The sequence below is a fragment of the Mesorhizobium sp. M0185 genome, assembly GCF_040322175.1.
Classification (GTDB): domain Bacteria; phylum Pseudomonadota; class Alphaproteobacteria; order Rhizobiales; family Rhizobiaceae; genus Mesorhizobium.
Window position 1 is genome coordinate 1 of the sequence record NZ_JAMYSY010000044.1, and the last position, 51015, is coordinate 51015.

The 51015-nt window shown below is 62.6% G+C and carries 49 protein-coding genes and 2 pseudogenes; 21 read left to right on the plus strand and 30 right to left on the minus strand.

Annotated features, from left to right (window positions below):
• The 14 genes from NKJ20_RS26345 to NKJ20_RS26410 form a co-directional block, all read right to left on the minus strand.
• A partial coding sequence (locus tag NKJ20_RS26345) for a [protein-PII] uridylyltransferase family protein (RefSeq protein WP_502902834.1) occupies positions 1-1227 on the minus strand: 1227 nt, incomplete at its 3' end.
• Complete coding sequence (locus tag NKJ20_RS26350; RefSeq protein WP_352449038.1) at positions 1227-2696, minus strand: sensor histidine kinase; 1470 nt, start codon at positions 2694-2696, stop codon at positions 1227-1229. The genes NKJ20_RS26345 and NKJ20_RS26350, both read right to left, overlap by 1 nt.
• Positions 2697-2702: 6 nt before the next feature.
• Entirely contained in the window at positions 2703-3377 is a 675-nt protein-coding gene (locus tag NKJ20_RS26355; RefSeq protein WP_254819962.1) for a response regulator transcription factor, read from the minus strand.
• 399 nt (positions 3378-3776) lie between these two features.
• Complete coding sequence (locus NKJ20_RS26360; protein ID WP_352449039.1) at positions 3777-5333, minus strand: Do family serine endopeptidase; 1557 nt, start codon at positions 5331-5333, stop codon at positions 3777-3779.
• Between the two features lie 116 nt (positions 5334-5449).
• Positions 5450-5914 (minus strand): cytochrome c-type biogenesis protein, encoded by a 465-nt coding sequence (locus NKJ20_RS26365; protein ID WP_084641257.1) that lies wholly within the window; start codon positions 5912-5914, stop codon positions 5450-5452.
• Entirely contained in the window at positions 5911-7899 is a 1989-nt protein-coding gene (locus tag NKJ20_RS26370; protein WP_352748107.1) for a heme lyase CcmF/NrfE family subunit, read from the minus strand. The genes NKJ20_RS26365 and NKJ20_RS26370 overlap by 4 nt, the downstream gene beginning before the upstream one ends.
• 14 nt (positions 7900-7913) lie before the next feature.
• Positions 7914-8357 carry a cytochrome c maturation protein CcmE gene (ccmE, locus tag NKJ20_RS26375; RefSeq protein WP_023677821.1) on the minus strand — a complete coding sequence of 148 codons (444 nt, stop codon included), beginning with the start codon at positions 8355-8357 and terminating at the stop codon, positions 7914-7916.
• A gap of 3 nt (positions 8358-8360) precedes the next feature.
• Positions 8361-9497: a c-type cytochrome biogenesis protein CcmI gene (ccmI, locus tag NKJ20_RS26380; protein ID WP_352449041.1), complete on the minus strand. Its 1137-nt coding sequence runs from the start codon at positions 9495-9497 to the stop codon at positions 8361-8363.
• A 276-nt stretch (positions 9498-9773) separates the two neighbouring features.
• Positions 9774-10208, minus strand: coding sequence for an RT0821/Lpp0805 family surface protein (locus NKJ20_RS26385; protein WP_023677823.1), 435 nt, complete (start codon positions 10206-10208; stop codon positions 9774-9776).
• A 121-nt stretch (positions 10209-10329) separates the two neighbouring features.
• Positions 10330-11757, minus strand: a complete 1428-nt coding sequence (locus NKJ20_RS26390) for an ATP-binding protein (protein WP_352748160.1) — start codon at positions 11755-11757, stop codon at positions 10330-10332.
• A gap of 10 nt (positions 11758-11767) precedes the next feature.
• Positions 11768-12433, minus strand: coding sequence for a response regulator transcription factor (locus tag NKJ20_RS26395; RefSeq protein ID WP_023718390.1), 666 nt, complete (start codon positions 12431-12433; stop codon positions 11768-11770).
• Positions 12434-12498: 65 nt separating this feature from the next.
• On the minus strand, positions 12499-12798 hold the full coding sequence (locus tag NKJ20_RS26400) for a hypothetical protein (protein WP_352748110.1): 300 nt from the start codon (positions 12796-12798) through the stop codon (positions 12499-12501).
• A 373-nt stretch (positions 12799-13171) separates the two neighbouring features.
• Entirely contained in the window at positions 13172-13582 is a 411-nt protein-coding gene (locus tag NKJ20_RS26405; protein ID WP_352748113.1) for a DUF3168 domain-containing protein, read from the minus strand.
• 211 nt (positions 13583-13793) lie between these two features.
• Complete coding sequence (locus NKJ20_RS26410) at positions 13794-14066, minus strand: hypothetical protein (protein WP_352748162.1); 273 nt, start codon at positions 14064-14066, stop codon at positions 13794-13796.
• 244 nt (positions 14067-14310) lie between these two features.
• On the opposite strand from NKJ20_RS26410, the gene NKJ20_RS26415 reads away from it, so the two are divergent.
• From NKJ20_RS26415 to NKJ20_RS26440, 6 genes are all read left to right on the plus strand, one after another.
• Positions 14311-14649, plus strand: coding sequence for a co-chaperone GroES (locus tag NKJ20_RS26415; protein ID WP_352748114.1), 339 nt, complete (start codon positions 14311-14313; stop codon positions 14647-14649).
• 99 nt (positions 14650-14748) lie between these two features.
• Positions 14749-16368 (plus strand): chaperonin GroEL, encoded by a 1620-nt coding sequence (groL, locus tag NKJ20_RS26420; RefSeq protein WP_352748116.1) that lies wholly within the window; start codon positions 14749-14751, stop codon positions 16366-16368.
• An 82-nt stretch (positions 16369-16450) separates the two neighbouring features.
• Complete coding sequence (locus NKJ20_RS26425; RefSeq protein WP_352479526.1) at positions 16451-16612, plus strand: hypothetical protein; 162 nt, start codon at positions 16451-16453, stop codon at positions 16610-16612.
• 154 nt (positions 16613-16766) lie between these two features.
• Entirely contained in the window at positions 16767-18926 is a 2160-nt protein-coding gene (locus NKJ20_RS26430) for a transglycosylase domain-containing protein (protein ID WP_352748118.1), read from the plus strand.
• A gap of 96 nt (positions 18927-19022) precedes the next feature.
• Complete coding sequence (locus tag NKJ20_RS26435; protein ID WP_352449049.1) at positions 19023-19607, plus strand: DUF1214 domain-containing protein; 585 nt, start codon at positions 19023-19025, stop codon at positions 19605-19607.
• Entirely contained in the window at positions 19600-20148 is a 549-nt protein-coding gene (locus tag NKJ20_RS26440; RefSeq protein ID WP_292658433.1) for a DUF1254 domain-containing protein, read from the plus strand. Before NKJ20_RS26435 ends, NKJ20_RS26440 begins: the two co-directional genes overlap by 8 nt.
• Positions 20149-20162: 14 nt before the next feature.
• On the opposite strand, the gene NKJ20_RS26445 is transcribed toward NKJ20_RS26440, so the two are convergent.
• The gene (locus NKJ20_RS26445) at positions 20163-20348 is read right to left on the minus strand and encodes a hypothetical protein (protein WP_023677835.1); all 186 of its coding nucleotides are present in this window, start codon (positions 20346-20348) and stop codon (positions 20163-20165) included.
• 187 nt (positions 20349-20535) lie between these two features.
• Here NKJ20_RS26445 and NKJ20_RS26450 point away from each other — a divergent pair, with 187 nt between their 5' ends.
• Positions 20536-21546: a DUF2336 domain-containing protein gene (locus NKJ20_RS26450; protein ID WP_352748121.1), complete on the plus strand. Its 1011-nt coding sequence runs from the start codon at positions 20536-20538 to the stop codon at positions 21544-21546.
• A 9-nt stretch (positions 21547-21555) separates the two neighbouring features.
• Here the strand turns inward: NKJ20_RS26450 and NKJ20_RS26455 are convergent, their stop codons facing one another.
• Entirely contained in the window at positions 21556-21903 is a 348-nt protein-coding gene (locus NKJ20_RS26455) for a DUF1491 family protein (protein WP_352454316.1), read from the minus strand.
• Between the two features lie 169 nt (positions 21904-22072).
• On the opposite strand from NKJ20_RS26455, the gene NKJ20_RS26460 reads away from it, so the two are divergent.
• Together NKJ20_RS26460 and NKJ20_RS26465 are read left to right on the plus strand one after the other, a co-directional pair.
• Positions 22073-22333 (plus strand): type II toxin-antitoxin system ParD family antitoxin, encoded by a 261-nt coding sequence (locus tag NKJ20_RS26460; RefSeq protein ID WP_352743202.1) that lies wholly within the window; start codon positions 22073-22075, stop codon positions 22331-22333.
• Complete coding sequence (locus tag NKJ20_RS26465; RefSeq protein ID WP_352748165.1) at positions 22334-22615, plus strand: type II toxin-antitoxin system RelE/ParE family toxin; 282 nt, start codon at positions 22334-22336, stop codon at positions 22613-22615.
• A gap of 23 nt (positions 22616-22638) precedes the next feature.
• On the opposite strand, the gene NKJ20_RS26470 is transcribed toward NKJ20_RS26465, so the two are convergent.
• On the minus strand, positions 22639-23406 hold the full coding sequence (locus NKJ20_RS26470) for a peptidoglycan-binding domain-containing protein (protein ID WP_352748123.1): 768 nt from the start codon (positions 23404-23406) through the stop codon (positions 22639-22641).
• Entirely contained in the window at positions 23381-25126 is a 1746-nt protein-coding gene (locus tag NKJ20_RS26475; RefSeq protein ID WP_352748125.1) for an ATP-binding protein, read from the minus strand. Before NKJ20_RS26475 ends, NKJ20_RS26470 begins: the two co-directional genes overlap by 26 nt.
• On the opposite strand from NKJ20_RS26475, the gene NKJ20_RS26480 reads away from it, so the two are divergent.
• The 3 genes from NKJ20_RS26480 (at position 25118) to NKJ20_RS26490 (ending at position 26556) form a co-directional block, all read left to right on the plus strand.
• Positions 25118-25483 (plus strand): hypothetical protein, encoded by a 366-nt coding sequence (locus NKJ20_RS26480; protein ID WP_352748128.1) that lies wholly within the window; start codon positions 25118-25120, stop codon positions 25481-25483. The genes NKJ20_RS26475 and NKJ20_RS26480 overlap by 9 nt on opposite strands.
• 163 nt (positions 25484-25646) lie before the next feature.
• On the plus strand, positions 25647-26015 hold the full coding sequence (locus NKJ20_RS26485) for a DUF5330 domain-containing protein (RefSeq protein WP_352748130.1): 369 nt from the start codon (positions 25647-25649) through the stop codon (positions 26013-26015).
• A gap of 112 nt (positions 26016-26127) precedes the next feature.
• The gene (locus NKJ20_RS26490) at positions 26128-26556 is read left to right on the plus strand and encodes a SufE family protein (protein WP_023677843.1); all 429 of its coding nucleotides are present in this window, start codon (positions 26128-26130) and stop codon (positions 26554-26556) included.
• A gap of 114 nt (positions 26557-26670) precedes the next feature.
• On the opposite strand, the gene NKJ20_RS26495 is transcribed toward NKJ20_RS26490, so the two are convergent.
• Positions 26671-27096 carry a Ros/MucR family transcriptional regulator gene (locus NKJ20_RS26495; protein WP_023677844.1) on the minus strand — a complete coding sequence of 142 codons (426 nt, stop codon included), beginning with the start codon at positions 27094-27096 and terminating at the stop codon, positions 26671-26673.
• A gap of 677 nt (positions 27097-27773) precedes the next feature.
• On the opposite strand from NKJ20_RS26495, the gene NKJ20_RS26500 reads away from it, so the two are divergent.
• The 3 genes from NKJ20_RS26500 to NKJ20_RS26510 all read left to right on the plus strand — a co-directional run bounded on the left by NKJ20_RS26500 (position 27774) and on the right by NKJ20_RS26510 (position 31118).
• Positions 27774-29885 carry a S9 family peptidase gene (locus NKJ20_RS26500; RefSeq protein WP_352748133.1) on the plus strand — a complete coding sequence of 704 codons (2112 nt, stop codon included), beginning with the start codon at positions 27774-27776 and terminating at the stop codon, positions 29883-29885.
• 77 nt (positions 29886-29962) lie between these two features.
• Positions 29963-30589: a LysE family translocator gene (locus tag NKJ20_RS26505; RefSeq protein ID WP_352501776.1), complete on the plus strand. Its 627-nt coding sequence runs from the start codon at positions 29963-29965 to the stop codon at positions 30587-30589.
• A 145-nt stretch (positions 30590-30734) separates the two neighbouring features.
• Entirely contained in the window at positions 30735-31118 is a 384-nt protein-coding gene (locus NKJ20_RS26510) for an SET domain-containing protein (protein ID WP_352748135.1), read from the plus strand.
• Positions 31119-31129: 11 nt separating this feature from the next.
• On the opposite strand, the gene NKJ20_RS26515 is transcribed toward NKJ20_RS26510, so the two are convergent.
• From NKJ20_RS26515 to NKJ20_RS26530, 4 genes are all read right to left on the minus strand, one after another.
• Positions 31130-32080, minus strand: a complete 951-nt coding sequence (locus NKJ20_RS26515) for a cytochrome c (protein ID WP_352748137.1) — start codon at positions 32078-32080, stop codon at positions 31130-31132.
• Between the two features lie 9 nt (positions 32081-32089).
• Positions 32090-32533, minus strand: coding sequence for a c-type cytochrome (locus tag NKJ20_RS26520; RefSeq protein WP_352490827.1), 444 nt, complete (start codon positions 32531-32533; stop codon positions 32090-32092).
• A gap of 175 nt (positions 32534-32708) precedes the next feature.
• Positions 32709-33305 carry a superoxide dismutase gene (locus NKJ20_RS26525; protein ID WP_023677850.1) on the minus strand — a complete coding sequence of 199 codons (597 nt, stop codon included), beginning with the start codon at positions 33303-33305 and terminating at the stop codon, positions 32709-32711.
• A 107-nt stretch (positions 33306-33412) separates the two neighbouring features.
• Positions 33413-34291: a branched-chain amino acid aminotransferase gene (locus NKJ20_RS26530; protein ID WP_352748140.1), complete on the minus strand. Its 879-nt coding sequence runs from the start codon at positions 34289-34291 to the stop codon at positions 33413-33415.
• A 151-nt stretch (positions 34292-34442) separates the two neighbouring features.
• On the opposite strand from NKJ20_RS26530, the gene NKJ20_RS26535 reads away from it, so the two are divergent.
• Both NKJ20_RS26535 and NKJ20_RS26540 read left to right on the plus strand, forming a co-directional pair.
• Positions 34443-35105, plus strand: a complete 663-nt coding sequence (locus NKJ20_RS26535; RefSeq protein ID WP_352748142.1) for a haloacid dehalogenase type II — start codon at positions 34443-34445, stop codon at positions 35103-35105.
• Between the two features lie 174 nt (positions 35106-35279).
• Positions 35280-36104: a L,D-transpeptidase gene (locus tag NKJ20_RS26540; RefSeq protein WP_352748144.1), complete on the plus strand. Its 825-nt coding sequence runs from the start codon at positions 35280-35282 to the stop codon at positions 36102-36104.
• Between the two features lie 108 nt (positions 36105-36212).
• Here the strand turns inward: NKJ20_RS26540 and NKJ20_RS26545 are convergent, their stop codons facing one another.
• The 6 genes and pseudogenes from NKJ20_RS26545 to NKJ20_RS26570 form a co-directional block, all read right to left on the minus strand.
• Entirely contained in the window at positions 36213-36833 is a 621-nt protein-coding gene (locus tag NKJ20_RS26545; RefSeq protein ID WP_352748146.1) for a hypothetical protein, read from the minus strand.
• On the minus strand, positions 36830-39598 hold the full coding sequence (locus tag NKJ20_RS26550; RefSeq protein WP_502902835.1) for a type I restriction endonuclease subunit R: 2769 nt from the start codon (positions 39596-39598) through the stop codon (positions 36830-36832). Before NKJ20_RS26550 ends, NKJ20_RS26545 begins: the two co-directional genes overlap by 4 nt.
• Before the next feature lie 12 nt (positions 39599-39610).
• A pseudogene (locus tag NKJ20_RS34210) lies at positions 39611-40246 on the minus strand (type I restriction endonuclease); the annotation flags it as partial.
• On the minus strand, positions 40224-41513 hold the full coding sequence (locus NKJ20_RS26560) for a restriction endonuclease subunit S domain-containing protein (protein WP_352748149.1): 1290 nt from the start codon (positions 41511-41513) through the stop codon (positions 40224-40226). The pseudogene NKJ20_RS34210 and the gene NKJ20_RS26560, both read right to left, overlap by 23 nt.
• A 98-nt stretch (positions 41514-41611) precedes the next feature.
• A complete protein-coding gene (locus NKJ20_RS26565; RefSeq protein WP_352748150.1) occupies positions 41612-43978 on the minus strand; it encodes a type I restriction-modification system subunit M in 2367 nt (788 codons plus the stop codon).
• A gap of 364 nt (positions 43979-44342) precedes the next feature.
• Positions 44343-45875 (minus strand): helicase HerA-like C-terminal domain-containing protein, encoded by a 1533-nt coding sequence (locus tag NKJ20_RS26570; protein ID WP_352748152.1) that lies wholly within the window; start codon positions 45873-45875, stop codon positions 44343-44345.
• A gap of 275 nt (positions 45876-46150) precedes the next feature.
• Between NKJ20_RS26570 and NKJ20_RS26575 the strand changes: the two genes are divergently transcribed.
• The 4 genes and pseudogenes from NKJ20_RS26575 (at position 46151) to NKJ20_RS26590 (ending at position 50386) form a co-directional block, all read left to right on the plus strand.
• Positions 46151-47593, plus strand: coding sequence for a methylmalonyl-CoA mutase subunit beta (locus tag NKJ20_RS26575; RefSeq protein ID WP_352748155.1), 1443 nt, complete (start codon positions 46151-46153; stop codon positions 47591-47593).
• Positions 47590-49713, plus strand: coding sequence for a methylmalonyl-CoA mutase (scpA, locus tag NKJ20_RS26580; RefSeq protein ID WP_352748158.1), 2124 nt, complete (start codon positions 47590-47592; stop codon positions 49711-49713). The genes NKJ20_RS26575 and scpA overlap by 4 nt, the downstream gene beginning before the upstream one ends.
• A 73-nt stretch (positions 49714-49786) precedes the next feature.
• Positions 49787-50008, plus strand: coding sequence for an AbrB/MazE/SpoVT family DNA-binding domain-containing protein (locus tag NKJ20_RS26585; RefSeq protein WP_095496758.1), 222 nt, complete (start codon positions 49787-49789; stop codon positions 50006-50008).
• Positions 50005-50386 (plus strand): annotated as a pseudogene (locus NKJ20_RS26590) (type II toxin-antitoxin system death-on-curing family toxin). Before NKJ20_RS26585 ends, NKJ20_RS26590 begins: the two are co-directional and overlap by 4 nt.
• Here the strand turns inward: NKJ20_RS26590 and NKJ20_RS26595 are convergent.
• On the minus strand, positions 50383-50856 hold the full coding sequence (locus NKJ20_RS26595; protein WP_352507466.1) for a GreA/GreB family elongation factor: 474 nt from the start codon (positions 50854-50856) through the stop codon (positions 50383-50385). The pseudogene NKJ20_RS26590 and the gene NKJ20_RS26595 sit on opposite strands and share 4 nt — an antisense overlap.
• Between the last annotated feature and the right edge of the window lie 159 nt (positions 50857-51015).

The window sequence follows — 51015 nt, forward strand, 5'->3', positions numbered from 1 at the left end:
TTTTTTGTGTGTTGTTTTTGTTTTTTTTTTTATTCTACCTCTCCGGCCGGGGGGGGGTTGGTGGCTTATCTGGGGCTGGGTGGGGGGCCGGCTGTGTGGGTGATCGCGGCCGCCGGCGATGAGTTGCTGGGTCTGGACGAAGAACTCGATCTCGCGGATGCCGCCGCGGCCGAGCTTGACGTTGTGGCCTTTGACCGCGACCTCGCCATGGCCCTTGTGGGCGTGGATCTGGCGCTTGATCGAATGGACGTCGGCAATCGCCGCGTAGTCCATGTATTTGCGCCAGATATAGGGCTGCAGTTCCTTCAGGAACACGGCGCCGGCAGCAACATCGCCGGCCACCGGGCGCGCCTTGATCATGGCGGCGCGCTCCCAGTTCTGGCCGCGCGCCTCATAGTAGCGCAGCGCCGCCTCGACCGGGATCGCCAGCGGCGTCGAGCCGGGGTCGGGACGAAGCCTGAGATCGGTGCGGAAGACATAACCATGCTCGCTGCGGTCCTGGAGAATGCGGACCAGCCGGCGGGTCAGGCGCGAAAACAGCTCGGTTGCATCGAGCGGATCGACGACAGCTGGCGCATCGGGGTCGAAGAAGACGACGAGGTCGATGTCGGAGGAAAAGTTCAACTCATGCGCGCCGAGCTTGCCCATGCCGAGCAGGATCCAGCCCGAGCGTCGCGCCGGATTTTTGGCATCCGGCAATCGGAGCTTGCCTTGCTCATGCGCGTCGCGGAGCAGGAAATCGACGGCCGCACGCGTGCAGGCGTCGGCAAGGTCGCTCAGTCGCTGCACCGTCAGCGAGGTCTCGGCTTCGCCGGCGAGATCGGCCAAGGCGATCAGGAAATGCGCCTCCGCCTTACATTGGCGCAGCTCCATCATCAGGCTGCTTTCGGAGACGGCCTCTGCGCGTGATGCCTTGTCGACCACGGCGCCGATCGATGACAGCCGCGCCTCGATGGTCTCGTTGAAAAGCGCATCGAGTATCCGCGGCCGGCGGCGCGCGGTATCGCGCAGGAACGGCGACAGGTCGAACACGGCGGCGAGGAAATCCTGGACGACCCCCTTGCCGGCGAGAAATTTCGCCAGTCGCGGCAGTTCCTTTTGCCGCGCGGCGTCGGCGATCTCCGACAATTCCTGCCTGGCGCGGCTTGCATCCAGCGGAACGAGCTCTACCGCCGGCTTCAACAGCCAGTCCGTTTCGAGGCGTCGCACTGCCATCCTCGCTACCATCAGCGATCCTCCCGCCCGGGAAAACTCATGACGACCGACAATCCGGGATTGCCGGGCAGAAGCTCAAGCCGTCCATTGTGGAATGTCATGATGGCCTTGGCGAGACTCAAGCCAAGGCCGGATCCCGGCTGCGAGCGGCTCTTTTCCAGCCGCACGAAACGTTCGGTCACCCTGGCACGGTCGACATCGTCGGGAATGCCCTGGCCGTTGTCGGAGACGGCGAGTCTGATCTCGCTACCGACACGCTCCAGCGTCACGCGAACCATAGGCCTGGAGGTCGAGTCGGTCGAATATTTGATCGCGTTGTCGACGATGTTGGACAGCGCCTGGCCAATCAGCTCGCGATTGCCGTTGACGGCGAAGGAACCTTGCACCGAAGTTTCGAGCGTCACGCCCGCCTCCTCCGCTACCGGCTCGTAGAGTTCGACGACGTCGTGCACGGCAGCGGCCAAATCAACCCTGGTGGTGCTTTCCGAGGAATAGCCGGCTTCCAGTCGCGAGATCATCAGGATGGCGTTGAAGGTCTTTATCAGCTGATCGGATTCGGCGATCGTTCCTTCCAGCGCCTGCCGGTAGTCGCTGGTGTTGTGCTTGCCGGAAAGCGTCGCCTCGGCGCGATTGCGCAGCCTGGTCAGCGGCGTCTTCAGGTCGTGGGCGATGTTGTCGGAGACCTGCTTCAGGCCCTCGTTCAGCGTGGCGATCCTGGCCAGCATGGAATTGAGGTTTTCCGACAGCCGGTCGAACTCGTCGCCGGCGCCGGTGACCGGCAGCCGGCCGGAAAGATCGCCGCCCATGATACGGCGGCTCGCCTCGGACACGCTGTCGATGCGCTTCAGCGCCGCGCGCCCGACGAAGAACCAGATCAGCAGCCCACCGACGCCCATCATGCCGAGCGCCAGCATCAAGGCGCGGCGAATGACGGCGCGGAAGCGCTCCGGCTCGCCGAGGTCGCGGCCGACCAGCATGATCATCTGGTTGGGCAGGCGCAGCACCAGGGCAATGGCGTTGTGGCCTTTCTCGCCTTCGGCCTGGACTTCGCTCTGGGCGGGCTCGTTCGGGTCGGAGATCGGGTTGCGCTGCCGCTCGAGCTCGCCCTCGCCGAAGCGGCGGTAGGAGAACGGTTCGGTGATCCAGCCCTCGGCCTCGATCACGCCCGGCTCCAGGCTCTGCACGTTGCCGGTCAGGATCTGGCCGTTGGCATCGGCGATCAGATAGAGATTGGCGCCGGGCTGGCGGGAGCGCTGCTCGACGACACGGACCAGCAGCGGCAAGCCGCCGCGCTGATAGGCGCGGGCGAGGCCGAGCACCTCGTCGTTGATCGTGTCCTGGGTCTGGCCGGTCAGCATGCGCGCCGACAGCGAGGTCATGTAGAACACGAGCAGCACCGCGCAGATGGCGAACAGCAGGAGGTAGAGCGCCGAAAGCCGCGCTGCCGTCGTCTTCATGATGGCCGGCACGGAAAGAGTCATGGGGTTCTAGCCGCTTTTCAGCATGTAGCCGGCGCCGCGAACCGTGTGCAGGATCGGCTTGTCGAAGCCCTTCTCGATCTTGCCCCGCAGCCGCGAGATATGAACGTCGATGACGTTGGTCTGCGGATCGAAATGGTAGTCCCAGACATTCTCGAGCAGCATGGTGCGCGTCACCACCTGGCCGGCATGGCGCATCAGATATTCGAGCAGGCGGAACTCGCGCGGCTGCAGCGTTATCTCGCGCCCGGCGCGGCGCACCGAGTGCGACAGCCGGTCGAGTTCGAGATCACCGACCCGGTAGACGGTTTCGGCTTCCCTGGCGCTGGCGCGGCGGTTCAGCACCTCGACGCGGGCGAGCAGTTCGGAAAAGGCGTAGGGTTTGGTCAGATAGTCGTCGCCGCCGGCGCGCAGACCGGTGACCCGGTCGTCGACTTCGCCGAGCGCCGACAGGATCAGCACGGGCGTCGTATTGCCCCGGGACCTGAGCCCGGCAATGACGGACAGGCCATCGCGGCGCGGCATCATGCGATCAACGACCATGACGTCATAGTCGCCGGAATCAGCGAGTGCGAAGCCGGTTTCGCCGTCGCCGGCGACATGGGCGGTATGGCCGGCCTCGGCGAACGCCTTCTGCAGGTAGTCGGCCGCCTCGCGATCGTCTTCTATGACGAGAATCTTCATAGAACCGTTATACGCGATTTCGCTGGAAGATTGAGTGGCCGGCATATGCATCGTGGCCTTCTCCATGGCATGTCGCGAACAAAGTGATTCAGGGATACGCGGTAAGTCTTTGTTTTAGCATGTCGTTGGCCTAAAACCGCTTCACGCCTTGAGCGGCATGTTCGAGCGGCAGCGGCGATGGGAAGCCCGCTGCCGCTGGGGCGGAACACGATGACTGACTAACGTATTCAGGCCCCGTGCTTTCCCGTGCGGCAGCTCGGGGGTGTTGAAAACCGCCGCACCGGAAAAGTCGACCACTAGAGCGCCGCGCGTCCTCTTGGACGCGCAAAGGACGCTCTAGCACCTTGAATCGGCGCATGAGCCTTTCCGAAAACGGAATACGTGTTCGGGGTCATGCGCTCAGCCCTTGGCGACAGGCAGTGCGACGAAGCGGTTGCTGTCGTCGCGGGTGATCTGCATCAGCACCGCCTTGCGGCCGGACTTCACCGCGTCGGCCATCGCCTTGTCGACGTCGCCGGTGCCGGTCACTTCCGCCGAATTGACGGAGGTGATGACGTCGCCGGGCTGGATGCCGCGATCGGCGGCATCGCTGTCGGGGTCGACATCGGTCACCACAAGGCCCTTGCCATTGTCAGACTTGGTGACGGTCAGGCCGAGATCGGCGAGCGTGTCGGTCTTCGGCGCGGGGGCAGGCTGCTGGTCGGCCGAGGCCTGCTTGTCGCTCGACGGCAGCTTGCCGAGATCGACCTTAACCGCCTCGCTCTTGCCGTTGCGCCACACCGTGACGTCGACAGATTTGCCGGGCGGGTAAGCGCCAATCAGGCGGGCGAGTTCCTTGGGCGAAGCAACGTCCTTGCCGTCCACCTGGGTGATCACGTCACCGGCGGTGATGCCGGCCTTCTTGCCGGGACCGTTGTCCTGCGCGCTGGCAACGAGCGCGCCCTTGCCGGACCCAAGGCCAAGCGACTCGGCGATTTCGGGGGTGACCGGCTGGATCTCGACACCGAGCCAGCCGCGCTGCACGGTGCCGTTCTTCATCAGATCCTGCACGACCTGCTTGGCGGTCGAAGCGGGAATGTCGAAGGCAATGCCGACGCTGCCGCCCGAGGGCGAGAAGATCGCGGTGTTGATGCCGACAACCTGGCCGTTGAGGTTAAAGGTCGGGCCGCCCGAATTGCCGCGGTTCACCGAGGCGTCGATCTGGATGAAGTCGTCATAGGGACCGGCGCCGATATCGCGGCCGCGGGCCGAAACGATGCCTGCGGTAACCGTGCCGCCGAGGCCGAACGGATTGCCGACAGCCACCACCCAGTCGCCGACGCGAACCTTGGAATCGTCGGCGAAGTCGACATAGGTGAACTTGCTGCCGTCATCGACCTTGAGCACGGCAAGATCGGTGCGCGGGTCCGTGCCGATCAGCTTGGCGTCGAGTTCCTTGCCGTCATTGGTCACCACGGTGAAGGCGGTGCCCTCCTCGACGACATGGTTGTTGGTGACGAGATAGCCGTCATCGGAGATGAAGAAACCGGATCCCTGCGCCACCGGCCGCGGCTGGTCGTTGTTGCGGTCACGGTGTCCAAAACGGCGCATTCCGTTCGGGCCTTGATCGCCGCCTTGATCGCCAAAGCCGCGGAATTCGCGGAAGAACCGGCGCAGCTGCGGGTTGTCGGGAAGATTGCCTAAGCCGTCCTCGTCGTCCATCTGGCCGGAACCGTCATCGGCCGTCGACTGGATCTTGGCCTTGACGCGCACGCTGACGACCGCCGGCGAAACGCGATCGACCACATCGGCGAAGCTCGGGACCTGCGGTGCCTCGACACGCACGGCGTCGGCCAGCACCGGGGCTGTCCCGGTGGCAACAGCACCAAAGCCGATCGCGCCGGCAATGGCCAGGGATGCGGCTGCGGCCAGAAGGCGTTTGCGGGTGCGTAGATATGAATTGGGGGCAACATTCATGGTTCTCGTATCCTCTTTTCAAGGGACGCCCCTTGATTGGCATCCTCGACAAAGGAAATAGAGGGCCGCACATTACGGCGCCATTTCCGGTACATGAAACTTTCGTAATGTATCGATCAATCGCGGCGGAGCATCTTGTCCAGCGCCGCCTGTTCCTCGGCAGTTAATGCAGCGGTCACCGTCGAACGGCGCGAACGGGCGGCCAGCAGGATGAATGTCCCGCCAACGAGCAGCAGAAGAACTGGCGTCCCCCAGAGCAAAACATTGCGCAGATTGAAGCGTGGCTTCAGCAGCACGAATTCGCCGTAGCGCGAAACGACATAGTCCATCACCTGCCGGTCGGTATCGCCGGCGACCAGGCGCTGGCGCACAAGGATGCGCAGGTCGCGGGCGAGGTCGGCATCGGACTCGTCGATCGACTGGTTCTGGCAGACCATGCAGCGCAGGCCTTCCGACAAAGCGCGCGCCCTCGCCTCGAGTGCCGGGTCGGCGAGCACCTCGTCGGGCTTGACCGCCTGCGCGGCGCCGGCGAACAACAGCGCCAGCAGCAGGACCAGCGAGGCCAGCGTGACCCTTTTCATTGCGGGCTCGCCGATGGCACGCCGGCCGCAGCCTTGCGGCGCGACGGTGCGCCGACGCGCAGGCGGCGGTCGAGCAGCGACATCGCCGCGCCCGCCATCATCACCAGTCCGCCGCCCCAGATCAGCGTCACCAGCGGCTTCCACCACAGACGAACGACCACAGAGCCATCGCTGCCCTCGTCGCCAAGCGAAAGATAGAGCTGGCTGAAGCCGATCGTCCTGATGCCGGATTCGGTTGTGGTCATCTGGCGCACCGGATATGAGCGCTTGGCCGAGGTGATCTCGCCTGCGACGCTGCCGTCGGCGCCTAGCAGGGCGAAGCGGCCGCGATCCTCACTGTAGTTAGGCCCCTGGGCCGGATAGAGCCCCTCGAAGCGCAGCTTGTGGCCGGACAGTTCGACGGTCTCGCCGGCATGCATCGCCAAGATTTTTTCGGTGCCGAAGCAAAGCGTGCCGACAATGCCGAGCGTTGTCAGCCCGAGGCCGAGATGCGCAAGCGCTGTGCCGAAGACCGAGCGCGGCAGGCCGGCGAAGCGCCTGAGCATGGTGGCGGGCACGACGGTGCCGAAGCCGGATTTGACGGCGAGATCGGTGAGCGCGCCGCAGATCAGCCAGAAGGCAAGGCCGACACCGAGTGCCGCCAACACCGAAGCGCCATCGATGAACAGGGCCGTCACCAGCACGGCGAGCAGCGCCGCCGCGAAAGCCGCCATCAGGCGCTGGGCGACGGCGAAAATGTCGCCGCGCTTCCAGGCGAGGAGCGGCCCGAACGGCACGACGACCAGCAACGGCACCATCAGCGGGCCGAATGTCAGGTTGAAGAACGGCGCGCCGACCGAAATCTTGTCGGCAGACAGGGCTTCGACGACGAGCGGGTAGAGCGTGCCGACCAGCACGGTGGCGGTGGCGGTGGTCAGGAACAGATTGTTCAGGACCAGCGCGCCTTCGCGCGAGATCGGGTGAAACAGGCCGCCGGCCGTCAGCCGGGAGGCGCGCAAGGCAAATAGCGCCAGCGAGCCGCCGATGAACAGCGTCAGGATGCAGAGGATGAACACGCCACGCGTCGGATCGGTGGCGAATGCGTGCACCGAGGTCAGCACGCCGGAACGCACCAGGAAGGTGCCGAGCAGCGACAGTGAGAAGGTCAGGATCGCCAGAAGCAGCGTCCAGATCTTCAGCGCCGAGCGCTTTTCCATGACGATCGCCGAATGCAGCAGCGCCGTGCCCGCCAGCCACGGCATGAAGGATGCGTTCTCGACCGGATCCCAGAACCAGAAGCCGCCCCAGCCGAGCTCGTAATAAGCCCAGTAGGAGCCCATGGCGATGCCGCCGGTGAGGAACATCCAGGCAACCAATGTCCACGGCCTTACCCAGCGCGCCCACGAAGCGTCAATGCGGCCCTCGATGAGGGCAGCGACAGAGAAGGAAAAGCAGATCGAGAAACCGACATAGCCGAGATAAAGCAGCGGCGGATGGATGGCGAGGCCGAGGTCCTGCAGGATCGGGTTGAGATCGCGGCCCTCGATAGGCGCCGGATTGAGCCTGACGAACGGGTTCGACGTCGTCAGGATGAACAGGAAGAAAGTGGCGCCGATCGCTCCCTGCACGGCAAGCACATTGGCCCGGAGCGTCGCCGGAAGATTGCCGCCGAAGACGGCGACGAGCGCGCCGAAGAAGGTCAGGATCAGCACCCAGAGCAGCATCGAACCTTCGTGATTGCCCCAGGTTCCGGTGATCTTGTAGATCAGCGGCTGCAGCGAATGCGAGTTCTCCCAGACGCTCTCAACCGAGAAGTCGGAGCCGGCGTAGGCGGTTGCCAGCGCCACGAAAGACAGCGCCGTCAAGGCAAAGCCGGTCAGCGCGGCCGGTGCGCCGACGGCCATCATCTTGTGGTTGCCGGTGCGCGCACCGAACAGCGGCACCATCGTCTGCACCAGGGCCAGCGCAAACGCCAGGACCAGGGCGAAATGTCCGGTTTCAACCATTGTCACCGCACCCGCTAGTCACTCTTGCTCTCCTGCCATACGCCCTTGGCCTTGAGGCCGTCGGCCACTTCCTTGGGCATATAGGTCTCGTCATGCTTGGCCAGCACGCTGTCGGCGACAAAGATTCCGTCAGGGCCAAACGAGCCTTCGGTGATCACGCCCTGTCCTTCCCGGAAGAGGTCGGGAAGAATGCCGGTATAGGTGACCTTGACGTCCTTCTGGTTGTCGGTCACCGAAAAGGCGACGGTGGCGCCTTGGCTACGCTCGACCGTGCCTTTTTCGACGAGACCGCCGAGCCTGATGCGCTGGCCCGGCTGAAGGCTGGCGGTGGCCAGATCGGCCGGCATGTAGAAATAGGAGGCCTTCTGGCCAAGCGCATAGAAGGTCAGCCCCGTGGCAACACCGAGAAACCCCAGCCCCGCTGCGATCACCGACAGTCGTTTCTGCTTGCGCGTCATCGTCTACTCCGTCGCCGTCACGCCAAGCGAGGCGGCAAAGGCGGTGAATTTCCTGGCCTGGTCGCTGTCCGCGCCAAAGACGGCGATACCGCGATTGAGCGCATCACGCGCCTGATCTGTCTTGCCCAGCACGGCATAGGAACGAACGAGCTGCATCCACCCTTCCTCGTCGCGCGGATTTTGCCGAAGCCTTTCGTCGAGGCCGGCAACCATGGTGCTGATCATGGCTTGCCGGTCCTGCGGCGACATCGAGGAGGCAGCATCGATATCCTCGGCGGTCGGCCCTTTCGCGGGCGCCTCCGAAGCGACGCTGCGGGCGGCGGATTCGGCCAGCGCCTGCTCGACGGCGCCGCGCCACGGCGAGCCCTGCGGCAAGGCGGCAAGCATCTTTTGCCAGGCCGCCGTGGCTTCAGCTATGCGGCCTTCCTGTGCCATGCCCATGGCGAGATAGAACGAGGCCTTCGGATTGGCCGGATCGAGCTTCAACGCCGCCTCGAAAGCCGCCTGCGCTTCGGCGGAGACAATGCCGCCGGCCGCATTGGCGATCGCCTCGCCAAGACCCGCCTGGCGGGCGGCGCTGTCGCCGTCGAGGCGGATGGCGTTGCGATAGGCGGTCACCGCATCGGCGTATCGCTGCATGCGCAGATAGACCGGCGCCAGCACGTCCCAGCCGCGGCCATCGGATGGGTTGGCCGCCAGGTGCGCCTCGGCGCGGGCTATCAGCTCGTCGACCGAGCTGTCGGCGGGGTTCTTGGCCAGGCGTTCGCTGAGCGGCTGCGACGGCAGGTCGGGTGAGCCGAGCTGGCCATAGAGGCCCCAGCTGACCAGCGGAACCAGCAGCACGGCCGCTGTCGCCACCAGCCTTGTCGACCGCGACGGCGGCGTCGCCGTGTCGTCGGCGTGGCCGGCATTGCTCAGGCGAAGGATGCGGCGGGCGATTTCGGCGCGTGCCTCTTCGGCCTCCATTGGCTGGATCAGGCCACGCGCCATATCGCGGTCAAGCTCGGCCAGCTGGTCGCGATAGACTTCAAGGTCGTGATCGCCAGCAGCGGACGCGTTCTTCGATCCGCCGGCCAACGGCAGCAGCACCGCCAGGCTTGCGCCCAGCGTCAGGATTGCGGCTATGACCCAGAACAGCATGGCTCTTCCAATAGAACGAGACCCTTGCCCTGCCAACACAAGCGTGCTGCGACGCTTTGGCGGGGCCGCTCCGATCGATAATGCATGTCGCGCAAAAGTGTGCAGCGGTTTTGCGACAACGACCATGCATCAAAACAAGAACCTAAAGCGCGTCGCATGAGGCCGGTCGAACGCGACGCGCTTTGGTGCCGGATCGGTATCGGCGGATCGACGGCCGGGCGTCTTTGTTGCGCAATTCCGGACGGAAAACCGTTTCACACTTTTCCTGGAATTGCTCTACGTCAGCGGCGTCCAGCTGCCGTCGGCATTGCGGCAGGCGGTTCCGCGCGCGGTGGCGCCGGCGGTGCCGGTAAACACCGTATGGGTGTATTGCCGGCAGTCCTGCGAGCCGACGCGATAGGGCTGGGCGGCGACCACTTCGCCGCGATGGGCCGAACTGTCGCTCTTCCAAGCCACTTTCTGGCCGCTCGCCGTGTATTCAAGCGCCTTGTATTCCGCCTCGAGCGCGCTGCGCTTCTCGGTCTCGCTCAGGCCGGCGCCGATAGAGCCGCCGACGAGGCCGCCGCCCATGGCGGAGATGATCGTCGTCGCCACCTTGGCGCCGCTGGGGGGCGTCGCGGCCGGCGTCACCGTAACGGCCGGGCCCTTGCCGAGCGTTGTGCAGCCGGAGACGGCGAGCAGGGCGGAAACGAGCGCGACGCGAATCTTCATGCCAATACCGGCTTTCTTGAGCTGGACCGCCGCGCTGTCAGCAGCTGGCGCGGCCATAATGTCGATGTTTGTCGGAAATTTGGCCGCAGCCGGCCACCTGGAAAAGCAATCTGGAAAAGCATTACTGAAGGCTCCGCAATCGAACCATCGCCTTCAATCCACCCATGACGGATCGTTCCAGCGCCAGAGAGCCTCCATACTCGTTGACAAGGTCGGCGACAATGGCAAGTCCGAGCCCGCTGCCCGGTTTTGTCTCGTCGAGACGCCGGCCGCGCTGCAACACCTCGCGCGCCTTGTCGTCGGGAATGCCGGGGCCGTCATCCTCGATGCTGATCTCGAACAGGCTGGCTGCGCCTTCCGTGCCAGCGCCACCCTTGCTGGGGATTGGCTTGACCGAAACGGCGACCGCGCTCCTTGCCCATTTCATCGCATTGTCGAGCAGATTGCCGAGCAGCTCCTCCAGGTCCTCGCGTTCGCCGGCAAAGACGATGTCGGTGGCCGGCAGTGAGAGCGACAGCGCCGTCTGCGGGTTGAGCTTCTGCAGCACCCGAACCATGCGCTGGACCAGCGGCGCCACCGGCGTACGGTAGACGAGGCTGTCGCGCTGCGCGGCGACGCGGGCACGTTGCAGATAATGGTCCACTTGCTTTTGCATGGAAGCGGCCTGCTCGGCGATCAGCTGGCCCTTGGCGCCACCCAGCGCCCGTCCCTCGTTGAGCAGCACGGCAAGCGGCGTCTTCAGCGAGTGAGCCAAGTTGCCGACCTGCGTGCGCGACCGCTCGACGATACGCCTGTTGTTCTCGATCAGCGCATTGGTCTCGTTGGCGAGCGGCTCGATCTCGGCCGGGAAACGGCCGTCTAGGCGCTGCGCGGTTCCTTCGCGCACCATGGCAAGCGCATTCCTGACCCGGCGCAGCGGCTGCAGGCCGAGCAGGATGGCAATCGCATTGATGGCGATCATGCCGACGCCGAACAGCGACAGATAGGTCAAAAGGCGCCGCTGGAAGGTGGCGATTTCCTGCTCGAGCTCGGTCTGGTTGCCCATGACGCGGAAGCGCGCGGCGCGGTTTTTCGCATCGAGCACGAACTCGCTCTCGAACACCTCCAACTGCTCGCCTTCGATGCCGTCCGCTGAATAGCTGCGCTGGAAGCTGGCATTGAAGGGCACCTCGGCAACGCTTGGCGACGGGATCGCCTTGGTCATCGACGACGAATGGAGATCGCCGTGCACGCCTTCCGAGGCAGGCTCGACCGACCAGTACCAGCCGGAATTCGGTTCCGAGAACCTCAAATCACCAAGGTCGGGGGCGCCGGTCAATTGGCCGCTTTCAGAAACGCCGACCGAGCCGATCAGGTTGAACAGATGCGCCGAAAGCAGGCTGTCGAAACCGCGCTCGCTGGCCTGGCGATAGAGCGTGGTGATCAAGGTGAAGATGACGACCAGAGTGAGGATCGCCCAGACCGTGGAAAAGGCGATGACGCGAAACGCCACCGAACGCGGCCATGACGGCAGCGACGGCGTGTTCGAGACGGCGGGTTTTGTAGGCAGCGGTTCCGCGTTACGCCTCCGGCTTACGCATGCGGTAGCCCATGCCGCGAACAGTTTCGATCATGTCGATGCCCATCTTCTTGCGAAGCCGTCCGACAAAGACCTCGATCGTGTTGGAATCGCGGTCGAAATCCTGGTCGTAGAGATGCTCGACAAGCTCGGTCCGGGACACCACCTCGCCCATGTGGTGCATCAAATAGGCAAGCAAGCGGAATTCGTGCGAGGTCAGCTTCAGCGGCACGCCGTCGACGTCGGCCTTGGAGGCCTTGGTGTCGAGGCGGAGCGGCCCGCAGGTCAGTTCGGACGAAGCGTGCCCGGCAGCACGCCGGATCAAGGCCCGCACCCTGGCCAGGATTTCCTCGATGTGGAAGGGTTTGGTGACGTAGTCGTCGGCGCCGGCGTCGATGCCGGCAACCTTGTCGCTCCAGCGGTCGCGTGCCGTCAGGATCAGCACCGGCATCTTGCGGCCGCCGCGCCGCCAGCGTTCGACCACGCTGATGCCGTCCATCTGCGGCAGGCCGATATCGAGCACTACGGCATCGTAGGGCTCGGTGTCGCCGAGAAAGTGCCCTTCCTCGCCGTCGAAAGCGCGGTCGACGACATAGCCGGCATCGACCAGCGCGTCGCCGATCTGCCGGTTGAGATCCTTGTCATCTTCGACGACGAGTACGCGCATGCGGAGAGGCCTGTTGAAGCTGGTCAGATATAGGCCGATTCCGGCAGACTGGGAAACGGCACGGTTCAGTTCAGCGGAACGACGATCTCCGAGCGACGGGGACGCTGCCCGTCCTTGCCCGGAACGAGCACGACGATGACGCAGACCGGCTGGCCGCCGCGTGTCGACTGCGAGGCCTTGGCCAGGGTGCCGCCATTCTGCTCGGCCACCTGCTGGCCGATCGCGTAGCAGTCGGACGCGGCGAGGACGACCGGCTGAGTCCACTGGGGCACGACAGCGGGGATCGCCATCGCTTGCGACGCAAGCAGACCGGCGGCTGACAGCGCCAGTGCCGCGGTCCGGAAGTGGGAGCGAAGGGTTTTCATGGTCAGCGTTCTAACGCGCCGGTGCTGAACGTGATATGAACGGTGAACGCTCGAATGCATGCCCGCCACACCCCTGAAGCGCGAGATTACCGGATTGCCATTTCGCCGCCCGGCTCCGCGAAATCGCCAATGTTTAACCTAGCCCTCCAATCCTTCGCCGACAACCGGCATCATCTGGCGGGCAGGACCATTTGGGAGGACGAAGCATCCGGCCCAAGGCAACCGATGGCTGTTCAGGTGAACCGAACCTGAAACAAAAAACCCGCCTCTGCGGCGGGTCGCTGGCGCCATCAGCACCATAAGGAAATTAATAGCATAGCTGCCGGCACAAAGCAAGAACAAAATTGCCCGATTTGCAAAAAGTGCCCGGTGGTCAGCCCTCGTCCTTGATCACGGCGCGGAAGCGCAGCAGCCCGTGATGGGCCGAAAGGTCCTCGTCGTAGCGGGCTTCGGCGAATTCGAGCTTGAGGTAGGCGCGGCGATGTTCGCCGAGCGAGAGAACCGTATCGCGCAGGCGGGTGGTAACAAGGTCCATGATGTCATTGGTTTCCTTGCTGGCCTCTGATTTCGACCAGACATGCAACGTCAGCAACTGTTCTGCGTCGTTCTCCATCCCCGTTGCCCAATCGTAGACGCTGGTGCGGCCGAAGGTCATGTGGGGGAACGCAACATTTTCCGGCGCATGGTCGAACAATCTTGCATCGCCCAGTGCCGTCGACAGGTGGGGATCGCCGTTCACTGCCTCGAATATGGCCCTCTGCAATTCGACGGCCGGCGCGGTCATCGTCTTTCCCTTCGCCCGTCGCGTCGACCTCCCGGCTGCGTAGCTGCGTTGCATGAAGGCATCCCGGCAAGCGCGAATCAGCGCGTCTCATGCGGATTATGAACCTTCATGATCTCGGCAATAAGCCCTGCTCCTGCAACCCGCGACGGCACGGCCGACGAAGCGGATGCGTTTGCTTCCTAGCTGCGGCTGGAATTGGGAAATGTCAGGCTCATGATTTCGCCTGCGTCGATGCGGATACGGCCTGCTTGAGTGCCCGCGACGCCCGCTTCTTCTTCGGGGCGACCGGATTCAGAGCTGCCGCCGCGCGGTCCGCCTCTTCCTTGGCCAGTCGCAATTCCCTCAGCCTTGCCGTCTTGATGGTCCTGGCCTTCGCCTCCGAGAGATATTCGGCAGTTGCTTTGTTCCGCTCCACCGTCTTCTTTTGATTTTCCATGAAGCGAGCCTCAGATTTTCCCATGATGTTCTGATTGCCTTGGGCCATCCGTAAAATCTCCCTTGCAGCGAAAGTCATGAATGTGAACTTCATCGTAAAATAGGTGTTCAAAGACAAAAATTCAATTTCATTAATATTCGGCAAGACCCGAACACCAGGGGATAACCAGGCAAGATAATACGTTCAATATTTTATGTGCCCTATGAATATTTTTTGGCACTCCTATCAATCGAGTGCCAAGGCGCCTATAGAGAGGGGGCGGCCGCCTAAGCCGGCCCCAGAAAGAGTCCCCATGAAATTCCGGCCACTCCACGATCGCGTCGTCATTCGGCGCGCCGAAAGCGACACCAAATCCAAGGGCGGCATCATCATCCCCGACAATGCCAAAGAAAAACCGCAGGAAGGCGAAGTGATCGCTGTCGGGCCGGGCACGCGGGACGAAAGCGGCGCGCTGATCCCGCTCGAAGTCAAGGCCGGCGACCTCATTCTGTTCGGCAAATGGTCCGGCACCGAGGTCAAGATAGACGGCGAGGACCTTCTGATCATGAAGGAGGCCGACATAATGGGCATCATCGAAAAAAGCGAGACGGGCATCATCGACAAGACCGTGGCTGCCAAGAAGGCCGCCTGATTGGAAGGCCGCGCGCGCTCCCGCGCGCGCAAAGGACGCTCCGAGCTTTGATTCAGGCGCTGCAAGCGCCTTGCCACGACAACCGAACTGGAAAAGATCATGTCTGCCAAGGAAATCAAATTCTCCACCGACGCGCGTGACCGCATGTTGCGCGGCGTCGAAATCCTCAACAACGCCGTCAAGGTGACGCTCGGCCCCAAAGGCCGCAACGTCATCATCGACAAGGCCTACGGCGCGCCGCGCGTCACCAAGGACGGGGTGGCCGTGGCAAAGGAAATCGAGCTTTCCGACAAGTTCGAAAATATGGGCGCACAGATGGTGCGCGAAGTGGCCTCGAAAACCAACGACCTCGCCGGCGACGGCACCACCACCGCCACGGTGCTTGCCGCTTCCATCCTGCGCGAGGGCGCCAAATTCGTTGCCGCCGGCATGAACCCGATGGACCTCAAGCGCGGCATCGACCTTGCCGTCAGCGCCGTCGTCCAGGAAATTCAGGCGCGCGCCAAGAAGGTCAAGTCCTCAGGCGAGATCGCGCAGGTCGGCACCATTGCCGCCAATGGCGACACCAGCGTAGGCGCCATGATCGCCAAGGCGATGGACAAGGTCGGCAATGACGGCGTCATCACCGTCGAGGAGGCCAAGACCGCCGAAACGGAGCTCGACGTCGTCGAAGGCATGCAGTTCGACCGCGGCTATCTCTCGCCCTATTTCGTCACCAATGCCGAGAAGATGCGTGCCGAGCTGGAAGACCCTTACGTCCTCATCCACGAAAAGAAGCTCGGCAATCTGCAGGCACTGCTGCCCATCCTCGAAGCCGTGGTGCAAAGCGGCAGGCCGCTGCTGATCATCTCCGAGGACGTCGAGGGCGAAGCGCTGGCGACTCTGGTCGTCAACAAGCTGCGCGGCGGCCTCAAGGTCGCGGCCGTCAAGGCGCCTGGCTTCGGTGACCGCCGCAAGGCGATGCTGGAAGACATCGCCGTGCTCACCGCCGGACAGATGATTTCCGAGGATCTCGGCATCAAGCTGGAGAACATCACCATAGACATGCTCGGCCGCGCCAAGCGCGTGCTGATCGAGAAGGACACCACCACGATCATCGACGGCGCCGGCGAGAAGACCACCATCCAGGCGCGCGTCCAGCAGATCAAGGCGCAGATCGAGGAAACCACGTCCGACTATGACAAGGAGAAGCTGCAGGAACGTCTCGCCAAGCTGGCGGGCGGCGTTGCCGTCATCCGCGTCGGCGGCGCGACCGAATCGGAGGTCAAGGAAAAGAAGGACCGCATCGACGATGCGCTGAACGCCACGCGCGCGGCCGTCGAAGAAGGCATCGTTCCAGGCGGCGGCGTGGGACTGCTGCGCGCCAAGGCTGTGCTGAACGGGCTGACCGGAGCCAATGCCGATGTGACAGCGGGCATTTCGATCGTGTCGAGAGCGCTCGAAGCGCCGATCCGGCAGATCGCCGAGAATTCCGGCGTCGAAGGTTCGATCGTCGTCGGCAAGCTCGCCGAGGGCAAGGATCACAATCAGGGCTTCGATGCCCAGAACGAGGTCTATGTCGACATGATCAAGGCCGGCATCGTCGACCCGGCGAAGGTGGTACGGACGGCGCTGCAGGACGCGGGCTCCATTGCGGCGCTTCTGATCACGGCGGAAGCCATGATCACCGACGTTCCGGCGAAGGAAGCCGCTGCTTCGCCCGGCGGCATCGGCTATTGACCAGCCACTGCCGGAAACAAGCCTGAAAGACAGCCGCCGGGGTATCTTCCCCGGCGCGCACCATCGGCAAGGAGATCGATCAATGATCGCATTCGTCCCGAAGCCAAATGCAGCGGCGAAAATCGAAGTGGCCGAGGAAAGCCGCTTCGATCGCATTCGCAGGCTTGCCGACAAGCACAGGAAAGCCAACGCCGGCATGATAGGCCGCGACCCGAAAAAGATCGCGGACAAGCGTCCCATGTGACGACTGCCAATCCTCGGCACCTCGCGCAAGCGCGGAACCTTCATCGCCCTTGTAGGCAGCACCGAAATGGACGAATAGTCATAGCGGCGCGCCGCCGTGAAATTGCCGGTATGCGGTTTCTCAGTTGGCGTCATCGCCGCAGCCGGATCCTGGAATGGCCAGTCCTTTGGAACCACGCAAGAGAAGAGGTCCGATCGCCGCAAGGCTGCTGGCGGTGGATGCGTGGATCGATTCCTCTGTCTACGAAATCGGCTTCAGGGCGCGCCAGTTCTGGGAAGCGGCGACCATCTTCTCCCGGCGTTTCCGCGTCGGCGGCTGGCGCCGCGGCCTGATCGAACTGTTGAGTGAAGGCTTTACGCTCGGTGCCGGCGGCATCGTCGTCCTTTTGGCGCTGGCCTTGCCGGCCTTCCAGATAACCGCCGGCGACTGGCGCACGCAAGGCGACTTCGCCGTCACCTTCCTCGACCGCTACGGCAACGAGATCGGCCAGCGCGGCATCATCCAGCGCGATTCGGTGCCGGTCGACGAGATGCCCGACCATGTCATCAAGGCGGTGCTGGCGACCGAAGACCGGCGTTTCTTCGACCATTACGGAATCGATGTGCTCGGCCTGTCGCGCGCCATATTCGAGAATGTGCGGGCAAATTCCGTCGTCCAGGGCGGCTCGAGCATCACCCAGCAGCTGGCCAAGAACCTGTTCCTGACCAATGAGCGGACATTCGAGCGCAAGATCAAGGAAGCCTTCCTGTCGCTGTGGCTCGAAGCCAATCTGTCGAAGAAGGAAATCCTGCAGCTTTACCTCGACCGCGCCTATATGGGCGGCGGCACCTTCGGCATCGAGGCGGCAGCCGATTTCTATTTCGGCAAGAGCGTCAAGGACCTGAACCTTGCCGAGGCGGCGATGCTGGCCGGCCTGTTCAAGGCGCCGACCAAATATGCGCCGCACATAAACCTGCCCGCCGCCCGGGCGCGGGCCAATGTGGTGCTGTCCAATCTGGTCGATTCCGGCTTCATGACCGAAGGCCAAGTGCTGCAGGCAAGATTACACCCGGCCGAAATCGTCGACCGTGGCGAGCAGAAGAGCCCCGACTATTACCTCGACTGGGCCTTCGACGAGGTCAAGAAGATCGCCGCCAAAGGCGGCCCGCACTCGCTTGTCGCCCACACCACCTTCGATGCCAACATCCAGAAGGCGGCCGAAGAATCGATGGAGTTCCACCTCCGCCAGTTCGGCAAGGAATACAACGTCACCGAGGGCGCCATCGTCGTCATCGAGACCAATGGCGCGGTCAGGGCGATCGTCGGCGGCCGCGACTACGGCGCCAGCCAGTTCAACCGCGCCACCAAAGCGCTTCGCCAGACCGGCTCCTCGTTCAAGCCCTATGTCTATGCGACGGCGATGGAGCATGGCTTCACGCCGGATTCGGTGGTTTCCGGCGGACCCATCTCCTGGGGCAGCTGGTCGCCCCACAATTACAATGGCGGGTCGGCCGGCAACGTCACGCTGATCACGGCGATGGCCAAATCGATCAACACGGTGCCGGTGCGGCTGGCCAAGGATTATCTCGGCATCAAGCCGATCAAGGCCATGGCCGAGGCGATGGGCGTCGAGTCGCCGCTGGAATCGCACAAGACCATGGTGCTCGGCACGTCGGGCATGACCGTGATGGACCAGGCGACGGGTTACAGCGTATTTGCCCAGAACGGCCTTGCTGGAACCCGGCACGGCGTCAGCCAACTCTTCACCCGTACCGGCGAGGTGGTCTACGACTTCGCCAAGGATGCGCCGCCGCCGCACCGGGTGCTGTCGGAGCAGGCGCTCAAATACATGAACACCATGCTGGCGGCGGTGCCGGTGATCGGTACAGCCCGGCGCGCAGCCCTTCCAAACATCGTCGTCGCCGGCAAGACCGGTACGACCCAGTCCTACCGCGATGCCTGGTTTGTCGGCTTTACCGGCAACTACACGGCCGCCGTCTGGCTCGGTAATGACGACTTCACCGCGACCAACAAGATGACCGGCGGCACGCTGCCGGCCATGGTGTGGCAGCGCCTGATGCTCTATGCGCACCAGAATATCGACCTCAGACCGATCCCCGGCCTCGATCACCCCTTCGTCGATGCCGAAATCGCCGCCAAGGCCGAGGAAGCGGAAAAGAAGAACGCCGAACAGGCAGCTGCCGATGCCGCCGCCGAGCGTCCGCCGGTGCTGTCCAGCCGGACCACCCAGACCCTGAAGGAACTGACCAGGCTGTTCCAGGCGGCACCCGTGCTCGACGCGCCCGCTGCGCCGGAGACCCTGTCGGCGCTGTGACGGCCAATTGCGCGGGGCCGCTTGCCACAAGGCCCTGCGCCGCGATATCCCCGAGCGGCAATCTTTCAGTCCCGGCCTTCGGTTCCCTGCCTCCTCATGCTCAAGAACGCCTTCCTGACACTGCTTTCGCTTGCCATCGCCGTCGTCGGCGGTGGCGGCAGCGTCTGGTATGCACTGAAGCTGCAGGATGGCGTCGGCGCCATCAGGATCGGCCAATGGACCGCCTTCCCCGATATCGGCACGCCGACGGCAGATCCCTATTCGAAGGCCCGCGTGGCTCGCGAAGGCGTGCTGGCGCTCGGACAGGCGGAAGGACTGTCCTTCATAGCCGAGCGCGATTCCGGCGGCGAACAGCTCAAGCGGCAATGTGCCTACAAGATTGCGGGCGGCTTTCCCACCGCCCGGTTCTGGACGCTTTATGCCGCCGACCAGTCGCTTGGCGTGGTCGAGACCGGCAAGCCGAGGCCGGCTGCGCTGCAGTCCTATCAAGTGCTGCGCCAGGCCGACAATTCGGTGGTCATTTCCGTCGGCAGCCGCCCTGCGCCCGGCAACTGGCTGCTGACCAGCGGCGCCGGCAAGATGTACTTGGTGCTTACGTTCTACGACACGCCGATCGCCAGCAGCACCGGTCTCTCGGACGTCACGCTGCCGCAGATCCAGAAGGTCGGCTGCAATGCGTAGCCTGCTGCATGCCGTGCTGCTCGGCCTGCTCGGCGCCGGCATCGTGCACATCATCGTGCTGCTGCTCGTCCCCGAGTTTTCCGAACGCGACGCCTGGTCGCGATTGGCCATGGCTTCGGATCTCTACAAGATGACCCGGCTCGACGCGGAAGCCGGCGGCGCGCCGGTGGTGAAATCGGTCGATCCGCTGTTTTATGCGGCGGCATGCCGCTTCGATCTTGCCGAGGGGATGGTGCGGGTCAAGGCACCGGGAAAGGTGCCGTTCTGGTCGATATCGGTCTACGACCGCGGCGGCCACAACATCTACTCGTTCAACGACCACAGCGCGACCGCAGGCGTGCTCGACACCGTTGTACTGACGCCGGCTCAGATGATCGAGGTCCGCAAGGATCTTCCCGAGGAACTGCAAGGGGCCATCTTCGTCGAGGCGCCGATAGAGGAAGGCGTATTCGTCATCCGATCGTTCGTGCCCGACGACAGCTGGAAGCCGATCGTCTCGCGGTTTCTCGAACAGAGTTCCTGCGAACTGCAGGATTTTTAAGCCGGTTCCGATGCTCAGTGATGCGGTACCGGCAATGTTCCCGAAGGTCCCGGCTTGTCGGGGCCGGCCGGCCGCGTTTCGCCCGTCAGCGGCCGCTGTTCATAGCGCACCCCGGGAAAGATGATCACTGCCGCCGGCGCGGCTTGTTGTGCTCGATTGGTTGCCGCCGTTCGCGGCACGAAAGACAGTACCATGCCCATGGTTCGCGTATTCCTCTCGGTTGCCCCGGAGCACAACGCAACGCCTCCATAGTCGATTAAGAAGGCAGTAGGTTAACGGAGCGCTAACGGATCGCCGCTAAATTGATCTTTGTTCTTGGGAAACGCGAAACCGGTACAGCCCGGCAGAGCGCTGTCCAGATCGTGTCGAGTGTCGGGCGTATCCTTCGTGTCAGCTTCGGATTTCAGGCAAATCGCAGCAGGAGCTGAATCGGGAAAGGCCGAAAGGCTGTTTCGCGCCGCGGTATCGGCGTTCTGCTCGCTCACCCGCCCTTCGCGCCGGGAAATCGCGCAGCTCGAAGACCTGACGCTGCCGCTTTTCGAGAATGTCTCGGTCGAATCGCGCCGCTACGTCGCGGCAGCCCTTTCCGAATGCGAATATGCACCCGCCGCGCTGGTGCGGCGGCTTTGCCAGGAGCGGGTCGACATCGCCGCTCCGCTGCTCATCCGCTCGCGCGCCCTCAGCGACGTCGATCTGATCGCGCTGATCGGACGTCACGGCCTGCCGCATGCCCGTGCCATTGCCCGCCGCAAGGATCTCAATCAAACGATCGCGGATCTCATCAAAGTGCTCGAAAGGCCGACGCTGGTGCGGTCGCAGCAGCAGCCGGAAACAACCGCCAAAGCCGCGTCCGAAAACGCCGAAGTGGTTGCAGGCGAGGTCAACAGGCAAGAGGCTTCCGATGCCGCTGAAACTGTACGCCGCCGGTTGCGATTCATGATGCGCGCCGAGAGCGGCGGCGCTATCGGTCCGTTCGTCGAGCCACAAACCTATGTCAAGCTGCGCGAGACCGCGCTGACCGGCAATGCGGCATTCTTCCAGACAGCGCTCGCCGATGCGCTCGAAGTCGATTTTTCAACGGCGCGGACGCTCACCGCGAGCCACAATTACACACCGCTGCTGGCCGCCTTGCGCGCGCTCGACCTCAGCGAAGACAAGGCGTTCCTGATCACGGCCGCCATCTATCCGACCGAGTTTCCGCACCCGCAGGCGATCCGCATCTTCCTCGACCGCTACCGCCTGCTGCACCGCGACGCGGCGTTGGACAGGCTCCGCGGCTGGAAGGCCGACACCGTGTCGAAAATCGTTCGCAAGCCCGGGCGCGTCGCCGCAAACGCCGACCTGCGCAAGCCGAACAGCGCCGATATGACCGCCAGCCCAAAGGCGCGTCGCATCTGAGGCTTGCCGTTACGACGCCTTGACCGAGATAAGCTCCTCGACGGGAATGGCGCCCGCCTCGATCTCGACCACCCAGATATCCGGATCGAATCTCTTCTCGCGCTCCAGCCGCGCGTCGAAGATGGCGGCATCGTCGCCTTCGCCAAGCAGGCTGAAAAAACGGTCGTCCGGCCTGGCTGAATCGTAACTCGTCTGCGGCGCCGGCCCGAACAGCGCTATCTCCCCCAGCCTGCCCCGCGCCAGCACGAAAACCGCGCCGGCTTCCGTCGCGCCGCGCTTGACCACGGCGGCAAAGCCGCCGGCGCTGAAAACCCGGCGCAACAGCGCCGACACCCACAGATCGGTGGTTACCCGCATGGCGCGATCCTGCACGATTTCGGTTTTGTGGCGTCGAGATTGTCACTTATTCGCGAGCAACGGTTGGCTATCATAGCGAGTCCCCGGAATGCGACGATCTACCCAAGACCTAACAAATCTTGTTAGTCCTGTGAAAACTGCTATAGCGTCCGGTATGAAAGCCCAGCCCATGCGCACTCTTACTGTGTCGCTTACGCCCAAGCAGGCCGCCCGTCTACAAGACGCCGTGCACAGCGGAGACTATGCTTCCAACAGTGAAATTGTCAGGGAAGCACTACGTCTATGGGAGCAGCGCGAGGAATTCCGCACTCTTGAACTGGAACGTCTCAAAAGGGCGTATGACGAAGGGATGGCAAGCGGCGAGGGCCAGCACGTGGATCGCACGGCTTTCTTACGCGCTCTGAAAGCCGAACGCGCAGCCCGCGGCTGAATACCGGCTCACCCCCGAGCTTCTCAGGATTTGCGAGATATTTGGCACCACATTGCCATCGATAACGAGAAGGCGGCTGACAAGCTGATCGGACGCATTTTCGACAGGCTGGAATTGGTTTGCGAGCACGCCAAAATGGGCGCAGCTCGACCGGAATTGAGCGCCACCGCCCGCATTCTGGTCGAGGGACGCTACATCGTGATTTATGAGCCTATGCCCTACGGCGTGTTAGTCGTGGCGATAGTCCACGGAATGCGTGACCCGGAGCAATGGCTTAAATAGACCGGGAGACTGGGTTTCGACCCTTAGTTGGTCAGGCCGATCTCGCGCATCTTGACGTAGACGATCTCGTCGGGCTCGCCGGTCTCGGGCAAGCCGAACAGCGCCTGGAATTCCTTGATCGCGGCCTTGGTGCGCGCGCCTACGACGCCGTCCAATTGCATGTCGTCATTGCCGAAAGCTTTCAGTCCGGCCTGGATCTTGACGATGCGGGGATCAGGTGCCGCCGCATTTGCCGGTGCGGACACCGGAATGGCGGCCGGAGCAGCGGCCGTTTCGACCGGCCGCGGCACCGGATGCGGCACCACGGCCGCGGTCTTTGGCGTGGCGCCCAGTTGATCCAGCAGGACGCTGTCGATCTCGCCGGAGGCATTCAATCCGACCTTCTGTTGATAGGCCTGGATGGCCTTGCGCGTATTCGGTCCGGGAATCCCGTCGACGATGCCGGAATAGAAATCAAGATCCTTCAATATGCCCTGGACCTGCTCGACGACCGGGTCGCTCTTGATCGGCGCAGCGGCCGGACGCACGATGTTGATGGTGGTTTCGGGCTCGTCGCTGTCCGACCGGGGAAAGCGCTCGATGCTCCTGGTGACGAAAAACGCGCCGGCATGCGGAAAGGGCTGGTACCAAAGCGCGTTCGCCGAGACGTAGAACAGCGTCACCAGGAACGCGGTCGAGCCGCCGACCACAACAGGATTGCGCGAGATCAGGCTGCCCAGCGCCATCGCTCCGTGCTCGAAGGCATTGCCGCGGCGTTTGACCGCCCTAGGCTGTTTTGCGGAGCGACCCATTGCTCTCCCCTTTGCCACCGTCCGCTCTGGCTTTGGCTGCGGACATCGGCACCACGCCGGCCTTCTCCGCCGAGCGGCCCGTCGGGCCGTTCACGGGAAGGCTGATCGTCACCGTGGTGCCCTCGCCCGGCATGCTTTCGATCGACATTGTGCCCTCGTGCAGCGCCACCAGCCCCTTCACCAGCGAAAGCCCGAGCCCGGTGCCTTCGAAACGGCGGGTATAGTCGTTCTGGATCTGCATGAACGGCTTGCCGAGATTGACGAAGTCTTCCTCGGCGATGCCGATGCCGGTGTCCCGGACCCAGAAATGCAGCCGCGAGCCGATGCGCTTGGCGCCGATAACGACATTGCCGCCTTCGGGCGTGAACTTGATCGCGTTAGAGACAAGATTGATCAGGATCTGCTGCACGGCGCGACGGTCGGCATTTATTTCGCCTGCGTCCGGCGCGATCTGGGCCTGCAGATCGATGGCCTTTGCCTCGGCTTGCAGGCGCATCATCGATTGGCACATCTCGACCGCTTCGCGGAAGCGGAACGGTTCCGGTTCGGTCGCGTAGGCGCCCGATTCGATCCGCGATACGTCGAGTATCGAGGTGACGACGGCGAGCAGGTGCTGGCCCGAATCCCTGACCAAGCCGACATATTCCTTCTGGCGCGGATCCTTGAAGCTGCCGAACATCTCGTGCAGCAACATGTCGGAAAAGCCGATAATGGCATTGAGCGGAGTGCGCAGCTCGTGGCTGACGACGGCAAGGAAGCGTCCTTTCGCCACCTCGGCGGAGGCAGCCGCCTCATTGGCGGCGGCAAGCTCCTGGCGCAGTCCGGCCAGTTCGTCGTTCTCGCGCAGAAGAAGCGTGAAGACAGTCTCCTTCCCCGGCGCGCGCATCATCTCGAGCAAGAACGGCCGGTAATTGTCGGCCGTCACGCCGCTGCTCTGCGGCAGCCGTACGCGAAGGTCGAGCCGGCGCGACAGGGCGCCATCGCGCATATCGGCCAGCGCACTGAGATACGGGACGCGGTCGGACAGATGGATGCGATCGAAAAGTCCGGTGCCGAAAAGCAGCTCCGGCGGCAGCCTCAGCATAGCGCGTGCCTTAGCCGAGACGTCCAGAACCTCGCCATGCGCCGCGATTCGCAGCACGACGGCGTCGATGAGGTCTTCGAGCCGGTGGCTGCCGGCCGGATCGAGCTGTGCGCTGGCGGCGCCGCGAAGCGGAGCGATACGCGGAATGAGCGTGAGTGCCCAGGTCAGTGGTACCAGCCAGTGCCATGCGGCGATTTCGGTCTGGTCGAGCGGCAAGACGGAACCGGCTAAAGGCTGCAGCAAGACTGCGACAAAGGCCGATATGGCGCCCCAGATCGCGGCACGGCGCGACTGGCCGATCCACCAGGCTTCAAACGGCAGCGCCACCGCAAGCAAGGCAACCGGCGAGGCCACACCGCCGGCAGCAGCGATAAGGGCACCGAGGGCAACGCTGCCGACGACCAAGGCGAGTTGGCCGGCCAGGGTCATCTTGCCCGATGCAGCCACCAGCAGGGCGGCGAACCAGCAAAGGCCGAACGCCGCAAAGATGGCCGCCACCGTCACGGCCGCGCCCATGCCCGACGTGACCAGCGTCACCGCTGCACCCGCGCTGAAGAAAGGAGCCGCCAGCATGACGCCAATGAACCGGCTGTGGCGGCGACGATCGCTCTGGCCGAGCACGGACGGATGAACCATCCGTTCGCAACCGGCGGCTATCGCGCCCGGCAACTCGGCGTATCTGGCCTTAATCGCACTCAACTCAACGCACCCGGTCGTGAACGGCCCTGCTTTTGCAGGCGGCTTTTGTCGATCCAAAACTCGCATCCAGCGTTTAAGGAATGGATAAGGCTGGGCCGATCGTCCCCCGGCAGGCTGCAAATATCGGGATACCGGCGGGGAAAAACCGGGGCAATTGCCGCCATAGTAAACGGAGCGTTATCCGGACCGCTCGCGCCTGACGTTGCGGCCGATGGCATCAACCTGTCGCCGATTAAGAAAATGATTATGAAAAACAATAGGTTGGATGGTTATCATTTGCTGAATAAAATCTGAGCCGTTCGAGGCAAATGAATTTCAAAACGCTTCGTTTCGAATCTGCCTAAAATTTGAGGAAAACTGTTGCTTTCGGGACAAGCCGTCCTTTGCGCGTCTGTGCCAATATCGCGGTACAAGGGTCTGCGGTTCGGATGCATGACCCGTCATAAAGGACAGACAGATGGGCTTTCTGATAAGAGCTGCTTTCTGGTTTTCGCTGGTGCTTCTGGCGCTGCCGCTGGGTGTCGGCGCCGATGATGCGGGCCGCGAAAGCGTCGGGCCGCTCCAGGCGCTGTTTGCGGCGCGCGAAGCCGTCGGCGATATCGCCGGCATCTGCGAGCGCAAGCCGGACGTATGCGAGACCGGCAAATCGGCAATGCACACCATCACCGCCCGGGCCAGGGAGACCGCCAAGATCGCGGCCGCCATGCTGGACGACAAGACCGCTGAACCCGATACGGTGACGACCACCGGCGGCGTGCCCGGGGAAATCGTCTTGCCGGCGAAAGTCGATCTGCCGGCGAAAGTGCACTTGCCGGCGAAGAACTGAGACTGTTTCGGCCGAATTCATCGCTAAACCGCAAGGCTCTCGCTCTCGGCACCTGCGGCGTTTCTCCTCTTTTTCCGTGACGTGGCAGCGCCGGATGACTATATCCGGGGGAATGACGACGACGATCCAGACCATCCGCGACGACTTTTCCCTGCTCGACGAGTGGGAAGACCGCTATCGCTATGTGATTGAACTGGGTGAAGCGCTGCCGCCGTTTCCCGACGAGCAACGCATACAAGCCAACAAGGTGCCCGGCTGCGTCAGCCAGGTCTGGCTGACCACTGAGCAAGGCGGGGGTGTCGACCCCGTTATCACCTTCAAGGGCGATTCCGACGCGCATATCGTGCGCGGCCTGGTCGCCATCATGCTGGCGCTGTTTTCGGGACGGCCGGCCAGCGAAATCCAGAGGACCGACGCAGAGGCCACATTGAAGGCGCTCGGACTTGACGAGCACCTGTCGCCGCAGCGCGCCAATGGTCTTCGCTCGATGGTCAAGCGCATCAAGCGTGACGCCGAGGCAGCGCTGAAGCAGACCGCCTGACCGCACGGCAGTTGCTGGCGGCATGAAGAACTAGCGGCCTGAGCTTGGTCTCCCCACAATGCGAAAACGGCGCCTGCAGGCGCCGTTTGAGTATCAAACCGGAAGAGCCGCTTGTCAGCGTCCCTTGCGCTTGCGGCCGAGACCCATCTTCTTGGCGAGCTGCGAACGGGCGGCCGCGTAATTGGGCGCAACCATCGGATAGCTCGGGTCCAGGTTCCACTTTTCACGATACTGGTCGGGCGTCAGATCATAGTGGGTCATCAAGTGACGCTTGAGCGACTTGAACTTCTTGCCGTCCTCGAGACAGATGATGTAGTCGTCATGCACCGACCGCTTCGGATTTACCGCCGGCTTCTGCTTGTCGGCAGGCGGCTGCTCGGCGGCCCCGCCGACGCGCCCGAGAGCGGCATGGACATCGGCTATAAGGTTCGGCAGTTCGCCGACCGGTACGGGATTGTTGCTGACATAGGCAGCCACCACGTCGGCGGTGAGCTCGATCAGCGCGTCACTGTTTCTGGAAGGTGTTTCGGTAATATCCATGGCGTTCAGGTCCCAACGAGAATTGTTTCTGTCTACGCCCTATTTTTGGCAGGCAGGGCATCGCGCGAACTTGTGCAGGAAAAAGCCTCCGCGATTCGCGTCGCGGCATCTTAATGAGCCTGAGCGCCAAGTAAGTCAATTCGCTTCTTGCGGTCTATTCAGCGATACAAGTCAAATATTCCTCATTCAGCTTCACTCTTTCGTGCAAAGTGTAACCTTGCCGTTTTTTCTGGTCAGACCAGCATCGACTGACGCGGCGGCAAGCAGCCATTACACAAACGGCAGCAGGTAAATAGAGTTCGATGCTTGACCCTGCCGGCGGCATTACAGCCTGGATGATCGGTGGATTCAGTAAAATCATAGGTTGCGAAGCGTTACTGTTGCTCGCGAGCCGTCGCCGGAGCGGTGCGCTGTGTTATTGAAATGGGGTAATGTATTTCCGTAGACCCAGCCATATCGGCCACTTGCCAAGCCGCGAAGGCAGTTGCATGAGATTGACCGGCACTGGCAGGGTCATCGCAGCGACGGCGAGAACCGCGGCAGTCCGAGAAGAAATATTCGTTATCCGCTCCTCCAGCCCGTCCTCTCGAGCCACCACGACAATAGATCATAGCCATTGAACCCGCGCTGCTCGGCGTGTTCATTCGCCATTCAAGTAGCTTCCACAGCGAGACGCAATGACCAGAACCCCAGTGTTTCCGACCGCCACGCCGCCGCAGCCGGAGAAGCGGCCGATCTTCGACACGCATCACGGCATAACGCGGACGGACGATTATGGCTGGCTGAGGGCCGCCAATTGGCAAGAGATGTTCAGGGATCCGTCCCTGCTCGACGGCCAAATCCGCGCCCACCTCGAAGCCGAGAATGCTTACCAGGCGGCGCTGATGGCCGATACGGTCCAACTGCAGAAGCAGCTTTTCGCGGAAATGAAGGGACGCATCAAGGAAGACGATTCTTCCGTGCCGATGAAGGACGGACCTTACGCCTACGGCTCCTCCTTCAAGCTTGGCGGCCAGCAGCCGCGTTATTTCCGCACGGCGCGTGACGGCGGCGACAAGCAGATATTGCTCGACGGCGATGCCGAGGCCGAGGGCAAGCCCTATTTCCGCCTGGGCGGCGTCGATCATTCGGACGACCACAGCAAGCTGCTCTGGGCCTTCGACGACAAGGGTTCCGAATTCTACACGCTGCGCGTCCGCGATCTGGCCGGCGGCAACGATCTGGCGGACAGGGTCCCGGACACCGGCGGCGGCGGTGTGTGGGATGCCGGCAATGACGGTTTTTTCTATACCCGCCTCGACCCCAACCACCGTCCTTCCAAAGTGCTGTTCCATGCGCTTGGCGACGGTCCTGAAAACGACCGGCTGATCTACGAGGAGACCGATCCCGGCTTTTTCATGGATGTCGGCGGCACGCGCTCCAACGAGTGGATCATGATCGGCATCAACGACCATGAGACCTCGGAATACCGTATCATGAGCGCCAACGATCCGTTCGCAGAGCCGAAGCTGGTTGCGGCGCGCCAGACCGGCCTGCAGTACGACCTCGAGGAAGGCGGCGACATCTTCTTCATCCTCACCAATGCCGACGGCGCCAAGGACTTCAAGATCATGACGGCGCCGGCCCATGATCCGGTGCGCGCCAATTGGCAGGAATTGGTGCCGCACGAAGCGGGCCGGCTGATCCTTTCGGTGATCGGCTTCAAGGACCACATGGTCCGGCTCGAGCGCAAGGAAGGCCTGCCGCGCATCGTCGTGCGCGACCGCAAGAGCGGCGAGGAGCACCTGATCTCCTTCGACGAGGAAGCCTTCTCGCTCGGCCTGTCCGGCTCCTACGAATACGACACCGAGATCATGCGCTTTTCCTATTCGTCGATGACGACCCCGGCGCAGGTCTTCGATTACAACATGCGCACCCGCGAGCGGGTGCTGCTCAAGACCCAGGAAGTGCCGTCCGGCCACAACCCGGAGCACTATGTCACGCGCCGGCTGATGGCGCCTGCCGCCGACGGCGAACTGGTGCCGATCTCGCTCCTCCATCACCGCGACACACCGCTCGACGGGTCCGCCCCTTGCCTGCTTTACGGCTACGGATCTTACGGCATAGCCGTACCCGCCGCGTTCAACACCAATCTGTTTTCGCTGGTCGACCGCGGCTTTGTCTACGCGATAGCCCATGTTCGCGGCGGCAAGGACAAGGGCTATGGCTGGTACGACGACGGCAAGCGGGCGAACAAGATGAACACGTTCACCGATTTTGTCGCTGCCGCCCACCACCTCGTCGCCGAACGCTATACACAGCATGACCGCATCGTTGCGCAGGGCGGTTCGGCCGGCGGCATGCTGATGGGCACGGTCGCCAACATGGCGCCGCAATGCTTCGGCGCCGTCGTCGCCGAGGTTCCCTTCGTCGACGTGCTCTCCACCATGCTCGACGCCAGCTTGCCGCTGACGCCGCCGGAATGGCCGGAATGGGGCAATCCGATCGCGTCGGCGGAGGATTACCGGACCATCGCCGCCTACTCGCCCTACGACAATGTCGCCGCACTCGACTATCCGCCGATCCTGGCACTGGCCGGCCTGACCGACCCGCGCGTCACCTATTGGGAGCCGGCCAAATGGGTGGCGCGGCTGCGCGACCGCAAGACGGGTGAAAATCCGGTGCTGTTCAAGATCAACCTGGATTCAGGCCATGCCGGCGCCTCCGGCCGGTTTTCAAGACTGGAGGAAATCGCCTTCACCTATGCCTTCGCGCTCAAGGTGACGGGCAAGGCCGAGCTTGCGGCGTGAACATCGGCGGATGAGCGGTCATTGTCTTCCGTTCCGCGACGTGGCTTCATTGGCGGTGAGAGTTGCGGAGCCCACCAATGATCGATCTCGCCACGTTGATAGCTTATGTCGCGGTTGTGCTTGGCTTTGTCTTCATCCCGGGTCCCGCCACTCTTCTGACGGTGGCGCGGGCAACCAGTTCCGGAACCAGGGTGGGCATTGCGACCGGCGCCGGGATCGCGGCCGGCGACGTGGTTCACACCTTCATGGCGATCGTCGGCATTTCGGCGATCATTGCCACGTCGGCGGCGCTATTCAGCATCGTGAAGTACATCGGCGCAGCCTACCTCATTTATCTCGGCATTCGCGCGATCATCGAGAAAACGCCTGCCTATCCGGCCGCCGGCGCACTTGCGATCCCCGCTGCCAAAGCATTTCGGCAGGCTGTTTTGACCGAGGTTCTCAATCCCAAGACCGCGCTTTTCTTCCTCGCATTTCTTCCGCAGTTCGTGCGGCCTGAAAACGGATCGGTGATGCTTCAACTGGCGATATTGGGCGTCATCTTTGTTCTGTTGGGCCTCGTCAGCACGGTGGTTTTCGCCGTGGGTGCGGGCGGCCTCGGTGCATTCCTGCGCCGAAACCCGACGGTGCTGAGATGGCAAGGCAAGGCTGTCGGCGGTATCTATTGCGCCTTAGGCATTCGGCTGGCGCTGCAACAGCGCTAGGGTCTCGACAGGCGACGAGCCGTACGAGGCTTCGGATAATGGGCAGGCACAGCTGATTTTCCGCTCGCAATTGCAAAGGCCGCGCGCTACCCAGTGCGCGGCCTTTTCACAGCCGCGCCAACACACAATCACTCAGGGATCTGCCATGTTGCTCGTCGATGTCTATCTCGACAAATCGCCCATCCAGGGCATCGGCGTCTTTGCCAAGAACCACGTTGCCCGCGGCACGCTGGTCTGGAAGCTCGACCCGAAATACGACCGGCGCATCGAGGTAGCGGCCTACGAGCGGGAAACCGGGCCGGTCAGAACCTATCTCGACCGCTATGCCTATCCGGACCGGCGCGACCCGAACTACATCGTCTTCGAAGCCGACGATGCGCGTTACATGAACCATGCCGACAGCCCGAATTGCGACGTCTCGCAGCCGGAGGAGACCTATGCCTTGCGCGACATTGCGCCCGGCGAGGAAATGACCTGCGACTACAATCACTTCTTCGAAACCGGCTTCGACTTTCTCGGCGACCGCTGACGCAACGGCCGTCAGCTCGACGGCTTCTTGCGCGCCGGATAGCCGTTGGGGTGCGGCGGCACGGCTTTCAGGTAGGCGGCGATCGCTGCGCGGTCCTCCGGGGTCAGCACGGCCATGTTCCGCTGCACGTCGACCATTGCGCCGCCGACCGTATCGAAATCCGGCGTCAAGCCGGTTTCGAGATAGTTGGCGATGTCGGCCTCGGACCAGTCCGCGATGCCGCCCTCGCCCGACGTGATGTTCGGCACGATGCCGCTGCCTTCGGCGGCGGCCGCACCTGCCAGCCACAGGCTCTTCCTGGTGCCGCCGGCAAGATCCCGCGGCGTGTGGCATTCGCCGCAATGGCCGGGGCCTTCGACCAGATAGCGGCCGGCCTGCACCGGCTGCGGGCTGCCGTCGGCGAAGGAAACGACCGGCTGGTCGCTCAAATAGAGCAATTTCCACAGACCAAGACCGCGTCGGACGTTGAAGGGAAATGCCAGCGAATTGGCGGGCGCCTTGCCGGCGACCGCGGGTAACGTCTTCAGGAATGCATAGAGATCGGCAATGTCGGCCGGCTTCATGCGCGCGTAGGAAGTATAGGGAAATGCCGGATAGAGATGCTCGCCCGACGGCGACACGCCCTTCAGCATGGCGTTGGCAAGATCCTCGACCAGCCAGGCGCCGATGCCGTCCTTGGTATCCTGCGATATGTTCGGCGGCACGAAGGTGCCGAATGGCGTCTTGAGTTCAAGGCCGCCCGCCAGCTGAAGACGGGCGTCGCCTTGCGAGCCAGGCTTGGCATGACAGGATGTGCAGCCGCCGGCGTAGAAGATGCGCTTGCCCCTGGCGGCGTCGCCAGGACCAAGCTCAGCCAGCGTTGCGGCACCGAGCCTGACCGGAGCCGACAGGAACCAGCCGGCAATCGCGGCCGCGCCGCCCAGAACGAGGGCGGCGCCGACAAGTTTCTTCAGCAAGCGCATTGCCCGCTATCAGCCTTTTTTCACCCTGTAGTTTTGATGACAGTTGCCGCAGCCGCCGCCGATGGTGTTGAACTGCGCCTTCAACGCGTCGGCATCCGCAGGTGCTGCGGCTACCGCCGCCTTGACGTCGGCGAGGTACTTGCCTTCAGCCGTCTTGAAGCCGGCCATGTCCTGCCAGATTTTTGGGGACGCCGTGGTGTCGCCGGTGTCGCTGCCCGCCGGGAAAAGCGTGTCGACGCCGGCATGGAATTTCTCCGCATTGGCCTGCAGTGCCTGCAACGCCGTCAGCACCGAAGCTGCGTCGTAGGGCGTCTCGCCCTTGACCACTTTCGACAAGCCGGCGGCGATCTTGCCACGTTCCTTCATCAGGGCCTGCCGGTCGGCTACCGGGTCGGCAAATGCCGCCGAACCGGCGAAGGCGAGCATCGAGATGGCGAGGATAAGCTTTCTCATTCACTTGGCTCCATGTTGAAGGCAAATTCAGGATGCGGCCCCACCCCGATGACAAACGGCAAGGATGGCTTAAAAATTCCGACGCTTCGCCTCACGCTTGCGTGAAATTTTTGCAGCTGTCGTTCTGATGCTGAAAAAGAAAAGCCCCGGTTCTGCCGGGGCTTTCTGGAACGGATCAGGCCTTTTCGTAGAGTTCGAGCACATAGTCCCAGTTGATGAGACTGTCGACGAAGGCTTCGAGATATTTCGGCCGGGCGTTGCGATAATCGATGTAATAGGAATGTTCCCAGACATCGACGCCGAGGATCGGCGTCGCGCCATGGACGAGCGGGTTCTCGCCATTCGGCGTCTTCGAGATCGCCAGCTTGCCGTCCTTGACCGAGACCCAGGCCCAACCCGATCCGAACTGGGTGGTGCCGGCGGCGATGAAGTCGGCTTTGAACTTGTCGTAGCCACCAAGGTCGCTGTCGACCGCCTTTTGCAATGCGCCGGGCAGCTTGTTGCCGCCGCCGCCCTTCTTCATCCATTTCCAGAAATGGATGTGATTGTAGTGCTGGGCGGCATTGTTGAAGAGGCCCGCATTCTTGCCGAAGGACTGTTTGACGGCCTCTTCGACCGACAAATCGCCCATGCCCGCCTCGGCGGCCAGCTTGTTGCCGTTGTCGACATAGGCCTTGTGGTGCTTGTCGTGATGATATTCCAGCGTTTCCTTGGACATATAAGGCTGCAAAGCCTCGTAATCATAGGGCAAGGCGGGCAATTCAAAAGCCATCGGTCGTACTCCCTCGTGGAAAAATCCGGTGTCGATACCGGACTAACATAGGACTGGATTGGTCTGGAACAACTCCGGAAACGAAGCGCCGGCCGCTTTTTAGCGGGTCAGCCGGGCGAAGTCGAATGCGCCCATTCCCAATAGAGTTCGCGCGCCTTCTTGGCCACCGGTCCGGGCTGCAGATTGCGATCCTCGATACGGGTGACCGGCACGACTTTCGAGTGGTTTCCGGTCGAGAAGATTTCGTCCGCCTCCAGGAAGTCGCGGATCGACAGCGTCTTTTCCGTCGTCGTGAAACCGTATTCGCCTAGCAGGGCCATGGTGCGCGCGCGGGTAATGCCGGACAGGAAGGTGCCGTTCGGCGCCGGCGTCAGGACATGGCCGTCCTTGACCAGGAAAATATTCGAGGTGCCGGACTCGGCGACATTGCCCAGCATGTCGAGCACGAGCGCATTGTCGAAGCCGCGCATCTTGGCTTCTAGGATGGCCCGGCCGTTGTTGGGATAAAGGCAGCCGGCCTTGGCGTTGGTCGGCATGGTTTCGATGGTCGGGCGCCGAAACGGCGACACCGTCACCGAAAACCCCGCCGGCGAGATCATCGGCGATTCGTAGAGGCAAAGGCAGAAACGAGTCGAGGCCGGGTCGGCCGGCACGCCCATATAGCCGCCATGCTCGGCCCAATACACCGGCCTGATGTAGACTGCCGTCTTGCCGTCGAACTTCTTCAGCCCGTCCCAGGTCAGCCCGACGATCTTGTCGGTGCTCATCGTCGGCTTCAGGCCGAGCGCGATCGCCGAGGCGTTTACCCTTGCTGCATGGCGATCGAGATCGGGGGCGACGCCCTCGAACCAGCGGGCGCCGTCGAACACGCTGGTGCCGAGCCACATGGCGTGGCTGCGCGGTCCTAGAATGGCAACATTGCCCTCGTACCAGTCGCCGTCGACGAAGGTCCATGTCGCGGATTGCGCCGCAGTCGCCAGTGTCATTGCCAGGTTCCGTTCGATGCTTGTTGCGGCGCATTGGAAGATGCTTTGGCGGCCGCCGTCAACCGGCTTGGCTGAGATTTGTTGAGGCCAGCGGGCTGGCGGACTGCAATCAGCGCTTGCGCCTTGCCTTACGCGGCCTCAAAACTGTCGAATGCAGTTCGCGGCTTACGTTTTCGACGCCTATGGCACGCTGTTCGACGTGCATGCGGCCGTGCGCCGTCACGCCGACCAGATCGGGCCGGACGGCCAGTTGCTGTCCGATATCTGGCGCGCCAAGCAGCTGGAATATTCCTGGGTCAGGACGCTGATGGGGGCCTATGCCGATTTCTGGCAGCTCACCGAGCAGGCCCTCGACTTCGCCCTGGGCAAGGTTCCATCCGCCGATGCCGGGCTGAGGGCGAAGCTGCTCGAGGCCTATTGGCGGCTGGACTGCTATCCGGAGGTACCGGCCGTGCTCAAGGCGCTCAAGGCATCGGGGGCAAGGCTGGCGATCCTGTCCAACGGTTCGCCTGAGATGCTGGAAGCGGCCGTCAAATCCGCCGCGCTCGACCAGGTCCTGGACGACGTCTTTTCCGTCGACAGCGTCAGGCGCTTCAAGACCGATCCGTCGGTCTACGACATGGTCACCACGGGCTGGCGCCTCTATCCGGGCGCTGTCTCTTTCCAGTCATCCAACCGCTGGGACGTCGCCGGCGCCACCAAATTCGGCTTCAGGACGGTGTGGATCAACCGCGCCAATCAGCCAGAGGAATACCGGGATTTTCCACCGGCCCTGATCCTGCCGTCCCTTGAAGGTCTGGTCGCCGGGGGGTGACACCGGAAATGTTGCGTCGGCGCAACAGTGACGATCCAGTCACAGCTTTGCCTTTGTTTGTCCACCCTGCGGCCAGAATTGGAACCGCCTATCGCGCCGGGCATTGCTCGGGCAACCGCGCGCAACAGGACGCATTTATGCTTTGTTGCGATTTGAGACTTAAAAAAGGCAATCATGTTCATATCCCCATCGTCCTCTTTTCGCCTGAGCCGTCGCGGTTTTCTCAACGCAGCAGCCCTTGGCGCCGCCTCGGTCGCGGTCTCCAGTTGCACCACGCTGTCGCAACAACCGGTCGAGCCGCCGCCGCCGACCTATGTCGAGCCGGCGCTCGGCGACTATGTGACGATGTATGGGCCGATGTCGGATGGCGGCTTCGAGCTGCCGGCCATACCGGTCGACAAGATCGACCCGCAGTTCCTGCGCCAGATCGTGGACGATCCGACCGGGCAGCAGCCGGGTACCATCGTCGTCGACACCACCAATCACTTCCTCTACCTGGTGCGCCCGGGCGGCCAGGCGATCCGCTACGGTGTCGGCCTCGGCCGCGCCGGCTTCGAATGGTCGGGCGATGCCGTGGTCCAATGGAAGCAGAAATGGCCGAAATGGACGCCGCCGGACGACATGATCGCCCGGCAGCCGGAGTTGAAGCCGTACAGCGCCGACAATGGCGGCATGCCCGGTGGGCTCAAGAACCCGCTTGGCGCACGGGCGCTTTATCTCTTCCAGGGCAACCAGGACACGCTCTACCGCTTGCACGGTTCGCCGGAATGGCGGTCGATCGGCAAATCGGTGTCGTCGGGCTGTGTTCGCCTGATGAACCAGGACATTATCGATCTCTACGACCGAGTGCCGAACAAGACCCCGGTCGTGGTGACGGCCGACATCGGCCAGCCGATGGTGGCGACAGCAAACCGCAAAGCCATTCCGATCGACGCCGGCGTGCCGGAAGGATCGATCCTGCTCGGCCCGGTCAAGGCGATCACAGACTCGATCTTCTGAGCTGACGGAAGCACAGGGAGCGAGAATTTCCTCGCTCCTGATGATTTCCGGTTAGGTAGGCGGCCTGAGCCATCGGACTTTGCGCACCACGCGGCAACCAATGAATGGCTAGCAGGCCGGCTTCCATTGAAGCGCTATTGGAACGTGCCTGACACGATAGGGCCTTCCGGTTCGGCTGTGGAAATGCGCGGAGGTAAAGAAAAGTTCATCGTGCGCGCGATCATTCACTTCCACGTCTGGGCGCGCCTGCTTGAGACGAATCGCCCACTCGTCCATGATTCTGTCCGCTCTGCCATTGTAGCAGTAGATTATCATGCCGCCGTGATCTTGGTATTTGGATGCTGTGGCATAGCGACTATCAAGTTGGTTGAAGCCCTGGAGCAGCCAATCATAGCTACCGTGAATCTTGGCTTCGCCCAGCCACAGGAAATTGTTTCGCCCCTCGATGACAATATCGCAGTGACCGCCGACGGTGGTATCATGAGAGGCTTGGAACCCCATGCTACGGAGCGATGTAACAACGTCTATCGTGAGACTATCCTCCGAGCGCCCCTGCCTCTCTTTGGGCGTCCGTGCGAAATCTTGAGCGATATGATCGATCGCGGTGTCGACCTGCGCGAGGATCTCCTCAGCTCTCTCCGCGAAAATTAGCGCGAGCGAAACCTGTAAAGGAACGCTGCCGCTTGCCAGCAACTGTAGTTCACGAAGTGTATAGGCCGGCTCCGTCACCGAAGAGCCTCCAGCAAGCGGCTCGAGGGCTCGAAGTAAGGATGAATCATTTCGCCAGCCCCACTCAGCAGCCCGCCGGTACGAGGGTGCCTAAACCGTCCGCGTAGTGCCTCTGAAATTTCGCTTGCACCCAGCGCTATCATTTTGCCACCGTCACGAAACTGCGCTTTTGCATTCAGCACGCGGACATTGGAACTCGTCAGAATCGCGACTGCGGCGAGAAAGTCTTCGTCGACTTTCTCGTGACGCGCCGCGGATAGAAGGTCCGCAATAGTGAGACGATGTAATGCCACCTCATTCATCTGGCTCATCTGATAGAGAATATCCTGCGAGATCCGGCCAGCTAGTGCTTCCGGCCATCCTACGGCGATCTGCCGCCTGATATCTTCTATGGTCAGCGAAGGCTTTTTTTGTGCAGATCTCGCCGCATTGAACAGGCGTTCCTGCAGCCAAGCTTTGAACACTCCGTCCGTATTATACAAGGCATAGAGATCTGTATGGTCGGCGAGGCTACCAAGCAACTCATCGTCGACAGCCCGATCGTGCTCGATGCGCGCATTTTGGGTGTCGCTATTGCGCAACGCGTTCTGCACTCGTCCGTTTGCGCCGATCTTCCCGGGAAGCTGCTCGAAGAGGAAGCGGGTGACGCGATCTTGATCGCGAAACTCGGTCAAACCGAAGCGCTCGTTGAACTCACGAACGACAGAGCTCAGTTGATCCATTTCCGGTTCAAGACGACCGCCGGCCGCGCCAGTTGGCACAGGTTCAATCTCCGCGTCGGCGTCATTCAGGGCTATCTCGATCCCTGCCTCGATCTCGACCCGATAGCTATCCATGTCGATCGTTTCGAGCACATCGAGCGGCGTGTCGTCACTCTTCGGGGTAGGCAGCTTCGGGATGAGAAGCGATAGGAACGTCGAGAGTTTCTCCCAATCAGGAACCGCATAGGGCAGGATCGCGCCGAGAAATGCATAGGTACGGACAAAGGCTTTGGCGGCGCCCTTAAAGGCTATCTGCTCGTCCTCAGTCAGCGCTTCGTATCGTACGGAACAGGCGTCGAGAACCGGGTCCAGTCGGTCGCGCGGCGCGGCGGCAAGGAACAACGAGACGACTATTTCGATATCCTCGACGGCATAGACTACGGCGTTGTCGAGCGAACGTTTCAGGTCATGTAGCTTGTTGGGATCGGTCTCGCCCGACAGTATGGTGGCGCGGTAGAAATCAGAGAACGCGGCCTCGATCACTGCCGGATCGTTGCGGAAGTCCAGCACCACCGGCTCGCTCTTGCCGGGCAGGGCGCGGTTCAGGCGCGACAAGGCCTGCACCGCTTTGACGCCAGCCAGCGTCTTGTCGACATACATGGCGAATAGCTTGGGTTGATCGAAGCCGGTCAAATATTTGTCAGCGACGACTAGGATTCGATACGGATCGACATCGAACTTGTCCTCCAGCTCGCTGCTCGGAAAGCCGTTGAACGAAGCTTCTGTGCGCTGAGCGCTGGCGTCGTCGACTGCGCCGGAAAACGCGAGGATCGCCTTGTAGGGCGAGCCGCGCCTGGCGAGAGCAGCGTTAGTCGCTCGCCAATAGTCGATTGCCCGTTCGATGCCATCGGTGGCCACTATTGCGCGCGCCTCTCCGCCGACTTTCTTGCGCGCGATCACCTGGTCGAGGAAATGGTCGATGATGATCCCAGCCTTGGTGACGATGGCGTGGTCGTGGCCTTCTACATAACGACGCAGTGTTTTGAGCGTGCGCGAAACATCGACGTCGGGATCGTCCTCTACCGTCTTGGCGAGGCGATACCAGCTCGAAACCGGCGTGTAATGCGCCAGCACGTCGAGGATGAAGCCTTCGTCGATGGCCTGCTTCATCGAATAGAGGTGAAATGGGCGGTGCTTCACCTCACCGTCCTGCTCATAGCGTTCGCCGAACAACTCCAGCGTCTTGTTTTTCGGCGTGGCGGTGAAAGCGAGATAGCTGGCATTATCAAGCATCCTGCGGCCTTCGATGACAGCGAGGATACGGTCCTCTGTCGTCGCCTCATCGTCGATTTCGGCGCCGCCAAGCGCGGTGTTCAGTGCGCCCGCCGCGCGCCCGCCCTGGCTGGAGTGCGCTTCGTCGATGATAATAGCGAAGCGGCGGCCGCGATGGACCGAACCGATGTCATCGAGGATGAAGGGGAATTTCTGAACGGTGGTGACGACGATCTTCTTGCCGCTTTCGATGAAGCTTCGAAGGTCCCCCGATCCCTCGGCATGGCCCATCAGCCGTGCGGTTTGAGCGAAGCCGCTGATGGTGTCCTTCAGATTCTTGTCGAGCACCTGGCGGTCGGTGACCACAATAACCGTGTCGAACACAGTGACGCCGTCCGCCTCCAGCCCGACAAGCTTGTGGACGGTCCAGGCGATCGAGTTCGATTTGCCCGACCCGGCCGAATGCTGAATCAGGTAACGCCGCCCCGCGCCGTTGGCCGTTGCGTCAGCGCAGAGCGCGCGCACCACGTCGAGTTGATGGTAGCGCGGGAAGATCGGTTCGCGAGCGACGATCCGGCCTCGCGCGTCGCGCTCCTCGACGATTCCGGCGAAGTTCTCGATGATGTCGGCTAGGTTGCGCTTGGCCAGCATCTCGCGCCATAGATAGTCGGTGCGGATGCCGTCCGGATTGGGTGGATTACCAGCACCATCGTTCCAACCCTTGTTGAACGGCAGGAACCAGCTTTTCTGCCCGGCGAGCGCGGTGCACATCCGCACCTCGCGGTCGTCCATCGCGAAGTGGACTGCGCAGCGGGTGGGGCGGAAGATCAGTTCCCTGGGGTCACGGTCGACCTTGTACTGCGCCTCGGCATGGGCGACGGTCTGGCCGGTCAGCGTATTCTTCAGCTCGAAGGTAGCGAGCGGCAGCCCGTTGATGAACAGGGCAAGGTCGAGCGCGCGGCGCGCGGCGTCCAGCGAATAGCCAAGCTGGCGAGTGATCGAAAAGCGGTTCTGCGCGAAGCGAGTGGCGGCCTCCGGATTGCCGGGCGAGGGCAGCGGGAAATAGAGCGTCACCGCGTGCGGGCCGTGGCGCACGCCCGATCGCAGCACGTCGATGATGCCGCGATTGGTGATCTCGTCTCGGACGCGGGCGAAGAAGGCGCGGCGCTTCGGGCTGTCAGCATCTAGCGCGAGCGGGCCGACCAGCGCCGGTTGGGTGGCGCGAATGAAGGCGATAAGCTGAAGGAGGTCGAGCGCGTGGACCCGGTCGTAGTCGTCGCGGTGACCCTCAATATAGTCGTCGGGGCCGATGTATGGCACGCCTTCCTCCGCGAGGTTTGTCACCGCACTCGCGACCGGGGCAGCGGTGCCGGTCAACACGGCGACGATCAGCGCCTCCAGCCCACTCTCGCTCACGTCAGTCGGGCGCATCGAGCGCATCCTCCATGTCTTCGTCTTCGGTCGCGGCGTGGTCTGCCAGGTCGTCGCCCTCGATGCTGGGGATCATGGCTTCGCGCACGTCAAGCCGCCCCGTCACGACGGCAGCGATCAAGCTGTCGCGGTATTCGACAATCAGATCGATTTCTCGTATGACCTTATCCTTGGCAGCATCGACGGAAGCCAGTTCTTCCTCAAGAGCGAGACAGATTTCATCCTGCTCGCAGATGGAAGGTAAAGGAATGACGGCGGTCCCTATTTCATTCTTTCCTACTCCATATCGCGTGATGCCTGTAGCAGCTTTGTGAAATTGCCATGTTGTAGGCGCAGCCAGCAGAGAGAAGTAGAGATACTTACCTGAGATTTGTTCGGTGTTCGGTCGCAAGACGGCAAGATGATATCCGCAGACGGCATCGGGGACGTCGTCTGCCACGAGACATGGTACGCATATGTCCTTCCAGTCCTCAGAATCCTTGGTCACGAGAACATCGCCGGCCTTCAGGGCGAAGCTGGCATATTCCGCCTCGGTTACAGACCCTTCGCGAAAGGGTGTAGCAAGGGTAACGCGGTCATTCCTGTAGACATCCACATAGTTGCAAACTCGGACCTGTCGTTCGTGCTCGTAAACGTGCTTGTCGACGCTGCTGAAGGAGATGTCTGCAATCCGCTTGATGGCGCGCAATTGCCAATCCGGGTTGCGTGGAGCTAGGGGAAGCTCCGCATTTCCAGAGACGTAGAGACGGTTGGTAGTGATTGAGCGCTTCCGCTCAACCAGCGCCGCGATGGTGCGCCGCTTGGTGGCGACGAGGCGGTGGACCTGGGCGGTGTAGGCGTCGAGGAAATCGGCGATCCGCCGCTGCTCTTCAGGCGGTGGAAACGGGGCGAACAGGCTTCCGAAACGTTCGGGGTAAAGACGGAGAAAGCCTGCGGTTCCGGTTCCGAGCCCCTTTGACTCTGCGCGAAACGTCGCGCGCATCGCCTCGCTTTTGAACAGTGCGATTAGATAGCGGGCATCCGCTTCGTCGGTCAGCTCAAAGGCGCGATAGTCTGGACTGATAAGCCCGGGCGTGCGGCAAATGGCGAACATCCCATTCCCGGCTTGCATCGGGTTCATCACGATCTGGCCGGGTGACGCCAGCTTGTAGTGTCGCAACCGTTCCGGCTCGGCGATCTTATCGGAAAAGTTGGACAGCGGCACTAGACCGCTCGCTCGCCGCATCGTCAGTAGCGCGCCCTCGCCGGTACCGGATCGCTCATCCACTTCACGCAAGAACGTCTTTATCCGCCGCGAGTGCCAGTGCGTCGGCACGTCATCGACCCAGCGGACAGGTGAGACTCGGTAGGCGTCGAACCGCCTAAGCCCCGCGCTCATGCGTCGGCCTCGACCAGCACGGCGTCGAGCAGCGCTTGGGTCTGGCGCTCCAGTGCGTCGATCTCGGCCTTGATCTCCGCGAGCGGGCGCGGGGGCTTTGGTTTGTAGAAATGCCGCGAGAACGAGATTTCATAGCCGATCTTTGTCTTGTCCCGATCGATCCAGGCGTCGGGCGCGTGCGGCTGCACCTCACGCTCGAAGAACGCCTCGATTCCGCTGGGTTCATCAAACGCGACGATTTCGGTATCCGACAGCACCTTGTCGGGCTCATAGGCGACGACCGCCGCCTTGCCCCTGATCGTGGCCTCGAACAGCCCGCCGCGCGGATCGGCAGCCTTTTTCGACACCGTTTTGACTATCGGCTTGGCGTCGGGCGCGCGCCAGCTCATCGTCCGCGCGATCAGCCGCGCCTCGGCGGGTTTCAGCGCGAGCTTCTCCGCCTTGATTGCCTCCACCACTTTCACCTCGAACGCGGCATAGTCGTCATATTCGGCGTCGCCAATGACCGCCATTAACCGCTCGGCGGCGCGGTGCAGGCGGCGATCTCGCGCCCAGGTTCCGGCGTCGAGCAGCTTCTTCACCGTCTTGCGCGGCAGCTTGGGCGCCGCATCCTCCGTCTCGAGGGCGGCGTCCTCGCCGTCCACGCTCGCCTGTTCCTCGTCCTCGGCGGCCTCCTCGACCTCAGCCTCCGGCGGATCGAGATGGACCTTCAGCCGGTCCGCAACGCTAGCGAAATCATCAAGCAGCGCTTCGCCGAACTCGGCATACAGCGCCTCGCGCACAGCACGGTGCCCGCTCTGGAAGCGCAGCGCTTCCACGGACTTGCGCGTAAATCGCGAGCGCAGCCGCAGCGGTCGTTCGACCACGATCTTCCAATAGCCGAAGGACGAATTGGGCAGCACGATCGACGTATCGCTCGGCTCCATCGCCTCATAGGCGTCGAGCACCGCCTGGATATGCCCAGTGGTCATCTCGCAATTGCGCTTGCCGAGATTGCGGCGAAGGGGCCGGAACAGTTTGGCGGCGTCGATCAGCTGTACCTTGCCCTTGCGATGGTCGTCCTTGCGGTTGCTCAGCACCCAGATGTAGGTGGCGATGCCGGTGTTGTAGAAGATGTTGAGCGGCAGAGCGACGATCGCCTCTAGCCAGTCATTTTCGATGATCCAGCGGCGGACATTGCTTTCGCCCGATCCCGCCTCACCGGTGAATAGCGCCGAGCCATTGTGAATGTCGGCGATGCGACTGCCCAACGGCGTGTCCTTCATCTTGCTGAGCTTGTTGACAAGGAACAGCAACTGCCCGTCGGACACGCGCGGGAAGAGTCGCAGCCGCTTGTCGTCTCCGTCGAGGCCAGGATGCTCGACCACGAAACGCGGATCGAGTGCGGCGGCCTTGCCCCCCATCGCGGCGAGATCGACCTTCCACGTCTTCCCGAAAGGCGGGTTGGCCATCATGAAGTCAAAGCGAAGCCCCTGGCGGCCGTGCGCGTCGGCGGACAGGGTGGAGTTGGGCGCGATGTTGCGCGCCTCCGCACCCTCGCCCTTGATCAAGAGGTCGGCCTTGCAGATAGCGTAGGTCTCCGGGTTGCTCTCCTGGCCGTAGAGGTGGATTTCAGCCGCCTTACCGGCTTTCGCAGCGAGGCGGGCCAGCTTGGCTTCGCCCACGGTCAACATCCCGCCAGTTCCACATGCATCATCATAGAGCAAGTAAGTGCTGTCGCTGATCCTGTCGGCCACAGGCCGGAAAACCAGTTCGGCCATTAGCTCTATGATATCGCGGGGCGTGAAGTGCTCCCCTGCTTCCTCGTTGTTCTCTTCGTTGAACTTGCGTAGCAGCTCCTCGAACAGCGTGCCCATGGTGTGATTGTCCATTGCGGGCAGCCGGATGCGGCCATCATTGTCGCGGACGGGTAACGGCGACAAGTTCACCCGTTCGTCGCAGAATTTCTCCAGCAGAGCGTGAAGGATACCCGCCTGCTCTAGCTTGTCGAGCTGCTTGCGAAAGCCAAACTGCTCGATGATTTCACGGACGTTCCCCGAGAACCCGTCTAAATAGCTTTCGAAGTCGGCGCGTTGTGTCGTCGGGTTCGGCCGCGACAGCAGTTGCTTCAGCGTGAACGGCGATCCGTTGTGAAATGCCTGCGCCGCAGCCTTGTTCAACGCAGGCTCCTGCGCGGCGGGCGGCAGGTCGAGCGAGTCAAGCTCGGCTTTACGTGCGAGCACCGCCGATTTGGTCGGTTCGAGCACGGCATCGAGCCTACGGATGACGGTCATCGGGAGGATGATGTCCCGGTACTTTCCCCGTGTGTAGACACCGCGCAGTACGTCGTCGGCGATATTCCAAATAAAACTGCTGACGTTCATTGTGCCTCGTTGATCGGTCGACTGCGCCTATGTCACCAGCCGATCCAGCGCACGTGCCTCCGACTCATGAAAAAATCTGCCCAGACGATGTCTGGTTACATTATCGGACGCCTCTGCTCGCCGAAAGAGGTAGCGGTACAGCGAGCCGTAACCACCTCTCCACGTCGGCGAGTGCCGCGCGGTACACGCCCCATGGCGCAGATGCTTGATCGAAACGCGGTAGTCAATCTTCGACCTTGGGGCTCCCGTTATGATAGTCTTAGGCACACAGCGGACAGGCAGCAAACGGCCCAATTTCGGTCGTTCACAAACATGCATCGCGACGGCAGTTCATGGCGCGAAGCTGATATTCGCTCGATGCCCCTCACCTGCCCCTGGACAGGCTCCCCAAAATCCCGCGGACGATCGCCCGTCCGACCGACGAGCCGACCGAGCGCACGATGGATTTGATCGCCGCCTCCGCCACCGTCTGACGGTTGGAGGGGCGCGGCGCGCGGCGGCCGCCGGTCGGCTGGGGATCGTCATTGCCGAAGCCGGGAATGGTCCAGCGCGAACGGCCTGCGTCCTGTTGCTGCGCCTGTGCCTCCTGGGCGTCCTTGGCCTTTTTCTGCAGTATCTCGAAAGCCGATACGCGATCGACGGTCTGGTCGTACTGTCCGGCAACCGGGCTCTCGGTGATCAGCTTGCGGCGCTCTTCGGGCGTGATCGGGCCAAGCCGCGACGACGGCGGGCGGATCAGCGTCCGCTGTACCATGGACGGCACGCCCTTGGCTTCCAGCGTCGAGACAAGCGCCTCGCCGGTGCCGAGCTGCGTGATGACGGTTGCGCAGTCGAAGTCGGGATTGGGCCTGAACGTCTCGGCCGCCGTCCTGACGGCCTTCTGTTCGCGCGGCGTATAGGCACGGAGTGCGTGCTGCACGCGGTTGCCGAGCTGGGCCAGCACCGTTTCGGGGATATCCAGCGGATTCTGCGTGACGAAATAAACGCCGACGCCCTTCGAGCGGATCAGCCGGACCACCTGCTCGACGCGGTCAACCAGCACCTTCGGCGCGTCGTCGAACAGAAGGTGCGCCTCGTCGAAGAAGAAGACCAGCTTCGGCTTGTCCGGGTCGCCGACTTCCGGCAGTTCCTCGAACAGTTCCGACATCAGCCACAGAAGGAATGTCGCATAGAGCCGCGGATTCATCATCAGCTTGTCGGCGGCGAGCACGCTGATGGCGCCGCGTCCATCGCGCGTGGTGCGCATGATGTCGGATATCCGCAATGCCGGCTCGCCGAAGAAATTGGCAGCGCCCTGCTGCTCCAGGACCAGCAGCGTGCGCTGGATCGCGCCGACCGAAGGTTTCGTCACATTGCCGTAGCGGGCGCCGATCTCTTCGGCGCGGTCGGCGATATTGGCCAGCAGTGACTGCAGGTCCTTCAAATCGAGCAGCAGAAGGCCTTCCTCGTCGGCGATGCGGAAGGCGATGTTCATGATGCCTTCCTGCGCCTCGGAGAGGTTCATCAGCCGCGACAGAAGCAGCGGCCCCATCTCCGAGATGGTTGCGCGGATCGGGTGGCCCTGCTCGCCGAACAGATCCCAGAAGATGACCGGGAATTCCTGGAACTCATAGGGATCGAGCTTGACCTGCTCGGCCCGCTTGACCAGGAAATCCTGCGCTGTGCCCATCATGGCGATACCCGACAGGTCGCCCTTGATGTCGGCGCAGAATACCGGCACGCCGGCATTGGAGAAACCCTCGGCCAATATCTGCAGGGTCACCGTCTTGCCGGTGCCGGTCGCGCCGGTGACAAGGCCATGACGATTGCCATATTGCAGCAAAAGCTGTTCGGGGCGCTGATAGCTGTCGTCCGGCTTGCGGCTGGCCCCTATGAAGATACTGGTATCGTCGGCCATGTGTCCGGTCTCCGCAAACCTATAGGGTTGAATGCCCTGATCCCTTGAAGAAAAGGGAGCCCCGCCGCAGGTATAGTGAGGCCATTGCGCAGCGACAATGGGCGTTGTCGAAAATGGCTTTTGGAGCTTGCGGAACCTGCCCATGTTTGGCAATCGGTTGACGGTCACAATCACGGAAGGCGCGTTGCACGGCATGTGTGCTGCATTGTGATATCGGGCCGGGGACCGTAGACTGACATAGTCGGCCGCTGCGGCCGCTAGAACGAGGAGAACCGATGGGCGCCGGTGCCTTGACCCAGGATGCCGAACTTCCGAACGTCGACCGGCAACGATGGCTGGCGCTGGCGGAGAAGGCGCTGGCCGGCGGGTCCTTCGAGGAAAAGCTCGTCTCGCATACGGACGACGCCATCCGCATCGAGCCGCTCTACGAGCGTTCGGTCACGGCGGAGCCTGTCGTGCGCGCCAAGCCGGGATCACCGTGGATCGTCAGCCAGCGCATCGACGATCCGGACATAGGCCGCGCCAATGCGCAGGCGCTGGAAGACGTCGCGCAGGGTGCCACCGGACTGTCCCTTGTCTTCGAGGGTGCGCCGAACGCCTTCGGCTATGGCTTGCCGAGGACGGCGGAGGCGCTGGAGGGCGTGCTCGACGGCGTGCCGCTCAACCGCATCCAGATCCGCATCGACGCCCATCCCTGGAGCCGTGCCGTGGCCGACTGGCTGGTGGCGTTTTTGACCAAGCGCCGCTCCGACCCGGCAAAGCTCAACCTCTCCTTCGGCATCGATCCGGCGGCGATCTTTGCCGGGACCGGCAGGCTGCGCATGTCGATCGAGGCTTTACAGGCTTCGATGCCGCAATCGCTGGCGCATTTCTTTTCGATGGGTGTGCCCGGCGTGCTGCTGGAGGCCGACGGGCGGGTATTCCACAATGCCGGCGCCACCGAGGCGCAGGAGCTTGGCACCATGCTCGCCTCGGCCGTCTCCTATTTGAGGCTGTTCGAGAAGGCGCGCCAGCCGCTCGTCTACGCGGCGCCGCATATCGGTTTTGCGCTGAGCGTCGACCAGGACCAGTTCGTGTCGACGGCCAAGGTCAGGGCGTTGCGCAGACTGTGGGCGCGTGTCCAGGAGGCCTGCTCGATACCGCCCTCCACCGCCAGCATCCATGCCGAAACCTCCTTCCGGATGATGACGACGGCCGAACCGGAAACCAACATCCTGCGCACCACCATCGCCGCTTTTGCGGCTGCCGCCGGCGGCGCGGATTCGATCGCCATCCTGCCGCACACCATCGCGCACGGCCTACCCGCGGGTTTTGCCCGCCGCGTTGCCCGCAACGCGCAACTAATCATGGCCAATGAAAGCCACATCGACCACGTCGCCGATCCGGTTTGCGGTTCGGGCGCCGTCGAAGCGCTGACTGCGGAGCTCTGCGCGGCGGCCTGGCAGGAGTTCCAGCAGATCGAGGCGGAAGGCGGCGTGCTGACCAGCCTTGAGCAAGGCCACATCCAGAGGCGCGTCCAGGCAGCTTCCGCCCGCCGCAACACAGTCTACCAGGCGGGCGAACGGGCGATCGTCGGCACGACGCTGCACCCGTCGAAGACCGAGCGTCCGGTCGAGACGCTGGCGGCGGAGCGGCGGCCTGCCTTCACCGAAGGCGTTGCGGTGTGCGAGCCGCTATTTCCGATCCGCATAGATCAGTCGATCGGAGCCGTACCATGATCCCGGATTTCAGCCAGATCGCCTGGTCGCCGCCACGGCGGGTGCCGGTCGAGGTCAAAGGCCAGCGGATGACGCCGGAAGGCATTGCCGTCAAGCATCTCTACAACCAGGGCGATCTCAAGGGCTTGCCACATCTCGATACCTATCCAGGCCTGCCGCCTTTCGTGCGCGGCCCCTATCCGACGATGTATGTCCAGCAACCCTGGACGATCCGGCAATATGCCGGCTTCTCGACTGCCGAAGAGTCCAACGCCTTCTACCGTCGCAACCTTGCCGCCGGCCAGAAGGGCCTGTCGGTCGCCTTCGATCTCGCCACGCATCGCGGCTACGACAGCGACCATCCGCGCGTCGCCGGTGATGTCGGCATGGCCGGCGTCGCAATCGATTCCATTTTCGACATGCGCCAGCTGTTCGACGGCATCCCGCTTAACGAGATGACGGTATCGATGACGATGAACGGCGCGGTGCTGCCGATCATGGCGCTCTATATCGTCGCGGCGGAGGAACAGGGCGTTGCGCAGAAGGATCTCACCGGGACCATTCAGAACGACATCCTGAAAGAGTTCATGGTGCGCAACACCTATATCTATCCGCCAAAACCTTCGATGCGGATCGTGTCGGACATTTTTTCCTACACGTCGAAGCACATGCCGAAGTTCAATTCGATCTCGATCTCCGGCTACCACATGCAAGAGGCAGGTGCGACGGCGGATCTCGAGCTCGCCTACACGATTGCAGACGGCATCGAATATGCGCGCGCCGGCATCGCGGCCGGCCTCGACATCGACCGTTTCGCGCCGCGCCTTTCCTTCTTCTGGGCGATCGGCATGAATTTCTTCATGGAAGTCGCGAAGCTGAGAGCAGCGCGCCTTTTATGGGCCAGCCTGATGCTGAAGAACTTTTCGCCGAAGGACGAGCGCTCGCTGTCGCTGCGCACCCATTGCCAGACTTCGGGCTGGTCGCTGACGGCGCAGGATCCCTACAACAACATCATCCGCACCATGATCGAGGCGATGGCCGCCACTCAAGGGCATACGCAGTCGCTGCACACCAATTCCTTCGACGAGGCAATGGCGCTGCCGACCGACCATTCGGCCCGCATCGCCCGCAACACACAGCTCATCCTGCAGAAGGAGTCCGGCACGACGCGCATCATCGACCCGTGGGGCGGCTCCGCCTATGTCGAACGGCTGACACATGATCTGGCGGCGCGTGGGCTTGCGCATATCGAGGAGGTCGAGAGCCTCGGCGGCATGGCCGCGGCGATCGAAAAGGGCCTACCCAAGCTGCGCATCGAAGAGGCTGCCGCGCGCACCCAGGCGCGCATCGACTCAGGCGAACAGATCGTGGTCGGTGTCAATGCTCACCGTCCCGGCACGGACATCGAAGTCGACGTGCTGAAGATCGACAATGCCGAAGTCAGGGCACGGCAATTGTCGAAGCTGCAGCGGCTGAAAGGCACGCGTGACGTCGCCGCCGTCGAGAGCGCGCTCGATGCGCTTACCCGTGCTGCCGGGAGTAACGCAAACCTGCTGGAATTCGCCATCCGGGCCGCACGCGCCAACGCCACGGTCGGCGAGATTTCGCTGGCGCTGGAAAAGGTTTTCGGCCGCCATGTCGCCTCGGTGCAGACGATCTCCGGCGTCTATCGCAACGCGCTCGGCGACAATCCGGTGGTCGACCGGCTGCAGGACAAGATCGTCGCGTTCGAGGAAAAGTCCGGCGGCAAGCCGCGCATTCTGGTCGCCAAGATGGGGCAAGACGGCCATGATCGCGGCCAGAAAGTGATCGCCACCGCCTTTGCCGACCTAGGCTTCGACGTCACCGTCGGGCCGATGTTCCAGACGCCGGACGAGATCGCCAGGCTGGCCGTCGAGCATGACGTGCACATCGTCGGCGCCTCGTCGCTGGCAGCAGGCCATTTGACGCTCATTCCCGAACTCAAGCTTGCACTGAAGAAGTTGGGCCGCGACGACATGCTGATCGTCGCCGGCGGCGTCATCCCGCCGCAGGATTACAACGCAGTCCGGCAGGCAGGCGCCACTGAAATTTTCCCGCCCGGCACGGTTATCCCGGAAGCGGCGGAGCGGCTGATGGACCGGCTGCTGCAGGCCGGCTGACGCTTTGTTATAATGTCTGTTGTAACAAGAAACACGCTGAGTTATAATCAGCGTTGCAACAGGATGCCTCACCATGAACACGACCATTCGCAAGATCGGCAATTCCGAAGGCGTGATCCTGCCGAGGGAGCTTCTCGATCGTCTGAACCTGAAGGCCGGCGACCAGCTTCAAATCGTTGAAACAGGTGACGGTCTTGCGCTGAAGCCGGTGGACGACAGCTTCGAGCGGCAAATGAAAGCTGCCCGCGAGGTGATGGACAAATACAAGGTCGCGCTTCAGAAGCTCGCCGAATGAGCTGGGAGTTTCTGACGCGGCGTGCAGTCGAAGCCATGCACGCGGAGCAGTTGCGCCGACACGGCGGAGCACAAGGCTTGAGGGATGAAAATGCCCTCGAATCGGCGCTCGCTCGCGCCGAAAACAAGGCCAACTGCGGAGACCCGTCGGTTGAGGAACTCGCAGCCACCTATGTCTTCGGCATTTCATGCCTTTGTGGACGGCAACAAACGCACGGCCATTGTCGTGGCCGGCGCATTTCTGATTGTGAACGGTTATGCCCTGTCGGCCAATGACGGCATGCTTTACGAATTCGTCATGGGCGTCGCCGCCGGCGAAATCGACGAGGCTGGTGCCGCGGCGTTCTTCCGCGATCATGTCGTCAAGCTCGAAGACTAACTGTCGGAGAGCTTGACGATCTCCCATTCCTTGCCGTTGACCACGGCAACTTCGCCGACCTTCTTGCCGAACAGCGCCATCGCCATCGGCGACATATGGGAAATTGTCCCTTTGCCCGGATTGGCTTCGTCCTCGCCGACGATTTTCCAGTGCACCTTCTTGCCGTCGTCGCTTTCCAGGGTGACACCCATGCCGAAACGAACCAGGTCGCTGCCCGGTTCGGGCACCGAAAGCTCGGCGCTTTCACGCCGCGCCGTCCAATAGCGGAGATCGCGCGAGACCAGCGCAATGCGCTCGCGGTCGGCCCTCTTCTCGGCTCTGCCCAGTTCGTCGCGCAGAGCGGCCACCTCGGCATCGATCAGCGCCATGCCGCGTTCCGTGACCAGATTGCGGTGATGGCTGATCGGCCGCTCGCCGATGCCGGCGATGGCGTTTTCGCTGTCTTCCTCGCGGGTGAAGGCCCTGCTCATCCGACGAACTTAGGCTTGCAATGGCGACTCCACAAGCCATTGCTGATGAAGCTCAGTAACAGCTGCTTGGGGTGGATAGTGTTGAAGAAGTCGGCGATGAAGCCGTGGATCCACTCGCACCGAAGCGTCTTGATTAAGGTCGACGCGACCTCCTCGCCT

What these genes read in the sequence shown, in the direction of transcription:
- NKJ20_RS26350 (WP_352449038.1), bottom strand. Translation starts at nt 2,696, where the DNA reads ATGACTCTTTCCGTGCCGGCCATCATGAAGACGACGGCAGCGCGGCTT.
- NKJ20_RS26355 (WP_254819962.1), bottom strand. Translation starts at nt 3,377, where the DNA reads ATGAAGATTCTCGTCATAGAAGACGATCGCGAGGCGGCCGACTACCTG.
- NKJ20_RS26360 (WP_352449039.1), bottom strand. Translation starts at nt 5,333, where the DNA reads ATGAATGTTGCCCCCAATTCATATCTACGCACCCGCAAACGCCTTCTG.
- NKJ20_RS26365 (WP_084641257.1), bottom strand. Translation starts at nt 5,914, where the DNA reads ATGAAAAGGGTCACGCTGGCCTCGCTGGTCCTGCTGCTGGCGCTGTTG.
- NKJ20_RS26370 (WP_352748107.1), bottom strand. Translation starts at nt 7,899, where the DNA reads ATGGTTGAAACCGGACATTTCGCCCTGGTCCTGGCGTTTGCGCTGGCC.
- ccmE (WP_023677821.1), bottom strand. Translation starts at nt 8,357, where the DNA reads ATGACGCGCAAGCAGAAACGACTGTCGGTGATCGCAGCGGGGCTGGGG.
- ccmI (WP_352449041.1), bottom strand. Translation starts at nt 9,497, where the DNA reads ATGCTGTTCTGGGTCATAGCCGCAATCCTGACGCTGGGCGCAAGCCTG.
- NKJ20_RS26385 (WP_023677823.1), bottom strand. Translation starts at nt 10,208, where the DNA reads ATGAAGATTCGCGTCGCGCTCGTTTCCGCCCTGCTCGCCGTCTCCGGC.
- NKJ20_RS26395 (WP_023718390.1), bottom strand. Translation starts at nt 12,433, where the DNA reads ATGCGCGTACTCGTCGTCGAAGATGACAAGGATCTCAACCGGCAGATC.
- NKJ20_RS26400 (WP_352748110.1), bottom strand. Translation starts at nt 12,798, where the DNA reads ATGAAAACCCTTCGCTCCCACTTCCGGACCGCGGCACTGGCGCTGTCA.
- NKJ20_RS26405 (WP_352748113.1), bottom strand. Translation starts at nt 13,582, where the DNA reads ATGACCGCGCCGGCCGTCGAATTGCAGAGGGCCATATTCGAGGCAGTG.
- NKJ20_RS26410 (WP_352748162.1), bottom strand. Translation starts at nt 14,066, where the DNA reads ATGGCCCAAGGCAATCAGAACATCATGGGAAAATCTGAGGCTCGCTTC.
- NKJ20_RS26415 (WP_352748114.1), top strand. Translation starts at nt 14,311, where the DNA reads ATGAAATTCCGGCCACTCCACGATCGCGTCGTCATTCGGCGCGCCGAA.
- groL (WP_352748116.1), top strand. Translation starts at nt 14,749, where the DNA reads ATGTCTGCCAAGGAAATCAAATTCTCCACCGACGCGCGTGACCGCATG.
- NKJ20_RS26425 (WP_352479526.1), top strand. Translation starts at nt 16,451, where the DNA reads ATGATCGCATTCGTCCCGAAGCCAAATGCAGCGGCGAAAATCGAAGTG.
- NKJ20_RS26430 (WP_352748118.1), top strand. Translation starts at nt 16,767, where the DNA reads ATGGCCAGTCCTTTGGAACCACGCAAGAGAAGAGGTCCGATCGCCGCA.
- NKJ20_RS26435 (WP_352449049.1), top strand. Translation starts at nt 19,023, where the DNA reads ATGCTCAAGAACGCCTTCCTGACACTGCTTTCGCTTGCCATCGCCGTC.
- NKJ20_RS26440 (WP_292658433.1), top strand. Translation starts at nt 19,600, where the DNA reads ATGCGTAGCCTGCTGCATGCCGTGCTGCTCGGCCTGCTCGGCGCCGGC.
- NKJ20_RS26445 (WP_023677835.1), bottom strand. Translation starts at nt 20,348, where the DNA reads ATGGGCATGGTACTGTCTTTCGTGCCGCGAACGGCGGCAACCAATCGA.
- NKJ20_RS26455 (WP_352454316.1), bottom strand. Translation starts at nt 21,903, where the DNA reads ATGCGGGTAACCACCGATCTGTGGGTGTCGGCGCTGTTGCGCCGGGTT.
- NKJ20_RS26460 (WP_352743202.1), top strand. Translation starts at nt 22,073, where the DNA reads ATGCGCACTCTTACTGTGTCGCTTACGCCCAAGCAGGCCGCCCGTCTA.
- NKJ20_RS26470 (WP_352748123.1), bottom strand. Translation starts at nt 23,406, where the DNA reads ATGGGTCGCTCCGCAAAACAGCCTAGGGCGGTCAAACGCCGCGGCAAT.
- NKJ20_RS26480 (WP_352748128.1), top strand. Translation starts at nt 25,118, where the DNA reads ATGAACCATCCGTTCGCAACCGGCGGCTATCGCGCCCGGCAACTCGGC.
- NKJ20_RS26475 (WP_352748125.1), bottom strand. Translation starts at nt 25,126, where the DNA reads ATGGTTCATCCGTCCGTGCTCGGCCAGAGCGATCGTCGCCGCCACAGC.
- NKJ20_RS26485 (WP_352748130.1), top strand. Translation starts at nt 25,647, where the DNA reads ATGGGCTTTCTGATAAGAGCTGCTTTCTGGTTTTCGCTGGTGCTTCTG.
- NKJ20_RS26490 (WP_023677843.1), top strand. Translation starts at nt 26,128, where the DNA reads ATGACGACGACGATCCAGACCATCCGCGACGACTTTTCCCTGCTCGAC.
- NKJ20_RS26495 (WP_023677844.1), bottom strand. Translation starts at nt 27,096, where the DNA reads ATGGATATTACCGAAACACCTTCCAGAAACAGTGACGCGCTGATCGAG.
- NKJ20_RS26500 (WP_352748133.1), top strand. Translation starts at nt 27,774, where the DNA reads ATGACCAGAACCCCAGTGTTTCCGACCGCCACGCCGCCGCAGCCGGAG.
- NKJ20_RS26505 (WP_352501776.1), top strand. Translation starts at nt 29,963, where the DNA reads ATGATCGATCTCGCCACGTTGATAGCTTATGTCGCGGTTGTGCTTGGC.
- NKJ20_RS26510 (WP_352748135.1), top strand. Translation starts at nt 30,735, where the DNA reads ATGTTGCTCGTCGATGTCTATCTCGACAAATCGCCCATCCAGGGCATC.
- NKJ20_RS26515 (WP_352748137.1), bottom strand. Translation starts at nt 32,080, where the DNA reads ATGCGCTTGCTGAAGAAACTTGTCGGCGCCGCCCTCGTTCTGGGCGGC.
- NKJ20_RS26520 (WP_352490827.1), bottom strand. Translation starts at nt 32,533, where the DNA reads ATGAGAAAGCTTATCCTCGCCATCTCGATGCTCGCCTTCGCCGGTTCG.
- NKJ20_RS26525 (WP_023677850.1), bottom strand. Translation starts at nt 33,305, where the DNA reads ATGGCTTTTGAATTGCCCGCCTTGCCCTATGATTACGAGGCTTTGCAG.
- NKJ20_RS26530 (WP_352748140.1), bottom strand. Translation starts at nt 34,291, where the DNA reads ATGACACTGGCGACTGCGGCGCAATCCGCGACATGGACCTTCGTCGAC.
- NKJ20_RS26535 (WP_352748142.1), top strand. Translation starts at nt 34,443, where the DNA reads ATGCAGTTCGCGGCTTACGTTTTCGACGCCTATGGCACGCTGTTCGAC.
- NKJ20_RS26540 (WP_352748144.1), top strand. Translation starts at nt 35,280, where the DNA reads ATGTTCATATCCCCATCGTCCTCTTTTCGCCTGAGCCGTCGCGGTTTT.
- NKJ20_RS26550 (WP_502902835.1), bottom strand. Translation starts at nt 39,598, where the DNA reads ATGGACGACCGCGAGGTGCGGATGTGCACCGCGCTCGCCGGGCAGAAA.
- NKJ20_RS26565 (WP_352748150.1), bottom strand. Translation starts at nt 43,978, where the DNA reads ATGAACGTCAGCAGTTTTATTTGGAATATCGCCGACGACGTACTGCGC.
- NKJ20_RS26570 (WP_352748152.1), bottom strand. Translation starts at nt 45,875, where the DNA reads ATGGCCGACGATACCAGTATCTTCATAGGGGCCAGCCGCAAGCCGGAC.
- NKJ20_RS26575 (WP_352748155.1), top strand. Translation starts at nt 46,151, where the DNA reads ATGGGCGCCGGTGCCTTGACCCAGGATGCCGAACTTCCGAACGTCGAC.
- scpA (WP_352748158.1), top strand. Translation starts at nt 47,590, where the DNA reads ATGATCCCGGATTTCAGCCAGATCGCCTGGTCGCCGCCACGGCGGGTG.
- NKJ20_RS26585 (WP_095496758.1), top strand. Translation starts at nt 49,787, where the DNA reads ATGAACACGACCATTCGCAAGATCGGCAATTCCGAAGGCGTGATCCTG.
- NKJ20_RS26595 (WP_352507466.1), bottom strand. Translation starts at nt 50,856, where the DNA reads ATGAGCAGGGCCTTCACCCGCGAGGAAGACAGCGAAAACGCCATCGCC.